This window comes from Streptomyces colwelliae (genome assembly GCF_048158785.1).
GTDB lineage: Bacteria > Actinomycetota > Actinomycetes > Streptomycetales > Streptomycetaceae > Streptomyces.
Window position 1 is genome coordinate 1 of the sequence record NZ_JBLTJC010000023.1, and the last position, 55,709, is coordinate 55,709.

Below are 55,709 nucleotides of genomic sequence, written 5' to 3' on the forward strand. Positions count from 1 at the left end.
CGCTCGGCGACTACTCGACCGCCGAGTACCACGCCCACTGCTACCTGTCGGCCCTCCGACCCCACATGATCCGGTCCCAGGCCATCGCCACGACCCGGCTCGCACCCGCCCAACTTGCCCAGGGCGCGGCCGCATCGGAGTCCGGCCAACTCGGGCGAGATGGGACTGGCCGCCGAGACCGCGGCACGAAAGGCTTCGCCGATGCTCGTAGACTCATGGCGTGGCATTCATGAGCACTCCGCACTGCTGCTTCCTGTAACCGGAAGGCGTTGAGGGCGAGGCCGGACGGCGTCGCCCTCCTTGGTGTGCCTGCTGCGTGAACCACCTTTCCGGCGCTGCCCGTTCCTTCCTGAGGCAGTGACGTTCTGAGGCAGTGACGTTCTGAGGCAGTGACGTTCTTAGCGCGCGTGCAGGCACGGTCCTTTCCCTTCGCCTTTGCCAGGAGTGCCTCGTGCCCATGTCGTTTCCCCCTGCCCTCGGCCTGTCCCTCGACCTGCTGCGCTGCCCGACGTGCCGCACGCGCGGCCTGCGCCCCGACCGCGGCGCGCTGCGCTGTCCAGCGGGCCACACCTTCGACATCGCCCGCCACGGCTACGCCGGCCTGTCGACGGGTGCCCGTGCCACCAGCGGCGACGACACGGCCATGGCTCAGGCGCGGGACCGGTTCCTGTCGACCGACACGTACGCGCCCATCCGTAAAGCCGTTGCCCGTCTGGCGGCCGACTCCGCGCCCGAGCAGGCCACGGTTGTGGACATCGGTTGTGGCACGGGCTATTACCTGGCCGGCGTACTCGATCAGCTGCCCGGCGCTCGCGGTCTGGGACTGGACACGTCGGTGCGCGCGCTGCGCTCAGCGGCTCGCGCCCATGAACGAGCCGCTGCGGCGGCCTGGGACGTCTTCCGTCCCTTCCCGCTGGCCGGCGGAGTGGCTGATGTCGTGCTGGATGTGTTCGCCCCGCGCAACCCGGTCGAGTTCCACCGAGTACTGCGCCAGACCGGCCGGCTGATCGTGGTCCGCCCTACCGGGCGGCACCTCGCCGAGCTGCGGGGCCGGGTGTCCGCGATGGTCACGATCGACCCGGCCAAGGAACAACGCCTGCACCGTGCGATGGATCCCTACTTCGAGGCCGCCGTCACCGAACAGGTCGAATACACCGCGCCCCTGACCAGGCACGAGGCCCTCGATCTGGTTGGAATGACGCCGAGCGCACGCCACTTGAGCCGTGCCGACCTGAACGATGCCGGCTCCTTGCCCGACCACGTCACCGTCTCCGTGCTGGCCACGGCCTACCGGCCTCGGTGACCGAAAGCGGGCGCATGCTCCTGTCGACCGACGAGCAGTGGGCACCGGAACGCCCTGGAGAGATCGGCCACGTGAGACGTTCCGACCCTGGCAGGCGACGCGGAAACTCGTTCCGCGTCCGTCATTGTCAGTGGTCCCGCATACGGTTCTCCAATGGACCATCAGCGGTTCGGGCGCGTCCTGCCGGGGGGATCACACGTGAGCGATGTTCCGATGCACGAGGCAGGGGACGTACGAAAGGCCTGGGGTCGGGTCACCGCGTGGCTTGAGCGGAACAATCCCGAGGTTCTCGCTGCGCTCGGCGGCCCGGGCAGTCAGGCGGCCATTGACGAAGCCGAACTGCGCCTGGGGCTGGAGCTGCCAGGGGCGATGCGGCAGTGGCTGCTGACGAACGACATCGATGCCGACAGGCAACCCGACGGTGGATCGTGTCTGGTGGCGCTGGGGTGCGAGATAGCCCTCCCTGGTGGCCATCTCCTTCTGGGCCTGACGGACATTCAGCGGGTCTACCTCAGCCGGATGGGCTTGGAGGAGATGCAGCCGTCCGCGGATCCCGACCATCCGTTCTGGCGTCGTGAGTGGGTGCCGATCGCCGCGGAGTGCGACGGTCTCTACGGGACGTTTCTGAACACGCTCAGCGGAACAGTCGGCACGTGGTCTGAAGCACACGGTCCCGAGGAGGGTGTGTACGCCTCGTTGTCCGCCTTCTTCCAAGAGACAGCGGACCGGATGGAAGGGGTCTCCTCGGGGGACTGGGGAGGCCCCGGCAGGGCTGGTGGACTCCGTCGGCTCGATGCCCGCCCCGAGGATGAGCCGATACGCATCTGGGCACGCGCCAACGGCTATCTCGTAAATGACCGTGGCCGTATTCCTGCGACCATCCGCGAGGCCTACGAGGCCCACTAGGCACGGTGAGCACCAGGACCGGCTGTACCAGTCGGTCGGTCACTGCCATCCGTCGATCGCGGCAACGAGGACGGTGGCCTCCCCCAACCCCAGAACCGGCGACAACGGCTCCAGCACCGTGACTATGCGGCGCGGTCATTTCGCAGGGCCTGGACGAGCCAGGGGTACACCGGGATCAGGTTCGGCACCGCCTGCCAGCCGTTGACGATCCACACCAGCCGCCAGTATCGGTCCACCCGGGGATCGTGTGCTTCTTCGAACTGCCGGGCCATCCAGTCCCGGAATTCCGCGTCAGGGGTACGCGCGAACACCTCGGCGAAGCGGTGCACGAGGTCGCCGACGACGGACGCTCCCCCACCGCCGAGCGGGTCGATGCCCGACTCCATGGCGTCGCCCACCTTCTGACGGGTGAACTCCATCAGTTCCTCACCGGCCTCACTCTCGATGTCGAGCGTGCGTCCGGTGGCCTGGTACCTGGCCGTCCGGCGTATCCGGGCCCGGAAGTCCTCGTCACCGACCAGCTCGGCGAGCTCCACCCACGCGGCGACCTGCTCACTGGAGGGGTCATCAGGGAGGTCGGGGGTGGCAGCGCGAACCATGGCCACCGCGGCCGGGTCGGCATCCACCGTGCCGAAGGTGCCGTCCACGAAATCGTCGATCAACCGTCGGCGTTCCTCGTCGGACAACTGCGTGAGCCTGTACACAGAGCTCACGGTCCAGCACCCGTTGAATCGTGGCCAGGTCCATACCCAACTCGCGCAGTGTGCGCAGGAGTTCCAGACGAAGCAGTGCGTCGAGGTCGTAGAGCCGATAACCGGCGGGACTTCGAGTGGTCGGCGCCACCATCCCCGAGTTGGAGTAGAACCGGATGGTCCTCACGGACAAGCCGGTCCGCCGGGAGAGCTCCCCGATCGAGTAGAGGGTCGTGGCGTCCATGTCCCCCACTCTGCCGTCTCCAGTCACTGGAGACTCAAGGCCGTTCCGAGCTGTCTCCCGACCGGGACGGCCTCCGAGTCGCCGAAGCACGCGTCACCACTCGCCGGACTTCACGCCTCCCCGGATTCCAGAAGGTCCCGCAGCACCCGCTCGTCGTCAGGACTGAGCTGAGCGACGAACCGGGCGAGCACCGTCTCCCGGTCGCCGTCCCGGTCGAGCTCGGTGTGCATACGACGGGCCGTGAGCCCCTGTGCGTCCTGAACCGGAAAGTAGGCGAACCCCCGTCCCTGCCGCCGCCGCTCCACGACGCCCTTGCCGTGCAGCCGGGTCAGGATCGTCGTCACCGTGGTGCGGGCCAGGTCCGTGTCGAGGCTCAGCTGCACCTCCCCGGGGGTCTGCGGGGCGCCGGCGGCCCAGAGCGCGGCCATGACGGTGGCCTCCAGCTCACCCGCCGGTCGGCGTTCGTCCTTCGCGTCGGCCATGGGAACGATCCTCACCCCGTCTTCGTCTACAGTTCGGTAGACCGTCTACAGAATTGTAGTCACTCGGGTGCCGTCTCGTCACCGCGCCCGAGTGCCCATTTCCGCCCGCCCATTATGGAAGGGACCGTCGACGATGACCGCAGGGCTTCGCACCCTCATCCCCTCGCGCGTGTCGACGAGTTTCCGCGCGATACCGGCGCCTCCGTCTCCGCCCAGGTCCTACGACGGAACGAGGGGCCGGAGCGCCCCCGAACCCGGCCGTGGCAGGCTGGAGATCACGTCGGCCCCCGCCCCGGCGACGCCACGCCCAACTGAGCACCGCCGTACAGGAGTTGAGCGCCATGCCCTCCGAGCTGCCGAAGTCGACCGGAGCCCCGGCCCATCAGAACGTCACCTTCCCCAGTGCCGGGGGCACCGCCCACGGCTATCTGGCGCTGCCGCCGTCCGGGAGCGGACCGGGCGTGATCGTCATCCAGGAGTGGTGGGGCCTGACCGACCACATCGCCGACGTGGCCGACCGGCTCGCCCAGGAGGGCTTCGTCGCGTTCGCCCCCGACCTCTACGGCGGGAACGTGGCGCACGAGAGCGACGAGGCCCTCCGGATGATGCTCGCCCTCCCGGTCGCCCGCGGTGTCGAACTGCTCTCCGGCGCGGTCGACCACCTGCTGTCCCTGCCCGAGGTCACCTCGGACACGGTCGGCGCGGTCGGCTTCTGCATGGGCGGCGGCTTCGTCCTGTACCTCGCCGCGGCCGACCCGCGCGTGAGCGCGGCGGTGCCGTTCTACGGCGTGATCCAGGGCGAACTCCCCGACTTCTCCGGCCTGAAGGCCCAAATCCAGGGACACTACGGCGAGTTGGACGAGAGCATCCCGGTGGCGGGCCTCGACGCCTTGAGCAAGACGATCCAGGAACAGTCCGGCATCACCCCGGACCTGCGCCTCTACCCGGCCGGCCACGCCTTCTTCAACGACGGCCGCCCGGTCTACGACGCCGACTCCGCCACCCGCGCCTGGGCGAGCACGGTGCCGTTCCTGCACGAGCAGTTGGGCTGACGCTCGACCGTCCTCGGGCCAAGGTCCTACGCCCCTGGCCCGAGGTGCCGCGCGGGCGGCGCCGGTAGCGTCCCGGGCATGAAGATCACCGTGCCGCCCCGCAGCCCCGAAGAGCGCAAGCGTGACGTACTGGCCCGGCTGGAGCGGGAGTTGGACCTCTGGGTGGCCTCGGCGGACGCCGACGGGCTGCCCTGTCTGGTGCCGCTGTGGTTCGTCTGGGACGGGCGGTCCGTGTGGCTGTCCACCCGGGCCACGAACCCCACGGGCCGCAACCTCGGCGACGGACGGCGGACCCGGCTCGCCTTCGCGGACACCCGGGACGTCGTGCTCATCGACGGCGAGGCGACAACCTTCACCGCCCAGGACGTCCCGGCCGCCGCGGCCGAGGCCTTCCACGCGAAGTACGGCTGGGATCCCCGCGAGGACCGCGCGCCCTACTCGTTCTTCCGGGTGCGGCCACTCGCCGTCCAGGCGTGGCACGAGCAACGCGAGCTGCCCCGGCGCCATCTGATGCGGGACGGCACCTGGGTGGTGTGAGCCCCGCCCTCGCTCAACCGGCCTTGGTGTGCAGCTCGTTGAGCCGGGCCAGTTCGTCCTCGGTCAGCCGGATCGCGCCCGTGGCCACGTTCTCGGTGAGGTGGTCGGGGTTGCCCGTGCCCGGGATCGCGAGGACGTGCGGGCCCTGCGCGAGGGACCAGGCGAGGCGGATCTGGGCGGGGCTGGCGTCGTGGGCGTTCGCGATCGCCAGAACCTCCTGGTCGTGGGCGGCGGTGGCGCCCTGTGGCCCGGCGGCGCCCGCGATGGCGAAGAACGGGACGAAGGCGATGCCCTGTTCCCCGCAGATCCGCAGCATGTCGTCGGTCTCGGGGCTGGACGAGTCGAGCCCGAACCGGTTCTGCACGCTCACCACCGGCGCGATCTCCTGCGCCTCGGCCAGGTGACGCGGCTCGACGTCGGAGATCGCGAGGTGCCGGACCAGTCCCTCCTCGCGGAGTTCGGCGAGGGCACCGAAGTACTCGGCGATCGAGTCCTGCCCCATCCGGCGGAGGTAGACCACGTCGAGGTGGTCGCGCCCCAACTGCCGCAGGTTCTCCTCGACATGGCCGCGCAGGTCGTCCGGGCGGGCCGAAGTGCTCCACTCCCCCGCGTAGTTCCGGAAGGGGCCGACCTTGGTGGCGATCACGAGGTCGTCCGCGTAGGGGGCGAGTGCGGAGTTGATGAGTTCGTTGGCGGACCGCAGGGACGAGAAGTAGAAGGCGGCCGTGTCGATGTGGTTCACACCGAGCTCGATCGCCCTGCGCAGCACGGCGATCGACCGGTCGCGCTCGCTCGGTGCCCCGAGGTTGAAGGCTGCGCTGCCCGTCAGCCGCATCGCGCCGAAACCGACGCGGTTGACGGTCAGGTCGCCGAGTGTCCAGGTGCCCGCGGCGGCCGCGGTGATCTTCTCCGATGTCATCAGCGGAGTTTCGCACACACGCGCCGCGCGGCCGCCACCGCTTTACGGATACGTGTACGTGTTCAGGGAGTTGACCGCGGACGTCGGGTCACCGAGGTCGTAGCGGTCCACGGCAAGGAAGTTGGGCTTCTTGCGGGCGGCCGGCTGGCAGAACCGCTGGGCCCGGTCGAGAACCTTGGTGTTGTCGGTCTGTGCCGTGCCGGCGATGGTGGCGTCACGGAAGTGGTTCATGACGAACAGCGGGCGGAACCCCGCATACGTCTGGGTCAGCGGGACGTTGAGGTCGCTGCCGTACCAGCGGCTGTAGCAGGACCAGTCGGAGGAACTCGCGCCGGAGCCCATGGACCAGTAGTTCTCGACGGTCCATTCACGCTGGTACATCACGCCGAAGCTGTCCCGGGTCAGTCCCGCGGACTCGTCGGAGGCGCGGCTGTGGTCGGTGAAGATCAGCAGGCGGTGGTTGGCGGCGATCAGGTCGGCCATCTTCGGCCAGCCGTTCTGCTTCACACCGGTCTGGTCGGGGCGGTACAGCACGTCGTACAGGCCGTTGACGCGGGCGAGTTCGCTGCGCAGGACGCCCGGGTCGACGTAGTCCTCCAGGAAGACGGTGACGAACTGGTCGGGGTGCGTCTTGAGGAAGTCGACCATGCGCTGGAGGTCGACGTTCAGGGCGACCGGGCCGCTGACCAGGGTGCAGCTGTCGTGGCAGAGGATCGCGCCGTCGGAGGTCTGGTGGATGTCCAGCATGAACCCCCGTACGCCGTCGGAGAGTTGCTGGTTGATGCCGCGTGACTGGTTCGGGAAGAAGTTCACGAAGGGCGGGGCGAAACCGCCGTCGACCCCGTTGGCGTAGGCGTTGTGCGCGGTGAGGAACGTGACCTGGTCCAGGGTGCGTTGGTCCTGGGCGGGCATCGGCTTGGTGGGCGAGGTGACCGGGGTGAGGTACCAGGAGGCGAGTCCGCCGGAGGAGCCGATGGCCAGCTGGGCCGGGTAGTTGGCGCCGGAGGGCTTGGCGCCGACGGTCAAGTAGCTTTCCGCGCCCGGGACTTTGAGCGTGTACTGGCCGCCGCCGGTCGGGGTGATCTGCCAGGCCGCGTCGGCGCTCGCGCACGCGACGGTTCTGGCCTGGGCGCCCGAACGGCCCAGACAGCTGCCGGCCGTGTCGGTGCTCTCCAGGACGTACGAGGATCCGCTCGTCCGGAGGTTCCACTGCTGGTGGTCCTCGTTGCCCTTGGGGTTGTGCTGCTCCACCGCTCCCCCCTTGTCGGCCGCGTCGAGCCCGGTCGTGGCGCTCTGGACGTAGTAGGTGCCGGGGGCGGGGACCGCGTCGGCGGCACCGGCCGGTGGGGCGACGATCGCCGCCGACAGCGCGGCGGCGACGGCGAGCAGGGCGTGGGGGGTTCGCATGGGTGCCCTTCGGTTCGAGTGTGGTCAGGCTCATGACACCGAAAAGGTGATCGGGCCACACCCAAGCGCCTCTGGTCTGAACCAGTCAAGAGGGTTGGCCGGCCGGCGGAGTGAACGCCGAAGAACGAGACACGCTCAGCGTGATTTCCTCAACTGCCGCCAGGCCAGGTGGTGATCGACGAGAGTCTCCTCCAACGGCCGGTAGCTGATGCCCAGTTCCTCCACACCGCGCCGGTTGTCGACCGCGAACCTGATCCCGAGGTGCTTGCGGATGTAGTCCTGGGTGAGCCCGAACGCCGGGCCCAGGACGCGCACCGGCCAGTGCGGGAGGCCGTGCCGGGGCAGCCGGTAGTCGCGCGGTAGGCGCTGCCGCAGGGCGCGTGACATGTCGAGGAAGGACGCCATCCGGGCGGCCGCGACGATGTAACGGCCGTGCGCGTCGGGGTTCTCCGCCGCCGCGACGTGCGCGCCCGCGACGTCCCGCACGTCGGCGACGGTGAAGCTGAAGTCGGGTGCCCCGTAGAAGAAGTAGCCCTTGAACAGCTCGTCGAGGAGGAACAGGCTGCCGGAGTCGGAGGCCGGGGTGAGTGAAGGCCCCAGGATCAGGCCCGGGTTGACGGAGACCATGCGCCAGCGGTCCTGCGCGTGTGCCGCGTCCCAGGCCGCGCGTTCGGCGACGGTCTTGGCGAAGTGGTACGGGTTGTTCCCGACCGTGCTGGTGGTGTTGAAGTAGTCCTCGGAGAGGGTCTCGTCCTTCATCGCCAGTACGTCGACGTAGTCGCCGAAGATCGCGCCGACCGTCGAGGTGAACACCAACTTCTCGACCGTGGGCGTACGTTCGATGCCCGCGAGGACGTTCCGGGTGCCGGTGAGCGCGGGCTCGACGACGTCCTTCTGGCCGTCCTTGATCTTCTCCGGCATCAGGAACGGCGAGGCCACGTGGAACACGACCCGGCAGCCCTCCATCGCCGCGTCGAAGGAACCCTCCGCCAGCAGATCGGCCTCGAACAGCTCCAGCGCGCCCGGGAATTGCTCCCCCATGGCCCGCAGTGGCGCGACCTTCGCCTCGTTGCCGAGGGACCGCACGGTGCTGTGCACCCGGTAGCCGCGTTCCAGCAACTGCCGGACCAGATGGCTGCCGACGAATCCACTGCCGCCGGTCACCAACACCGTCCCGCCGCCGACACTCATCCCTGGCTCCGATCACCGTGGCATCCAGCGCGCACGCTACAACGGTGATCGGTCTCAGGTCAGCGCTTCGGCCGCTACGGCTCTCAACTCCCGGCCCCGGTATAGGCGGCGGTGGTCCGGTCGGCCGCCTCGCGGGCCGCCGACTCGTCCTCGCCGCTCGCCACGTTCGCCGCGAACCACGCCTCGCTGCTCGCCGTGACGAAGCGGCGGCCCTCCTCGGACGCCAGCCAGGCCATGGCGTCCTCAGGCTTCACGGCAGGGGTGCCCGACAGATCGCCGTCGAGCCCGAGAAGGATCGAGTCCCAGCCGACGCCCACCGCACCGGGCCCGAACTCGGCCCACTTCGTGTCGTCGACGTGGGCGATGTGCTCCAACTCGAAGCGCGTGCCGTCGCCCTCGGGCGTCAACCGCAGCTCGATCCAGCTCACTTCACCGCCGAACTCCCAGGTCGCGAAGAAGCCGTTGGGCGGGTCGCAGCGCTCGACGGTGCCGCCCGCGTTGCCCTGCAACTGGTACTTCCCACCCAGCCGCAGTTCGCCGGTGACCGGCAGGAACCAGCGCGGGATGCGCTCGGGGTTGGTGCACGCGTCCCAGACGTCCTCGGGCGGTGAGTCGTAGGACTGGCTGATGGTGATCACGCGGGCCTCGCCGGCCCTGAAGTCGCGTCGGCCGACCTTGCGGCTCACGGAGTTGATCTGGTGGGTGACGTCGATCATGGGGTGCTCCTCGGCTCGTCGGGGCTGTCGTCGTCGGCCTCGCGGAGCCGGCGCTCGCGCTTGCCCCGGGCCAACTCGGTTGCCAGGGCGTCCAGATGAGGGGTCCAGTAGCGACGGAACCGGTCGAGCCAGACGTCGATGTCCCGCAGCGGCTCGGAGTTGACCGCATACAGGCGCCGGGTGCCGTCCGGCCGTACCGTCGCGAAACCGTTCTCCCGCAGCACCTTCAGATGCTGGGAGACCGCGGGCTGCGTTATCCCGAACTCCCGCCGGACGACATCGCTGACCGTGCCGGCGGACTGCTCGCCCTCGGCGAGCAGTTCCAGGATGCGGCGGCGCACGGGGTCCCCGAGCACATCGAAGGCGTGCATGAGCACCAATATATCACCGGCCACTTATATAAGCAGCCGGTGATACAGGCCTCAGACCAGCGGCTTCTCCAGCAGCGCCTTGCGGTGGCTGAACGTCTCGATCGAGTAGCGGCCGTGGTAGTTGCCCATGCCGCTCTCCCCCACACCGCCGAACGGCAGGTCGGAGACGGTGAGGTGGGCGAGCGGGAGGCCGTAGCCGACGGCGCCGGAGGAGGTCTCGGCGGCGATCCGGGCGCGGGTGTCGTCGGAGTCCGTGAAGACGTACAGGGCGAGGGGCTTGTCGCGGTCGTTGATGAAGTCGATCGCCGCGTCGAGGCCGGGGACGGTGACGATCGGCAGGATCGGGCCGAAGATCTCCTCCGCCATGACGGGCGCCTTCGGGTCCACGTCGGCGAGGACGGTCGGCGCGATGTACTTGTCACCGCGGTCGCTGCGCCCGCCGACGACGACCCGGCCGGAGTCGAGCAGTCCGGCGAGCCGGTCGAAGTGGCGCTCGTTGACGATCCGGCCGTACTCGCCGGAGGTCTGCGGGTCGGCGCCGTAGGCCTTCTCGACCGCGCTCGCCAGCAGGGGTTCGAGCGCGGCGGCGGTCTCCGGGTCGGTCAGGACGTAGTCGGGGGCGACACAGGTCTGGCCGGCGTTGAGGAACTTGCCGCGCGCCAACCGGTCGGCGACGACGGCGAGATCGGCGTCGCGGTCGACGAACGCCGGGGATTTGCCGCCGAGTTCGAGGGCGACCGGCGTCAAGTGCTCGGCGGCGGCGCGCAGGACGATACGGCCGACGGCGCCGTTGCCGGTGTAGAAGATGTGGTCGAAGTGCTCGGCAAGCAGGGCCGTGGTCTCGGGGATGCCGCCCTCCACGACGGCGACCGCGTCGGTGTCGAGGTAGGCGGGCAGCAGCCGGGCGATGGCGGCGGAGGTGGCCGGGGCCATCTCGCTGGGCTTGACGACCACCGCGTCACCGGAGGCGAGCGCGCCGACGACCGGGGTGAGCAGGAGCTGGACCGGATAGTTCCATGGGGCAATCACGAGGACGACGCCGAGCGGGTCGTACTGCGTCCAGGCGGTCGCGTCGGCGCCGACGTGGGCCGGGACGGGCGCGGACTCGGGGCGCAGCCACTCCTCGAGGTGGTCGAGGGTGTGGTCGATCTCGCGGATCGTGAAGCCGATCTCGGTGCGCTGGGCCTCGTTGGCGCTCTTGCCCAGGTCGGCGTGGAGGGCGGCGGCGAGGTCGTCGCCGTGCTCCGTGAGCATCTCGCGCAGGCGGCGCAGCTGGGCGGTGCGCCACTCGACGGGCTTGGTGCGGCCGGTGCGGAAGGTGGCGCGCAGCCGGGCCACGATGTCGGCGGGCTGCTCGGGGCTGGACTGGTTCACGGTGCCTCGCTGCTGGTGCGTGGGGGTTCTGGACGGTCAGGTGTATATAGCAACCATTCTTGCACCGGGAAAAATTCCGGTGCGCACATGGTCACCCTCCGCCTCGCGGCTGTCACATCCGTACGAGTTCCCGGCGGCGTCGTTCCAGGTAGCCACGCTCCGCCGCGCTCTCCGTCCGGGCGATGGCCGCCTCGTACGCCCGCACCGCCTCGGTGTCGCGCCCCAGCCGGCGCAACAGATCGGCGCGCACGGCGTGCAGGACGTGGTATTCGTCCAGGTCCAGCGCGTCCACGAGGTCGAGGGCCTTGCGCGGGCCGTCGACCTCGGCGACGGCGACGGCCCGGTTCAGGGCGACGACCGGGCTCGGGGCGACGGCCGTCAACTGGTCGTACAGCTGGAGGATCTGCCCCCAGTCCGTCGCGTCCGCGGTCGGCGCGTCGCTGTGTACCGCGTTGATCGCGGCCTGGATCTGGTACGGCCCGGGGTTGTTCAGCCGCAGGCACCGCCGTACGAGTGACTGGCCGTCGGCGATCAGCTCGCCGTCCCACCGCTCGCGGTCCTGTTCGGGCAGTGGCACCAGCTCACCGTCCGCGCCCTCCCGGGCGGCCCGGCGCGACTCGATGAGCAGCATCAGGGCGAGCAGGCCGGTGACCTCGGGCTCGTCCGGCATCAGCTCGGACAGGAGGCAGCCGAGGCGCAGGGCTTCGGCGCACAGTTCGGGCGAGCCGGTGTAGCCCTCGTTGAAGATGAGGTAGACGACGGCCAGGACGCCCCCGAGCCGGTCGGGGAGGTCGGCGTCGCGGGGCACGCGGTACGGGATCCGCGCGTCGCGGATCTTGGCCTTGGCGCGGACGAGGCGCTGGGCCATGGTCGGTTCCGGCACCAGGAAGGCGCGGGCGATCCGGGCGGTGGTGAGCCCGCCGAGCAGCCGCAGGGTGAGCGCGACCTGTGCCTGGGTGGCGAGCGCGGGGTGGCAGCAGGTGAAGATCAGGCGGAGCCGGTCGTCGCGCACGGGTCCCTCCTCGGCGGGCGCGTCGGACGCGTACAGCAGGGCGGCCTCGGTGTGGCGGGCCTCCCGCGAGGACTCGCGGCGCAGCCGGTCGATCGCGCGGTTGCGGGCGGTCGTGATGATCCACCCGGCCGGGCTCGGCGGCACGCCGGTCTCCGGCCACTTCCGCACGGCCGTCGCGAAGGCGTCCTGGACGGCTTCCTCGGCGAGGTCGATGTCACCGAGGAAGCGCACCAGTACCGAGACCGCCCGCCCGTACTCGGCACGGAAGACGGCCTCGATGTCGGTGTCGAACGGCATCAGTCCTCGGCCGTGTTCATGAAGGGGCGCACCTCGACGGGCAGCGTGGTGGCCCAGGTCGCCCGCTTCCCCCACTCAAGGGCCGCGTCCAGGTCGGCCGCCTTGATCAGGCAGAGCCCGCCCAGATACTCCTTGCCCTCGGCGTACGGCCCGTCGGTGATCAGTACGTCACCGCCCTTGGGGCGCAACACGGTCGCGGTCTCCGGGCCGTGCAGTCCGCCAGCGAAGACCCAGGCGCCGGCGGCCTGGAGTTCGTCGTGGAAGGTCTCCAGCTTGCGGCGGATCTCCGCCAGCTCCTCGGGCGAGGGCATCTGTCCGTCGGTCGGGGTGATCACGCTGAGCAGGTAGTGCTGCATGACGTCCTCCAGGGTGCAGGGATTCTCGAACCCTCCGGGGGTTCTCTCACCTCCTACACGAACGCCATGGTGCCGGATCGACACCTCGCCTCAGGAAATCGGCAGGATTTTCTCCGCGGCCTCGTCCCCTGCCCCCTCCGCGGGCTCCTGGTCGAGCGCCGCCGTGAGCCGGGCCAGCAGTCGTACGAGATCGCCCTGGTCGTCGATCGCGTCGAGGAGCCGCGTCTGGTCGGTGAGCAGGCGGTGGGCCGCGCGCTGGTGGAGGGTGCGGCCGCGGGCGGTGAGGTGGAGCAGGACACGGCGGCGGTCGGCCCGGTCGGGGCGGCGGTGGACGAGGTTGTCGGCGACCATGCGGTCCACCAGTTTGGTGAGGCTCGGTGCCGGCATCAGCACCTGGTCCGCGATCTCGGTCATCGGATGCCCCTTGCCGTCGGCGATGACCGACAGGACGCGCCACTGCTCGACGGAGCAGTTCTCCTCGGCCAGGACGGCGGTCATGCGCAGGCCCAGCCGCCGCTCGGCGTGACTCAGCAGGTGGGCGAGGGCCGGCGACGGTACGGACGACATTGCCGCTGTCCTTCCGGTAGGTCTACTGTGCGGTTCAGATTACGAGCCTCTGCGAGGGCGCCGGGGCCGGGCCCGGTTTCCGTGCCCTCATGCCCTCACGGAGGTGGTCTGGTGCATCCCCTGCCGCCCGGGCGGATCAGCGGCCCGGTCAAGACCTTGGTCGTGGCCCTGGTCGTACCGCTGCGGGGTCCGGCGGGTGTCTTCGGCCCGTCGTGCGAACTGGCCGCGCAGCTCGCCGTGGAGGAACTCAACGCCGCTGGCGGGGTGTTGGGCCGCGAGGTCCGGCTGATCGTGGTGGACGGCGGTGCGCCGGCGGAGCAAGTGGCCGCCGAGGTCGAGGTGTTGGTGTCGATGCGAGCCGTCGACGCGGTGGTCGGCTGGCACACCTCGGCGGTCCGCAAGGCGCTGGTGCCGCGCATCGCGGGCCGGGTGCCGTACGTCTACACCGCGCAGTACGAGGGCGGCGAGCGCACGCCGGGCGTCTTCCTGACCGGCGAGACCGACGCGGCCCAACTCCTGCCCGCCATGCGCCTGTTGGCGGAGGAGACCGGTGTACGGCGCTGGTGCACGGTGGGCAACGACTACGTGTGGCCGAGGGTGACCGCCCGCGCCGCGCGCCGGTACTCCCGGGAGTGCGGCGGCCGGGTGCGCGACGAGGTGTTCGTGCCGCTGGGGACGTACGAGTTCGGGCCGGTGCTGCGGCGGATCGAGCGGTGCGAGGCGGACGCCGTCCTGATGCTGCTGGTCGGGGACGACGCGGCGCGCTTCAACCGGGCGTTCGCCGCGCACGGGCTGCACCAGCGGTGTCTGCGGCTGAGCACGCACATGGACGAGAACATCCTGCTGTCCACCGGCGCGGAGGCCACCGAGGGACTGTGGGCGGCGGCCGGCTACTTCGAGACCCTCGCCACCGCCGAAAGCCTTGATTTCAGCGGGCGTTACGCGGCCCGCTTCGGCGTGGAGGCACCCGTCGTCGGCAGCCTCGGCGAGTCGTGTTTCGAAGGCGTACGGCTGCTGGCGGCACTGGCCGAGCGGGCGCGGTCGCTCGACGTGGGCGCCATGTGCGCGGTGGGCGGCACGGTCTCGTACGAGGGCCCGCGAGGCGTACTGCGTCTGCACGGCAATCACCTCCGCCAACGGCTGTACCTGGCCCGGGCGGACGCCTTCGACTTCGACATCGTCGCCCAACTCTGACCTTCCCACCTGCTCCGACCAAGAGTACCTTCCCCCAGAAATAGTTTCCACAGGAAGCATCGATTAAATCTACGCGCGTCGCCAAAAGATTTTTGAAAGCCCTTCCATTTAAAGCAGGCGAAACGGTCGGGAAACAATTCGGCGTGACTCTTCCGTCCAACTCCCCCGGGCCGTCCGGGAGATGACCCACACCCGTGGAAGAGGGAAGTGTCGTGACGGAGATCGTCGACAAAGAGGCGCCGGCAACGGCAGCCGGACGGACCTACAACGACTGGGCGAAGAACGACACGTTGGAGGACTACTCGCTGCGCTACGCGCCGAAGTCCTTCCGCCGCTGGACGCCCTACGTGGTGGCCACCACCGCCCTGGGCGGTATCGCGTACCTCGCCGACTTCGCCATCGGCGGTTCCATCGCGATCTCCAACGGCTTCTCCAGCGCCATGGTGGCGATCCTGGCGGCGGCGGTGACGATCTTCCTCACCGGCATCCCGATCTCGTACTACTCGGCCAAGTACTCCATCGACATGGACCTGTTGACCCGGGGAGCGGGCTTCGGCTACCTCGGCTCGACCCTCACGTCGGTCATCTACGCCAGCTTCACCTTCATCTTCTTCGCCCTCGAAGGCTCGATCATGGCGCAGGCCCTGGACCTGGGCCTCCACATCCCCCTCGCCGTGGGCTACTTGATCTGCTCGCTGATCATCCTGCCGCTGGTGATCTACGGCATGACGGCGCTCTCCAAGATGCAGGTGTGGACCCAGCCGGTGTGGCTGGTGCTGATGGTCGCGCCGTTCGTGTCCATCGCGATCCAGGAGCCCGGCAAGTTCTCGCAGTTCACGCACTTCGCGGGCAACTCCCCCACCGGTTCCAGCATCAGCATGCTCGGTGTCGGCGCGGGTGCCGGTGTGGCGCTGTCGTTGATCGCGCAGATCGGTGAGCAGGTCGACTACCTGCGCTTCATGCCCGACAAAACGCCCGAGAACGCCAAGAAGTGGTGGGGCGCGGTGCTTTCCGCCGGACCGGGCTGGGTCGTCCTCGGCGCGGCCAAGCAGATGGGCGGCGCGTTCCTCGCCTTCTACATCGCCGGCAGCGTGGGCCTGGCCAAGGCCAACGAGCCCATCCAGCAGTACGTGAGCGGCTTCAAGACCTTCGCCGCTCCGGTCGCCCTGGGCCTCGCCACGTTCTTCGTGATCCTCTCCCAGGTGAAGATCAACTCGACGAACGCGTACTCCGGTTCGCTGTCCTGGTCGAACTTCTTCTCCCGTCTGACACACCGTCATCCGGGCCGCGTGGTCTACATCTTCCTCAACGTCGGCATCGCCCTGGCCCTGATGGAGGGCGGCGTCTTCGGCTTCCTGAACACGGTCCTCGGTTTCTACTCCAACGTGGCGATCGCCTGGATCGGCGCGGTCGTCGCCGACCTGGTCATCAACAAGCCGCTCAAACTCAGCCCGTCCTACATCGAGTTCAAGCGCGCCCACCTGTACAACTTCAACCCGGTCGGCTTCGGCTCGATGCTCATCGCCTCCGCCGTCTCCATCGCCGCGTACTTCGAGGCGTTCGGCGACTACGGCAAGGCGTACTCCCCCTTCATCGCCCTGTTCCTGGCGATGGTCCTCTCGCCCCTGTTCGCGTACCTCACCAAGGGCAAGTACTACATCGCCCGCCTCGACGACCTGGCGGAGCCGCTGCTCGACGCGGACGGCCTCCCGTCGGCCGTGATCCTCAACTGCACTGTCTGCACAACGGACTTCGAGCGCCCCGACGTGGCGAACTGCCCCTTCCACTCCGGTCCGATCTGCTCCCTGTGCTGCAGCCTGGAGAAGGACTGCCACGACTCCTGCAAGAGTGCCCCCGGTGCCACGGGCCCGGTCGACCTGGCGATGCCCGCCGTCCGCTCGGCGGACTGACCCCCGCGTTCCCACCGCTCCGGCCCGTGTCCCACGACACGGGCCGGAGCGTCGCGCGTGACCGCCCCGCCCGATCGGCAGAATCTCCCGCATGACCTCCCACTCCCTCGTCACCCGCGCCCGCCGACTCGCGGACGACCTCCTCTCCCCGCACGCCGAACAGGTCGACCAGCAGGGCGTCCCGGCGAGCCACATCGAGGCGATCAAACAGTCCGGCCTGCTGGGCGTGAGCGCCCCCGTGGCCTACGGCGGCTCGGCGGCACCGACCGCGGTGGCGCGGGAGACGGCGGAGATCCTGGCCGGGGCGTGCTGCTCGACGTGGTTCGTGCAGACCCAGCACCACACGCCGGTCATGACACTGGCGAAGAGTGAACTCCCCGTGCGGGAGCGCCTGTTGGGCCCGCTCGCGCGAGGTGAGCTGATGTCCGGGGTGGCGTACGCGCACCTGCGGGCCCACCCCCGGATCCCGGTACGGGTCACGCGGGAACGGAACGGCTGGCGCTTCGACGGGACGGTGCCCTGGTACACGGGCTGGGGCCTGAACGACGTCATGCTGCTCGCGGGGGTGACGGACGCGGACGAGGCCCTGTTCGCGTTCACGGAGGCACGGGAGCAGGAGGGGCTGCGGCCGTCCGACCCGATGCGGCTGGCGGCACTCACGGCGTCCCGGACGGTGTCGCTGGAGCTGGACGGCCTGTGGCTGCCGGAGGACGCCGTGGCCCTGCGCGTGCCGTACGCGGAGTGGGCGAAGACCGACCGCCCGAAACCGACGAACGCGTCACCGGCCGTCTTCGGCGTCGCGGAGGCGGCTCTCGCCCTGCTGGACGATGACACGTCGGGTCCGATCCGCAGCCGCCTGGCCGAGGTACGCAAGCAGGCCTACGCCCTGGCCGACCACCCGGTACCGCACGAGCACCTGGCGGAACGGCTGGCGCTCAGGACGCGGGCGTACGAGGTGCTGATGACGGCGACCACGGCAGCGGTGGTGGCCGGCGGCGGCACAGCGCTGTCGTTGTCGAGCAGGGCCCAACGCCTCGCGAGGGAGGCCCTGTTCCTGCTGGTGCAGGGCCAGACGACGGAGTCGAGAAGGGCCCACCTGAAGACACTGGCCGACTCCGCCGCGTAGCGCGGGCGACAGGTCGGCCGCCCTGTCTTCAGGAGCTGTGTCGTGTCCGGCCGTAAATTCGGTTGACCTGGTCACCGAGCGACGCTGCACTGTGGCGGGACACCACGGGAGGTGGTGCCCGTAACGGGGAGGCAGCGACAGCGATGGAGATCCGTCCCACGACCGACGAGGACCATGACGTCTTCGTCGACACGGTCCATGCCGCGTTCGGGCTCTTCCCGGAGACCCCGGTCGACGGCGGCGGACTCTGGTGGTCGGCGCTCGAAATGGACCGCTGCCTGCTCGCCCTGACAGCGGACGGACGGCCCGTCGGTACGGCGGCCACGTACCCCTTCGAGCTGACCCTGCCCGGTGAGACCCTCGTTCCGGCCCCCGGGGTGACCGCCGTCGGCGTCCTGCCCACGCACCGGCGCCAGGGCGTGCTCAGCGCGATGATGCGGCATCAGCTCACGGAGCTGCGGGCGCGCGGGGAGGTCCTCTCCGTGCTGCTGGCCTCCGAGGCCACGATCTACGGCAGGTTCGGCTACGGACCGGCGACCCACACGGCACGGCTGACGGTGCCGCGCCACAAGGGCGCCCTCACCGTTCCCCGGGCACGTGGAACGGACGACGTGCCCGCTACCGGCCAGGACGACGGCTCGGTCGAGGTGCTGCGTCGTGCCGAGTGCGGCGAGATCCTGGAAGAGGTCTACGACCGGTACCGCCGCGCCCAGCCCGGCGCCCTGTCCCGGCCGCACCGCTGGTGGACCCTGCGCGCGGGTCAGCCCCCCATCTCTCCCAAGCCGCGCTACGTCGCCGTCCACCGGGACGCCGACGGCGTCCCGGACGGGTACGCCAGCTACTCGATCGGTGAGGGCCAGACCCTGACCGTCGACGAGACCATCGCCACCGACGACACCGTCTTCACGGCCCTGGCCCGGTTCGTACTCGAACACGACCTGGTCTCTCAGGTCGTGTTCAAACACGTTCCGCCCCAGCACCCGCTGCGCTGGCAGCTCACGGACTTCCGCGCCGGCGAGGTGGGCGGCGACATGGACTGGCTCTGGGTACGGCTGCTGGACGTACCGCGTGCGCTGACCGCGCGCGGCTGGTTCACGGACGGCGAGCTCGTCCTCGCCGTCGACGACCCGTTCCTCGACGAGCACGGCCGCTACCTGCTGACCGTCCGGGACGGCAAGGCCGACTGCGTGCCGACGGGCCGGCAGCCCGACCTGTCCCTGGACGTGCGCGACCTGGGCTCGCTCTACCTCGGCGGCACCGCCCCGAGCACACTCGTGCGGGCCGGACACATCCGGGCCCACCGCCCGGACGCGGCCACCCGAGCCGACGCCCTCTTCCGCACCGACCGCTCCCCGCACTGCCTGCACTGGTTCTGACCACACGCCCGCCCACACACATCAACCAGCGAACGGCACCTGTGCCGCAGAAGCCCGCCGCTCACCGACAGGGTGCTGCCACACGCCCTCCGCCGCCAGCCTCGGCAGCACCCCTTCTCCGAACCAGTACGCCTCCTCCAGGTGCGGATACCCGGACAGCACGAACTCCTCGATGCCCAGTGCCGCGTACTCCTTGATCCGCTCGGCGACCTCCTCGTGGCTGCCGACCAACGCGGTCCCCGCGCCACCCCGCACGAGCCCGATCCCGGCCCACAGGTTGGGATGGATCTCCAGCCCGTCCCGGCTGCCGCCGTGCAGCGCGAGCATCCGCTGCTGCCCCTCGGACTCGCTCCGCGCCAGCCCGGCCTGTACGGACTTCACGGTCGCGGAGTCGAACCCGTCGAGCAGCCGGTTCGCCTCGGCCCAGGCCTCCGCGGACGTGTCACGCGTGATGACGTGCAGCCGGATACCGAACCTCAGCGTGCGCCCCTCCTTCGCCGCCAGCCCCCTGATCCAGGCGATCTTCTCGGCGACCTGAGCCGGCGGCTCACCCCAAGTGAGGTACACGTCCACATACTTGGCGGCGATCTCCCCCGCGATCGGCGACGATCCCCCGAAGTACACCTCGGGCACCGGGTCGGGCAGCCGCGCCAGTTTCGCGTCCTCGACGCGCAGGTGTTCGCCGGCCAGATCGACGGTCTTGCCGTCCCACAACTGCCGTACGATCTCCAGGAATTCGCCGGTACGACGGTACCGGTCGTCCTTGTCGAGGAAGTCCCCGTAGGCCCGCTGCTCGTGGCTCTCGCCGCCCGTGACGACGTTGAGGAGCAGCCGTCCGCCGGTCTGCCGCTGGAACGTGGACGCCATCTGCGCGGCGAGCGTCGGCGAGACGAAGCCGGGCCGGAAGGCGACCAGGAACTTCAGGCGTTCGGTGTTCTGGCTGACCATCGCGGTGGTGAGCCACGCGTCCTCGCACCAGGCGCCGGTGGGCGTGAGGGCGCCCACGAAGCCGAGGTCCTCCGCCGCGCGGGCGATCTGGCTCAGATAGGCGACCGTCGGCGGCCGGTCCCGGCCGGAGGCGGTGGCGGGGGTGCCGTGACCGCCGCCCACGACATGGCGGCTGTCCCCGTTGGTGGGGAGGAACCAGTGGAAGGTGAGGGACACGTGGGGTCTCCGATCCGGTCTGTCCTGAAGGTGGGTTAGAGGAGGCCGTGGCGGGGTGGCCTGGTGCCGTTCAGCACGTAGCGGCCGATGTGCTGGATCTTCCAGCGGGCCGGGTCGTGCAGGGTGTGGGTACGGGCGTCCCGCCAATGCCGGTGCAGGTTCAGCGAGTTGAGGGCCGACCGCGTGCCCGACACCTCGAACAGGGCGCCCGCCACCTCCACGGCGGACTGCGCCGCGTGCACCTTGGCCGCCGCGACCGCGATGGAGGCCTCCGCCGCCGAGTCGTCGTCCAGGTCGGCGCGGGCCGCGTCCACGGCCCGGGCCGCCTGGATCAGCAGGGCCTCGGACGCCCTTACCTGGATGGCGAGTTCACCGAACCGCTGGATCAGCAGCGGGTCCTCGGCGGCGGTCTCCACCCCGCTCTCGAACCAGGGGCGGCTCTTCGTCCGGACGAACTCGGCGGCCTCGGCCAGCGCTCCCCCGGCGATCCCGGCGTCGATGGCCGCGTGCAGCAACTGGGCGACCGCGCCGTGGAGTTGGGGGCCCCCGAAGGTGAGGTGGTGTGGCAGGACCAGGTCGGCGGGGACAGCGACCGCTTCCAGGCGGACCGTGCCGCTGGCCGTCGTACGCTGGCCCATTCCGTCCCAGTCGTCGATGACCGTGACGCCCTCGGCGTCGCTCGGGACGTACGCGACATGGAGGTTGTCGTCCTCGGTGCGGGCGAGGACGGGGATCCAGTCGGCGAAGAGGGCGCCGGTGGAGTAGTGCTTGACGCCGGTCAGCCGGTACGAGCCGTCGGGCTGCCGGGTCAGGCGGGTGCGGATGTCCTGGACGTGCTTGGTGCCGGCCTCCGACTGGGCGTTGCCGAAGCGGCGGCCGGCGAGCAGCTCACCGAAGAAGAACTTCTGCTGGTCCGGGGTGCCCTGACGGCGGATCACATTGACGTAGGCGAAGTGGCTCTGCGGGATCTGGGCGAGGCTGCCGTCGGCCGAGCCGAGCAGGCGGAAGATCTCGGCGAGGGTCTCCGCGCTCACGTCGGCGCCGCCGTGCTCGGCGGGCACGGTGACGGCGAGCAGTCCGGAGTCCGAGAGCCGGTCCAACTCGGCGCGTGGGAGCCTGCGTTCGCTGTCGCGCGCCGAGGCCCCGGCCCGGAACTCGTCGGCGAGCGCGGTGGCGAGGGCGAGGGCCTCGGTGTCGTCGGCGATCACATGGGCGGTCGCACGGGCAGGCTCATGGGCGGTCATGGTGGTCAGCTCGCCGCGGCCAGGAGCGGGGTGCGACCGAGGGCCGCCGAGAACTGGTCCACCACCTGGGTGAGCGCCTCGGTGGTGGCCGGGGCGACGGTGAGCGAGCCGTCCTCGTGGGCGGTGATGTCCTTGTCGAGGGTGAACCAGCCCTGGACTATGTGGGCCGCACCCATGGAGTTCAGCACCGGGCGGAGCGCGTAGTCGATGGCGAGCACATGTGCGGTGGACCCACCGGTGGCGAGCGGCAGCACGGTCTTGCCGGTGAGGGCGTACTGCGGGAGCAGGTCGAGCAGTGCCTTGAGGACGCCGGAGTAGGAGGCCTTGTAGACAGGCGTGCCTACGACCACTCCGTCGGCGCGGGCGAAGAGTTCGGTGGCCTCGACGATGGCCGGGTGACGGAAGTCCGCGCCGAGCAGGGCCTCGGCGGGGATGGTGCGCACGTCCAGCGGGATCACCTCGTGGCCCTGGGCGATCAGCCGCTTGTCGAGGTGCCGTAGAAGCCGGTTGGTGCGGGAGGAGACGGAGGGGCTGCCGGAGACGGACAGGACGGTGGCCATGGGTCCTCTTTCGGGGAGGCGGGGCGCCCGCACATGTGCGGACGCCCCGGGGCTGGCGGGTTAGGAGTACCAGGTGGGTTCGGGCAGTTCGCCCTCAAGGACCCAGCGGCCGACCTCGCGCCGCTTGTAGGCGACAGGGTCGTGCAGGGTGTGGGTGCGAACGTTGCGCCAGAACCGGTCCAGGCCCTCCGAGGTGGCGGTGGAGCGGGCGCCGGTGACCTCGAAGATGCGGTTGCCGATCTCCAGGGCGACATCGGTGGCACGTGCCTTGACGGCGGCGACCCGTACCTCGAAGTCGCCGCGCGTCTTCTCGGTGACGGCGTCGGGGTCTTCGTGCAGCTGCTGTCCCTCGGCGGCGACGGTGTCGGCGAGGGCCTCGACCGCCCAGAGCTTCGCGGTGAGGTCTCCGTAGGTGTCGATGACGTAGGGCTCGTCGACCGCGCGCTCGTAGCCGCCGTGCAGCCAGGAGCGGGTCTTGGTGCGGGTGTAGGTGGCGGCGGTCTCCAGGGCACCAGCCGCGATGCCCAAGTAGAAGTTCACGAAGACCAGTTGGATGGTGGGGACGTTGAGCGTGTTGTACGTGCGCGGCCGGAATTCCTTGTCGACGTAGCCGGCCGCCGAGGACCACGGGGTGCGGACGCCGTCGAGGATGACGCCGCCGCTCTCGGTGAGGCGCTGGCCGATGTTGTCCCAGTCGTCGAGGAAGGTCAGGCCCTCGCTGTCGGAGGGCACGATCGCGAAGACGTGCTGGTCGGTGCCCTCCAGGACGCCTTCGAGGACGGTGACGTCGGAGACCTTGCTGCCGGTGGAGAAGGACTTGCGGCCGGTGAAGACGAGGTCGTCGCCGTCCTCGGTGACGGTGACGTCCTTGTCACGCGGGTTGACCGCGCCGCCGAAGAACCAGCGGTTGCGGGCGGCCTCGGCCTCGACGTGCTCCCACTGTTCGCGGGTGCCGACGAGACGGGCGGCCCAGTTCCACAGGTAGTGGTAGCCGAGGAGTTGACCGATGGAGCCGTCGGCCTTGGCGATCTCGCGGACGACCCGGTAGGCGGTGGGCCAGTCCTGGCCTCCGCCGCCGTGCTCCGTGGGGCCGAGCAGGGTGACAAGGCCGGAGTCCTTGAGGAGTTGGACCTCGGCGTACGGGGTGGCGCCGGCCCGGTCGCGGGCGGCGGCGTCGGTGTCGAGGAGGGCGGCGACCTCGGCGGCGCGGGCGATCCAGTCCTGGGCGCTCTTCGGGGCGGGGCGGGTCTGCCAGTCGGTGGGCGTGATGGTGCTCATGTCGGACGACCTCTTTCGCGGTGGGAGCGCTCAGGCGTGGACAGAGACGGACTCGGGCTCGGCGTCCGGGAGTTGGGATTCCAGTTCACGCACCAGCGGCAGCACTCGCTTGCCGAAGTACTCCACCTCCTCGTGGTAGTGCAGAAAACCGAGCAGGAGAAGGTCGACGCCCAACTTCCGGTAGGCGACGATCCGTTCGGCGATCTGCTCCGGGGTCCCGATGAGTCCCGTACGGAAGCCGTCGTTGTACTGCACGAGGTCCTCGAACGTGGAGTCCTGCCACATGCCCCTGCCGTCGGCTGAGGACTGCCCGGCCTGCTTCACCGCGGCCCCGAAGCCCTCGACGGCCTCACGGTCGGCCTTGGCGACGATCTCGCGGAGTGTGTCGCGGGCCTCGGCCTCGGTGTCGCGGGCGATGAGGAAGCCGTTGAGGCCGAACTTCGGTGCGGTGCGGCCGACTTGGGCCGCCGAGTGGCGTACGTCGGCGAGCTGCTCGGTGACGCCGTCGAAGTCCTTGCCGTTGGAGAAGTACCAGTCGGAGACGCGGCCGGCCATCGCGCGGGCGGCGGTGGAGTTGCCGCCCTGGAAGATCTCCGGGTGCGGTCGCTCAGGGGTGTTGAGGGGCTTGGGCTTGAGGGAGAAGTCGCGCAACCGGTAGAAGTCTCCGGCGAGTTCGGTGTGGTCCTCGGTCCAGATCTGGCGCAGGGCCTGGATGAATTCCTCGGAGCGGCGGTAGCGCTCGTCGTGCTCCAGCCAGGGTTCGCCGAGCGCGGTGAACTCGCCCTTGAACCAGCCGGACACGACGTTGACGGCGAAGCGGCCGTTCGACAAGTGGTCGGCGGTGGCGCCGAGTTTGGCGAGGACGCCGGGGTGCCACAGGCCGGGGTGGACGGCGGCGATGACCTTCAGGCGCTGGGTGGCGAGGAGCAGGGCGAGGCTGAAGCTGGTCGACTCGTGCTGGAACTCGGCGCCGTAGCTGGCCATGTAGCGGACCTGGCTGAGCGCGTACTCGAAGCCGTTGTTCTCGGCGAGGACGGCGAGTTCGCGGTTGTACTCGTAGCCCCAGTCGGTGCGTTGCTCGATCTTGCTGGTGACGAGTCCCCCGCTGACGTTGGGGACCCAGTAGGCGAATTTCACGGGCTCTGCGGGCATGCGGAACTCCTGTTGCGGAATACGTTTTCGGGCACGCCGAATCCGGCCGGAGCGATATCCGGCGAATGTCAGGCGGGGGCGAAAAGAAAGCGGCGGATCACAGGACGGAGGTGACGGGGATCAGGCCGCGGTACAACAGGAGGCGCTGGAGACGCGCGCGAGGTCGACATGGCGTCGCCGCGTGAGGTCCAGTCGCATCATCATGCCGTCGATCGTGGCAGCCGCCCGCGGGGACCGTCAAGGAAAACCCGACCGGTCTCGTATCGCGGACCATTGAATTTCACGAACGTGTGACAGGGAAACCCTTGAACAGCCCGGGAAATGGGCCGCATTCTGCGGGCATGCGCACCGAACAGCTGGAATACATCGCGGCCGTCACCCGACTCGGCTCCTTGCGGCGGGCCGCCGAGGAACTGCGCCTGTCACAGCCCGCGTTGAGCGAGACCGTACGCAACCTCGAACGCGAACTCGGCGTCGATCTCCTGGAACGCAAACGGTCCGGCGCGACGATGAGCGCGGAGGGCCGGGAGCTGCTGCCGAAGATCGTCGACGTGCTGGACGCGGTGGACCGGCTGCGGGCGGCGGCCGGCGAACAGCACCGGATCAGCCGCATGGTGCGCGTCGGGACGGTCAACGCGGCGACCGTGCCGCTGCTGCTTCCCGTCGTACGCGAGTTCCGCGCCTCGCATCCGCTCACCCAGGTCGAGGTGGTCGGCGCGCAGCAGACGGACATCCACCGGGCCCTGTCGGAGGGCGGGTTCGATCTCGGGCTGGTGAATCACCTGGACGGTGACGACATGCCGGCCGACTTCGAGTCCACCGAACTGCTGTCCGGACTGCCGGTGGTGTGCGTGCGCCCCGACAGCCCATTGGCGTCCCGGCCGACCGTCACTGTGGACGACCTACTCACCGAGCCGCTGATCGGTATGCGTTCCGGCTATGTGATGCACCGCTATGTCCACCGGCTGCTCGATGGTCGCGGCCCCGCCTTCGCGTACTCGACCGACGGCGCCGAGATGGGCAAGCTCATGGTCGCGGAGGGGCTCGGGGCGACGGTCCTGCCCGACTTCAGCGTGGTCGGGGACCCACTGGAGCGGCTCGGCGCGATCACCTACCGGCCGATCGCCGACGACACGGCCCGCGTCCTGCTGATGCTGCGCCGCCGCCGCGCGGATTCCGTACCGCAGGCGGCCGGGGATCTGCACGAGGCGTTCGTACGACGGGCACGGGAGCTGAGCGGAACACACGCCTGAGGGCCTGAGCCGGTGGACGTCGCCCGGGACGGCGGTCGTACGGTCAGTCCTCGTCGCCCATCGGAACGACCACCAGGAACGCGTCGGACTTCAGGTCCATGACGACCCTGGCGGGCTGACCCTCGGCGCGGCGCCGGGCCGCGAACTCCTCGGCAGGCCATGATCCGCGCGGAGCCCCCGCCGAAAACCGCTTCAACACCTTCGCGCCCATGTCCGCAGACACCTCCAGCATCGTTCCTCGACTCCCCACGGGGACCGTCGTACCTGTTCACCTGCCCCCGATCGACACCGACATGCCAAATTCCTCGGCGGCGGGGACGGCGCCGGGAGCGCGTACGCCCGTCGGGTGACAGCCGCATCCGCCGGGCGCGCCGGACCGGAAGCACCGCACGACCCCTTTTCCCGTCTTCCGGAGAGCGCACCATGAACGTCTCGGTCCTCCTGTTCACCGCCGACCTGCGCCTGCACGACCATCCGGCGCTGCGCGCCGCCGCCGAGGCCCGCCAGGTGGTCCCCCTGTTCGTGCGCGACCTGGGCGTGACGGACGCCGGGTTCGCCGCGCCCAACCGGCTGGCGTTCCTCGCCGACTGTCTGCGCGACCTCGACGCGGGTCTGCGCGCGCGGGACGGCCGGCTGGTGATCAGATCCGGTGACGTCGTCGACGAGGTGTGCAAGGTGGCCGCCGAGACGGATGCCGACGAGGTGCACATGGCGGCCGACGTCAGCGATTACGCGCGGCGGCGCGAACTACGGCTGCGGCGGGCGCTGGAGGCGGAGGGGCGGCGGCTGCACGTCCACGACACCGTGACCACGGCCGTCGCCCCCGGCGCGGTGACACCGGCTTCCTCGGACCACTTCGCGGTCTTCACGCCGTACTTCCGCCAGTGGTCCGGGCAGCACCTGCGCACCCCGCTGACCGCACCGCGCACTGTATGCGTCCCGGACGGTGTCGGTTCAGAGCAACTCCCCTCCCGTACCGGCATCGTTGGGCTGTCGCCGGGCCTGGCGACCGGCGGCGAGACCGAGGGCCGCAGGCTGCTGAACCGGTGGCTGCGCAACGGCATCGCCGAGTACGAGAACCTGCACGACGCCCTGGCCGCCGACGCCACCTCCCGCCTCTCGCCCCATCTCCACTTCGGCACCCTCTCCCCCACCGAACTGGTCCACCGGGCACGGGAGTTGGACGGCCCGGGCGCCGAGGCCTTCGTACGGCAGCTCGCGTGGCGGGACTTCCATCGTCAGGTCCTGGCGGCCAGGCCGTCCGTCGCGACCGCCGACTACCGTACGAAACACGACCGTTGGCGCTCCGGCCGTACGGCCCGCGAGGACATCGCGGCCTGGAAGGAGGGCCGCACCGGCTATCCGCTGATCGACGCGGCGATGCGCCAACTGCGCCACGAGGGCTGGATGCACAACCGGGGACGGCTGCTGACGGCGAGCTTCCTCACCAAGACGCTCTACGTCGACTGGCGCGTCGGCGCCCGGCACTTCCTCGACCTGCTGGTCGACGGCGATGTGGCCAACAACCAGCTCAACTGGCAGTGGATGGCGGGCACCGGCACCGACTCGCGCCCCAACCGGGTCCTCAACCCCGTCACGCAGGCCAAGCGGCACGACCCGGACGGCACGTACGTCCGCCACTGGGTGCCCGAACTCGCCCAGCTGGCGGGCCCGTTGGTGCACGAGCCGTGGAAACTCAGGGGACTTGACCGTGTGGCACTCGGCGACTACCCGGATCCGATCGTCGAACTCGCCGACGGTCTGGCCCGGTTCAGGCGAGGTCGGGCAGGTGACTGAGGTCCGCTGTCAGTGCCGTTCCCCGTACGCCCCGCACATCCCCGACACCATGCCCACGGCGTCCGCCAGGGTCGTCGGCCGCAGCGCGCCCCGCGCCGAGGTGCCGGACCAGCCGGGACCGGCCAGCACCACCGAGGGCTGTCGCCGGGCGCCTTTCACTCCCCAGCGGATGTCGGCGAGGTGCCGGGCCAGCGGCGGGCTCGCCGTGGAGCGCGCCTGTGCCCACAGGACGACGGCCGCCGGACCCAGCCGACGCACCGCCGCAGCGAGTGCCTCCGCAGGTACGGCAGCGCCGAACATCCTTGTGGGCAGGCCGAGTTCACCCAACGCGGCGTTGAGAGCCTCGATGGGGAGGGTGTGCTGTTCGCCGGGTACGCAGGCCAGCACGACGGGCCCGGCGAGCGAGGCGTCCGTCTGTCGGCCTGAGGGCGGGGTGCGGCGGCGCAGGGCGGTGGACACGTGCCAGGACAGCAGGTGCTCCACCTCGACGTAACGGTCCCCGGACGACGCCCACTTGCGCCCCACGGCGTGCAGGGTCGGCACCATCACCTCCTGCCAGGCGACGACGATGCCGTACTGGCCGACGGCATCGGCCAGTTGACGCTCGACGGCCGGTGCGTCGAGCCGTACGGCGGCGCGCGCCAGACCCCGGCACTCCTGGCGCACGTCACCGAGGGGCAGCGCGCCGGGAGCCTGTGACTTCCGGTTCCGTACGGGCATGCGCTCCGCCTGTGAGCCGGCGGCCGCCTTCGCCGCCTCGGCAGGCGGCACACCCGACGAGGTCAGCCGGCACATCTCCTCCAGCAGTGCCACGTCCCGTGCGGTCCAGCGCCGGTGCCGTCCCTCGGCGCGGACCGCGGGCCCGATGCCGTAGCGCCGCTCCCAGGACCGCAGCGTGGTCGGCGCCACGCCCAGCCGGCGGGCCAACGCGCCGGTCGTCAGGGGCACTTCGGCCGTGGACGGATCCGGCGCGTCCCCGTCGGCGGGCAATTCACTCATCCGGCGACTATACGACGCACAATCGACGCGAGTTGATGACCTTGATCCCCGGCTCCCACGATGACCGCACCGGGGCATCCCCAGCAGGTGTCCCCGACCGCCCCGGCCCGAAGTCCCCGCGGCCGGGACTGCCACCGTCCGACGTGAGGAGCCGTCGTCATGAGCCCGCAGCGCAGCGCCGTCTCCCCGAGCCCGGCGGCGGGGTCGCTCACGGACGAAGAGGTGGCCAGGGGGCTGGTGGCGGGCGACGAGGATTGTCTGGCCGTCGCGTATCACCGCTGGTCACCCCTGGTGCACGGCCTGGCGTGGCGTTCACTGAGGGACGTCAAGGAGGCCGAGGACGTGACCCAGCAGGTGTTCCTCGGGGTGTGGCGCGGGCGGCGGGGTTTCCGCCCCGAGCGCGGCACGATCGGCGGCTGGATCGTCGGCATCACCAGGCGCAGGATCGCCGACGCGCTGTCGGCCCGCACCCGGCGCCTGCACCTCGTGGCCGCCGCCGGCTTGTCACTGACCCTCGCCGACCCCGCCGCCCGGAAGCCCGAGGCGGCTCTCGACCGCGTCCTGGTCCTGCACGAGCTGGCCCGGCTGCCCGCGCCCCAGCAGCGCGTGCTGCGGCTGACGTTCTACGAGGACCTCACCCAGACCCAGATCGCGCGGCGCACCGGCTGGCCACTCGGCACGGTCAAGAGTCACGCACGACGTGGGCTCCACCAGTTGCGACGCCGTCTCCAGGACGACGAACACTCTGACCACTACACATAAAGGCGAAATAAGAGCACTATGGAGGTAAGCGGCTTTTACCGCATACCGCACCAGACGCGGTCAGGCCAGCAAGTCAAAGGAGACGAGTCATGGCCAACGTCTCGCACACCAGAGGTGACATGACGAGCCACCCTGATGTCTCCGAAATGCAGGCGCGTTACGCCCGCATGCTCGGTGGACGCGATGTGGCGCTCGTGGACGGACCGGTGTTCCTGCTCGGTCTGTACTGCGCCGTGTCCCCGTGGATACTCCACTACACGACGAGCCAGCCCGCGCTCGTGCCGCACAACCTGATCGTCGGCATCGCGATCGGCCTGCTGGCCCTCGGGTTCACCAGGGCACCGGAGCGCATGTACGGCCTCAGCTGGGCGATGAGCGCCCTGGGTGTCTGGATGATCATCTCGCCGTGGATCGTCGGCGACAACCCCGACAAGGGTGTCATCCTGAACAACGTGATCATCGGCGGACTGGCCGTGATCCTGGGCCTGGTGTGTGCCGGTACGGCGGCGAAGAGCACCCCCAAGCCATAACAGCCCGCGAAGGGAAGGCACGCCGGCGCCGGTCCACGGACCGGTACCGGCGCGTCTGCGCGTGTCCTTTCAGTGCTTCGGCACCATCCACGGCGCCTGCGAGAGAGGGCTGCCGGTTTCGAGGACCGTCTTCAGGTTGGACAGCACGGCCGGCCAGCCGCCGGACACGTCGGACAGCTCGCCCTCGTCGGCGAGGTCCTCGTGGGTGACGGTGAGGCGCACGATGTCCTCGTGGCGCCGGATGTCGTAGGTGACCCGGGAGTACTTGTCCTCCTGGCCCTCGTTCTCCGGCGAGGTCCAGGTGGTCACGAGCCGGGTCGGCCGCTCACTCTCCACCACCGTGCCGACGACATCGGCGATGCCGGAACCGTCCGTGCGCACGTGTTCCCAACGGGAGCCCGGTTGCCAGTCGGACACGTTGCTGTGACCCCAGTAGGCGGCGGTCAGGTCGGCGTCGGTGAGCGCGTCCCAGACCTTCTCGGGCGTGCTCGCGATGTAGGTGACGTAGACGAATGTCGGCTTGTCGGTCATGGCTTCCTCGGCTCGTCGCTTCAGGGCGCCGAGCGCGCGCAGGCGCGGGCGCTCGAACTTGTCGATCCAGCGCTCCTGCATCTCGTGCAGCGGGACCGGATTGAGATAGTGCAGCTTCTCCCGCCCGCGCCGCACCGTACTGACCAGGTTGGCGGCCTCCAGAACGGCCAGATGCTGGGTCACCGACTGACGGGTCATGTCGATGCGCCCGCACAACTCACCGAGCGTCTGCCCGTTGTCCTCGTGCAGCCGGTCCAGCAGGCGTCTGCGGGTCTCGTCGGCCAGAGCCTTGAAGACCGCGTCCATCCCTGAGTCGTGTTCGGATCGCACACTCAACGTTATGCAGGCAGTTACCTGCATGTCAAGGCAGGGCGGCTTCGTCCGATTCATTCCGGTCTTTCATTCCGGCCTACGACGCCTCAGCCCAGGAACGCGCCCAGCTCGCGACGGTGCGCGGCCACCCAGTCGTACGCGTCCCGGATCTCGTCCACGACCCCACTCGCCCGCAGACCGACCATGCCCCGCTCACCGCGCGCGGCACCGGCCTCGATGCCTCGCCGGCACCGGTCCTGCCACCACAGGACAGTGTCGAGGAGCCGGCCGGTGCCGTCGACTTCATCGAGGCCGTAGGCCTCACAGATCAGCGCGATCCGGCGGGCTGTCCCGGTCACGTCGGTGATGCCCGGGCCGAGGTCCAGGAACTGCCAGCAGACGTGGGCGACGTCGTGGACGCGCTCGCCCGGGGCGGCGAGATCCCAGTCGACGAAGGCCACCGGGTGCCACGCGCTGTCGTAGACGGTGTTCTTGGGAGCCAGGTCGTTGTGACAGACGACGTCCTGGTCACCGGCCTGTGGCGTGCCGTGCGTCAGGTCGTGGAAGACGCGGACGAGCTGCGCGACGCGGACCAGGCTGTCGTCGGTGCGGGCGGCGGATCGTTCGTCGGGGGTTACGGCCGCCCGGCCCTCGATGTACTGGAACACCTCCCGCCCTCGCTCGTCCGTGCCGAGGAAACGCGGCGCCCCTGACCATCCGCGCCGCTCGAACAGCGCGAGCAGTCCGGTCACGAAGGCCGCCTGCTCCGGCGCGGTGGGAGTGCGTCGTACGGTCTCCCCGATCCGTACGACCGCGTTGATCGCGCCTCCACCGAGCGCTGTTTCCTCCACGTGGCCCGCCTCCCCGAATTCGATCGACCGCACGAGTATCGCTCGGCACGCTGCTCGCATGGATCATGCGGAGGCACTGCTCATCGGGGGACGCGCCGGAGTCGGGAAGACGACCGTCGGCTGGGAGGTGTCTGCGCGGCTGCGGGCGGCAGAGGTCGCCCATGCCGTGATCGACGGGGACTTCATGGGGCAGGTGCACCCGGCGCCGGACGGCGATCCGCACCGGGCGGTGATCGGCGAGGCCAACTTGACCGCCGTATGGGGGAATTACGCCGCGCTGGGATATCGGCGGCTCGTGTACACGAACACGGTGAGCGTGCTCGACGAGGCGGCGGGGCAGTTCCGTCGGGCGATGGGCACGGACGTGCGGATCGTACGCGTGCTACTGACCGCCTCCGACGAGACGGCAGCCGCGCGGCTGAACGGGCGCGAGATCGGCAGCGAGTTGGAGCACGAGCTAGCCAACAGCACTCGTAAAGCACGCGTGTTGGACCAGCGCCCGCCCGTCGACACCGTGCGGGTGGTGACCGACGGGCGCTCTGTCGTCGATATCGCAGGGGACGTGCTGGCCGCGACCGGCTGGGTCAACAGCCTCTAGGCACCGGCGGGTTCGGTGTCCGGGGCCGCTTCCGTGAGGTACTCCTCCGTGATCTCCTTGGGGCCGAACGGCCACACCTTCTCGAAGCGGGCCCAGATGACGAACGCGACGCAGCCCAGGGCCAGCCAGGCGAGGGACCACTCGATGGAGTGGCGGCCCGGGGAGTTCTTGTCCGCGTAGCCGTAGATCACGCACCAGCCGACGAAGGCGACGATGCTCGGCACGGGGTAGAGCCACATGCGGTAGGGGCGGCGCAGGGTCGGCTGGCGTTTACGCAGGACCGTCAGGGCGATGATCTGGGCCAGCGCCTGGACGATGACCATCACCGTGGTGAGGAGTTGGATCAGGGTCGCCAGGTCCGTGTGGCGGCCGATCAGGAAGCCGATCGCCGTGATCACGCCCATCGTGGCGAGGCCCAGCATCGGGAAGCGGTGCTTGGGGTGGAGCTTGGCGTAGGGGCGGAAGAAGACGCGTTCGCGGGCCGCGTCGTAGGGGACCCGGGAGCCGCCGAGGAGGCCGGTGAAGACCGAGGCGAAGGCCGTGATGAGGATCAGGACGGTGACCGTGTCGGCGGCGCCCTTGCCCCAGGTCTCCTCCAGGACCGCCGAGGCCACCGACGTGGAGGCGATGTCGTTCACGTTCGTCATCCGGTGCCAGTCGATGACGCCGAGGGTGCCGATCTGCAGCATCAGGTAGATCGCCATGATGCCGACGATGGAGAAGAGGATGGAGCGCGGGAGGGTGCGGCCCGGGTCCTTGATCTCGGCACCCATGTAGGCGGTGGTGTTGTAGCCGAGGTAGTCGTAGATGCCGATGGTGAGGCCGCCGGCGAAGCCGAGCCAGAAGTGGTCGCTGCCCAGGTCGAAGGCGTGCGCCGGGTACGTGAAGGCGAGGTGCGAGCTGAAGTCGCTCGCGGCGGCCACGATGACCAGGAACACCGCGGCGATCATCACCGTCCACATCACGGCGGTGATGCGCGCGATGTTCTCGATGCCGCGCCACAGCAGGAGGATCACCACGGCGATCACGCCCAGGCCGATCAGGTCACCAGACGTCTGGCCCAAGTCCGGTGCCAGATAGCCGAGATACTGCACGAAGCCGACCACGCCGGTCGACATGATCAGCGGGATGAAGAGCATCGCCGTCCACACGAACAGGAACGGCATCAGGCGACCCGTGCGGTACTGGAAGGCCTGGCGCAGATAGACGTAGCTGCCGCCGGAGCCGGGCATCGCGGCGCCCATCTCGGCCCACACGAGCCCGTCGGCGAGCGCGAGGACCGCGCCCGCGACGAAGCCGATCACCGCCTGCGGTCCGCCGAACGCGGCGACCATCAGCGGGATCGTCACGAACGGACCGATGCCGCACATCTGGCTCATGTTGATGGCGGTGGCCTGGAAGAGGCCGACACGGCGGACGAACCCGCCGTCGGGGGGCGGGCTACCGGGAGGCGGACTACCGGACATGGGGACTCCTGGGGCTGGTCACGGCGAGAGGAATACGGCGAGAGCGGTACGGGTGGCCCGGCGCGGGTGACTGGGCGATAAAGTTAAGGAGCCTTACTAGACTCGTCAAGAGGCTGTCCCGGATGCCGGAGAATGATGCGATGCCCGCCAGTGACGCCGTGGAGCGACCGGAACAGCCTTGGAGTCGGCAGCGGCTGCGCAGTACCAACGCGCGGCTGCTGCTCGACCGGCTGCGCACCGCCGGTGCCGCCTCGCGCGCCCAACTCGCCCGCGAGACAGGCCTGTCGAAGCCGACGGTCTCCAGCGCGCTGGCCGCGTTGGAGGAGGCGGGACTGGTCCACGAGGTCGGCACGCAGGCCCCCGAGCGCGGCCGGACCGCCGTGCTGTACGCCCCCGATCCGTCCGCCGGGTACGCGCTCGGCATCGACGTCGGGCGGAGCTGGCTGCGGGTCGCGGTCGCCAATCTGGACGGCGAGGTGGTGGCCCGCGCGGACGTCCGCAACCGGGCCCGCAGCTCGGGCGCCATGGCCCAGCTGGTGGTCGCCACCGCGCATCAGGTCGTCGCGAACTCCGAGGTCGGACCGGCCGCGGTGGTGCACGCCGTGGTGGGCACACCCGGTGTCTACGACGAGCAGCGGCGCCGGGTGCGGTACGCGATGCATCTCCCGGGCTGGGGCCGGGCCGGGCTGTTCGACCGGATGCGGGAGGAACTGGGCATCCCGCTGGAGGTGCACAACGACGCGAATCTCGCGGCGCTGGGCGAGTACACGTACGGCGTCGGCGCGGGCAGCCGGCTGTTCGCTTACATCATGATCGGCACCGGTCTCGGCATGGGTGTGGTCAGCGAGGGGCGGCTGTTCACGGGGGCGCACGGCGGTGCCGGGGAGATCGGGTTCCTGCCGTGGCCGGGGCAGCAGAAGCCGGAGACGCTGGAGGACGCGGTCTCCGGGGTGGCCGTCGTGGAGGCGGCCCGCAGGTTCGGCATGAGCGGGCAGCAGCTCACCGCGAAGGCGGTGTTCGACGCGGCCCGGCAGGGAAACGCCGCCGCGATCAAGGCGGTTGAGCTGGAGGGCGAGCGGATCGCGCACACGGTGGCGGCGGCCGCGGCCGTCCTCGATCCGGACCTCGTCGTGCTGGGCGGCGGCGTCGGACACAGCGTGGATCTGCTGCTGCGCCCGGTGCGGGAGAACCTGCGCGCGCTCACTCCGCTCCGGCCGAAGATCGTGCCCAGCGCGCTGGGCGAGGACGCGGTGCTGCTGGGTGCCGTGGCCACCGCTCTGGGCACCGCGCGGGACCTCGTGTTCGAGCGCCACGCGGCGTCCTGAGCAACTCGCTCACGGGCAACGGTGATTGACAGGCCCCCTCGCGCGCCCTACCTTCTGGTGCGGTTAGTAAAGCTTCCTAACTTGACGAGGCTGGAGACCGCCGTGTTCCACCGCCCCGCCGTTCCCCCACTCCTCAGAAGCCGGCTGGCCACGGCCGCGGTCGCGCTCGGCCTGCTGGGTTCCCTCACCACCAGCGCGTGGGCGGAGGCCCGGGAGTCGTCCCCGCCGCAGCGCGCGCGGGTCCCGGTGACCGCCGTACGCTCGACCGCCGGGGCCGCCACCCCGCTGTCCGGCTACGCGATCCAGTCGTCCGCCAAGGTCACCGACTCCGCCTCGGCCGTCTCCTCCCCCGGCTATCCGGCGACCGGCTGGTACCCGGCCGACGCCCGCTCGACCGTCCTCGCGGCCCTGATCGCCGACGGCGTCTACCCGGACCCCTTCTACTCGACCAACCAGCGGAAGATCCCGAAGGCCGACTTCCAGGTGCCGTGGTGGTATCGCAGCGACTTCACGGTCGCCGACCCCGGCAAGCGCACCTACCTCGACTTCAGCGGGGTGATCTCGGCGGCGGACGTCTACGTCAACGGCAAGCGGATCGCCAAGTCCTCGGACGTCAACGGCGCTTACACGCAGCACGAGTTGGACGTCACCGCGCTCGTCCGCTCCGGCACGAACACCGTCGCCTTCCGCATCCAGCCCAACGACCCGAACAAGAACCTCACCATGGGCTGGATCGACTGGCTCCAGCCGCCGCCCGACGAGAACATGGGCATCGTCCGTGACGTCCTCGTCCGGCGCGGTGGCCCGGTGGCGCTGCGCGACGCACATGTGGTGACGAAGCTGGCCGTACCGTCGCTGGCGACCGCGGACCTGACGGTGAAGGCACAGGCGCGCAACGACTCGAACGCACCCGTCACGGCACAGGTCAGGGGCAGCATCGGCAGCACGGCCTTCGCGAGGACCGTCTCCCTCGCCGCACACCAGACGAAGACCGTCACCTTCGGCCTCCACCTGACCTCCCCCAAGGTCTGGTGGCCCGCGGGCATGGGCGGCCAACCGCTCTACGGCCTCGACCTCACCGCCTCCGTGAACGGCACCCCCTCCGACACCGCGCACCAGACCTTCGGCATCCGCGATGTCCAGGCCACACTGAACTCCGACGGCGACCGCCAGTACCGCGTCAACGGCCGCAAGTTGCTGATCAAGGGCGGCGGTTGGTCACCGGACGAGTTCCTGCGCTGGGACAAAACATATGTCGAGGACCGCCTGAAGTACGCCCTCGACCTGGGCCTGAACACCATCCGCCTGGAAGGCCACATCGAGCCGGACGAGTTCTTCGACCTGGCCGACCGCTACGGCATCCTGACGCTTCCCGGCTGGGAGTGCTGCGACAAGTGGGAGGGCCAGGTCAACGGGGACGAGACCGGCGACAAGTGGACCGCCGCCGACTACCCGGTCGCCAAGGCGTCGATGGCCGCCGAGGCCGCCCGGCTGCGCGACCACCCGAGCGTGATCTCCTTCCTCATCGGCAGCGACTTCGCCCCCGACGCGAGGATCGAGAAGACGTACCTGGACGCCCTGAAGGCTGCCGACTGGAAGACCCCGGTGGTCGCCGCCGCGTCCGACAACTCCTCACCGGTCAGCGGCAGTTCGGGCATGAAGATGACCGGCCCCTACGACTGGATCCCGCCGAACTACTGGTACGCCAAACGCGAGGGCGGCGCCACCGGCTTCAACTCCGAGACCAGCGCGGGCCCCGACATCCCCACCCTCGACACCCTGCGCCGCATGATGACCCCGGCCGAACTGGCCACCCTCTGGAAGAACCCGACCGCCAAGCAGTACCACCGCTCCCCGTCCTCCACCTTCAACACCCTCAAGCTCTACGACAACGCCCTCACCGGCCGCTACGGCCCACCCACGAGCCTCACCGACTACGTCCGCAAGGCGCAGCTCGCCCAATACGAGAACGTGCGGGCCCAGTTCGAGGCGTACGGGCGCAACGCCACCGACGCCTCGAAGCCGGCGACCGGGGTCGTCTACTGGATGTTCAACAGCGGCTGGACCTCCCTGCACTGGCAGTTGATGGACCGTTACCTCGACCAGGGCGGTGCCTACTTCGGCGCGAAGAAGGCGAACGAGCCGCTGCACATCCAGTACTCGTACGACAACCGCTCGGTCGTCGTGGTGAACAACCGGAACGCCTCCGCACACCAACTCACCGCGCGCGCAACGCTGTTCAACACCGACGGCACGCGGAAGTACGACAAGAAGGTGACCGGGGTGAAGGTCTCCGGCGGCGGCGCGCACAGCACGGCGCTCACCCTGCCCCCGCCCTCGTCGGTGAACGGGCTGTCGACGACGTACCTGGTACGGCTGACCCTGACCGACGCGTCCGGCAAGGAGGTCAGCCGGAACGTGTACTGGCTCTCCGGCAGGCCCGACACGCTCGACTGGGCACACACCGACTGGTACTACACGCCGACGACGAGCTACGCCGATCTCAAGGGGCTCAACTCGATGGCACAGACGCCGGTTTCGGTGACGGCGTCGACCAAGGCGGGCGCGGACGGCACGTCGACCACGACGGTCACGGTGCGCAACTCCGGGAAGGGGAAGGGTGAGGGGAAGTCTCCTTCACTCCTCACCGACGTCCATCTCGTGGACTCGGCGGGCAAGCCGGTGCTGCCGGTGCAGTGGTCCGACAACGAAGTGAGCCTGTGGCCCGGGGAGTCGACGACACTGACGGCGACCTACCGGACGGCCGATCTGCACGGGTCGGCGCCACGGGTGCGGGTCTCCGGCTGGAACACACCGGAGCGGACGGTCCCGGCGCCGTAAGAACGAACAGTCCCTGCACCGTAAACCCGTGGGGCCCGGCCGCCGCCGGGCCCCACCGGTCGTCTTCAGCTGACGTTCAGCGCCGTGTCGTCGATGACGAAGGACGTCTGGAGGGTGGACCCTTCGACGCCGGTGAACTTGATGGTGGCGGTGGTGCCGGCCAGGGAGGAGACGTCGAAGGACTTCAGGACGTATCCCGAGGCCGCGTTCAGGTTGGAGTACGTGGCCAGGGTGGTGGATCCGGCGGTGACCGTCAGTTTGTCGTAGGCGGTGCTGGTGGTGGTCTCCGCGGTGTCCACGTGCAGATAGAAGCTGAGGGTGGCGGAGCAGCCGGACGGGATGGTCACCGACTGGGACAAGGTGTCGGTGGTGGCGGTTCCGTAGCCGTCCAGCCATGCCTTGTACGAACCGGTGCGGGCGGCCTCGCTGCTGGAGGTGGTGATGACGCCGCTGCTGGCGGTCCAGGTGGTGTTGCCGGACTCGAAGCCCGGGTTGCCGAGCAACTGGGCGGCGGTGCAGGTGCCGTCGCCGCCTCCCCCACCACCGCCGCTGGTGCCTTCGCCGGCCAGCCACGCGGTGGCGTTGAGGGCGAGGGGTGCGTTGGTGGCGCCGGTGTCGTTCCAGCCGTCGTAGAGCGTGTTGCCGGACTGGCCGGTGCCGTCGTCGACCGGTGAGGTGTCGCCCCAGAAGGCGACGCGGCCGCTGCCGAAGGTGCTGGTGGCGAAGAAGGCACCGGTGTTGCCGGAGTAACCGCTGCGGTAGAGCAGGCCCTTGACCGCGGAGTTGTCGGCGGGCTTCAGGGTGGCCGTCGTGCCGTCGGCGATCAGGCTCTTGGTGACGGTACCGAAGGAGCCGTGCAGGACCGGGTCGGTGCTGTCGCTGATCGCGGCCGGGTACCCGGAGCTGACGTCGAGGGTGTCGATGGAGAAGCCGAACGGGTCGGTGGAGTCGACGCTGTTGTTCGTCATCAGGTCGTTGAAGATCTCGACCGCGTCGTAGCCGTCGTTGTTGCGGTCGGCGCCGGTGTGGTCGGAGATCATGAAGAGGCCGCCGCCGTTCTTGACGAACGTCATGATCGCGGTCTTCTCGGCGGTCGTGAACAGCGTGTTGGGCTCGGGCAGGACCAGCGTGTCGAAGTTCGACAGGTCGGTCGTCGCGGAACCGCCGTACGTGAGGGCGCTGGTGGCGGTCTTCAGGCTGTAGCTGCCGGTCTTCTGCAGGGCGACGCCCCATGAGGAGAGCGCCCCGGTCCAGTCCGTCTCGGCGGACGGGGTGGAGTCCTGGGACAGCGGGTCGGGCTTGCTGGTGGAGATGATCCAGTCCGCGTTGCCCGCCTCCTCGGCGTGGCCGTCGTCGAACAGGACGCGGTGTGTGGTGGCCGCGTGCGCGGGCGTGGCCGTGGTGGTGACCTGGAGGGCCGCCCCCGTGACGAAAAGTCCCAGGCCGGCGAGGGCGGTGGTGAGTCTGCGGCGGGATCTTCTGGATCCAAGCATCCGTCGAACCTCCGTGAGGGGATGGGGAAGGGTGCGGTGCGGGCGCCTGATCTGCGCGCGTAGAACGGTAGTTGGGGAGTTCTACACGCGTTGAACGATTGAAAGGTACATGGCATGAAGGGGTGGTGAACAGAAAGTCCCGGCAATAACAGGCAACAAAACTCCGGCGGACTGCCTTGGCATCCAGCGGGCACATGAAGAGAGCAGGACTATCGACAAAGAGGGGCGGAGATGGAGATCTCGGGCATCATCAGTGCCATCATCATCGGCATCATCATTGGCGTGCTGGGACGGCTCGTCGTCCCTGGGCGCCAGCGCATAGGTGTTCTGCTGACGATCGTCGTCGGCATCGTGGCCGCGCTCATCGGCGCGGCGATCGCATCCGGCCTGGGGGTCGAGGACACCAACGGCATCGACTGGATCGAGTGGCTCATCCAGATCGGCCTGGCGGCGGTCGGCATAGCCGCGCTGGACCGGTCGAGGGCGCGCCGCTGAGCCTGAGGCGGGACATACGTCACGGGTGAGACGCGGGACGTGCGTCACCGGGTGAGACCGGGCGGCGGCCGACTACTGCGGGCCTGCCGCCCGATCCCCCGCTTCCCGCACTCCCGACTCTCCTCACGGAGAACCTTTGACACCACGGATCACCGCGCACCACCCCGCATCACCCCGCATCACTCCGCTCGTCGATCCGGAGTCCGGCCCGTCGGGTCGGCTGCGCTGCGCCTGTTCCTCCGTTCTTCAAGGAGGGGCAGGCGCAGCTGGCATGAGGCACCAACCACCCCTGGGCTACGGCCCGTTCGGCCCCGGCGTGCGGCTCAGCGCGCGGCACGCATCGCGGCGAGGCCGTCGCTGCTGGACGCGTACACGGGCGTCCAGCCCAGTTCCCGCTCGGCCTTCGCGCTGGACACGGGCAGGTTGCTGGTCGTCATCGTGTGCGCGTAGGACATCGGCCGAACCGTCCACAGCGGTACGGCCATTGGCCTCGGCAGGCCGAACTCCCTCGCCACGCACAGGACATGAGCGCGGAAGCCGAGCGGTGTGCGGTCGGTGATGTTGTACGCCTGACCGGGGCGCCCGTGTTCGACGGCGGCGGCCACCGCGCGGGCCGCGTCGGTGAGTTCGACCCAGGGCAGGACCCGGCCGTGGTCGTCGGGGGCGGGCAGTCGGCGTCGGCGCAGCATGGGGAGGAGAGCGTCGGTGCCACCGGGACCGTAGAAGAGGCCGAAGCGGAGTGTGATGCCCTCCAAGTCCTTTGCCTCGAAGGTGAGTTGCTCCTTGGTGCGCATGCCCTCGATGTGCTTCTCCAGCTCCGGGGTGGTGCCGCGCGGGCCGAAGGGGTCGTCCTCGGTGAGGGGGCGGGTGCCGAAGTCCCCGTAGCCGTAGCCGAAGACCATCGACTCGGCGATGAAGCGGCGGGCGCCGGTGGACTGCGCGGCCTCGATGAGGTGGGCGGTGCCTTCGATGCGCAGGGCGTCGGTGGCGTGCATGTCGCGGTGGCGCATGGGTGCCTTGCGCAGGGCGGTCGCGGCGTGGATCACCGTGTCGAAGTGGTGTCCGTCGACCGCGCGGAGCAGTCCGTCGCGGTCCATGAGGTCGGCGCGGACGCCGTTGCCGGGTCCTCGGCCGAGGCCGGTGACCTTGTGGCCGGCGTCGGTCAGGGCCTTGGTGATGTGGCCGCCGAGGACGCCGGTGGCACCGGCGAGGAGGATGCTCCGGCCGTTCTCGTTGCCCTGGCTGTTCTCGTTGCCCTGGTTGCTCTCGTTCGTCGTCATGACGGTGCGACGGATCGGGTCGGCGCGGATGTGACATCGGCCGTCCGGGCTGCGGGTCTACGGCTCGTAGACGTACGGCGTGGTCGTGGTCAGCGGGGAGAAACCGAGGCGTTCGAGGATGGGGCGGCTCTGGTCGGAGGCGTCGACCTGGAGGTAGCGGTAGCCGCGGTCCGCGGCGATGCGGGCGCGGTGGGCGATCAGGGCGCGGTAGATGCCGCGGCCCCGCCAGGCCTTGACCGTGCCGCCGCCCCACAGGCCGGCGAACCGGGTGCCGGGGACGAGTTCCATACGGGCCGCGCTCACCGGTTCGTCGCCGGCGAGGGCGACGACGGCGACAACCGTGTCGGGTTCGGCGGCGAGTTGGGCGAGCAGGCGGGCGCGCAGCCGGGTGCTGTCCGTACCGAAGGCCTTCTCGTGGACGTCGGCCACCAGGTCGACGCCGGCCTCGTCGGTGGCGGGCAACAGGCGGATGCCGTCCGGCAGTTGGGCGTCGAGGGTGAGTGAGCTGACCTCGCCGATCATCAGCGTCTCCTGCGGCTCGGGCGTGAACCCGGCCGCCGACAGCCGCTGTCCGAGATCCGTCGGCAGATCGTGGCCGTAGAGCTTCCACTCGAAGTCGCGGCCGAGCCCGGTGAAGAACGCGATCTGCTCGGCGATCGCCGCGTCGGCGTCCGTCTCGTCGAGGTCCGACCACAGGACGCCGTTCCAGCCGGTCGCGTCGGCTGCGACCTGGCGCACCACTCCCCCGACCCGTTCGACGCGGGATCCCGGGCCGTCGGGTCGGGCGCCTTCGCGCAGGTCGCGGTCGTGGAGGGCGAGTACCGAGGTGTGATCCATGGGCTCACTTCAACATCCGCGGGCGGCCCCGGCAACGGGATTACGAGCCCTGCGCCGGCACGTCCGGTCGTACCGCCGCCAGATACGCGCTCAGCCTGTCGCGGTTGCGGGCCAGACAGTCGATGCGGGCCTGGATCCGGTCGATGTGGTCGCTGAGCAGGGCGGCCGTCTCGGGGGTCAGGCAGTCGGCGGGGACGTGGATCTCGTCCGGGCCGGAGAGATAGGGCAGGATCGCGCGGATCATCTCGGTGGTGAGCCCCGAGTCCAGCAGCCCGCGGATCTGCTGGACGTCCCGGACCGCGGGCTCGCCGTAGAAGCGGTAGCCGTTCTCGGTGCGGTCGGGGTGCAGCAGGTGCTGTTCCTCGTAGTAGCGCAGGAGGCGGGTGGGGACGCCGGTGCGGCGGGAGAGCTCGCCGATCTTCATACCTGCCTCCGGGGTGTGCGGGCGGGGCCGTGGTCGAGCGGAGCCGTGCGCGCGGGGCTCGCCAGCGGGGAGGCGGGCCGTAGTTGTCGGGCTTGCTTGCGGGGCCTCGCTTGCCTTCACACTGATGTGAGGGTTCGACCATGGTCCCATGACCACCGCTTCCCCGGCCAAGGGCACCGTCCTGCCCTGGTCCGGGCTCCTCGCCCTGTCCACGGCCGCCTTCACCGCCGTCCTGACGGAACTCCTCCCCGCCGGTCTGCTGCCCCGGATGGCTCCGGCGCTCGGCGTGTCCGAGGCACGGGTCGGCTTCCTGGTCACCGGTTACGCGGTCGCCTCCTTCCTCGCCGCGATCCCGGTCACCGCGGCCCTGCGCGGGCTGCCGCGCCGTCCGGTCCTCGTCGGTACGCTGCTGGGCTTCGCCTGCGCCAACGCGGTGGTCGCGCTGTCGTCGTCGTACGCCGTCACCTTCGGCGCCCGGCTGCTGGCCGGGGTCATGGGCGGCACGATGTGGGCGATGCTCGCCGGGTACGCCGCCCGGATGGTGCCGGTCGAGCGCCGCGGCCGGGCCATCGCGATCGTGCTGGCCGGAATCACCCTCGCGCTGTCCCTGGGCGTACCCGCCGGCACCGCGCTCGCCGGGGCGGTCGGCTGGCGCACGGCGTTCGCGATGCTGGCCGGGCTGTCGGTCCTGGTGGTGGTCTGGATACGGCTGCGGGTCCCCGGCTTCCCGGGTGAACTCCCGGGCGCACGCGTCCCGTTGAGGGGTGTCGCCGCGCTCCCGGGGATTCCGGCGATCCTGTCGGTCACACTGTTCCTGCTGCTGGGGCATCAGGTGATGTACACGTACGTCGCCCCGTTCGCCGCGCACTCCGGCTACGGCCGTACGGACGTCGTCCTGCTGGTGTTCGGGGTCGCCACGGTCGTCGGGATCTGGGCCACCGGGGTGCTCGTGGACCGGTGGGCGCGGCCCACACTGGTGGGCGCGACAACACTGTTCGTGGCGGTCATGTGTGTGCTGGGCCTGTATGGCGACTCCCCCGCGGTGCTGCTCACCTCCGTCGTGGTGTGGGGAGTCGCCTTCGGCGGGGCCCCGACGCTGATCCAGACCGCGCTCGTCAACGCCTCCGGTCCCGAACACGCTGATGTGGCGACGTCGTTGCAGACCACGGTGTACAACGCGGGTATCGCCGGGGGCTCGTTCACCGGTGGGCTCGCGCTGTCGGGGATGGGCGCGGGGGCCTTGCCCTGGACGGCGTTGCCGTTGGTCGCGGGCGCGCTCGCCATGGTCGTACTGGGCCGCCGGTACGCGTTTCCGGCGGCGCCCGTAGAGGCCGAGGGGCGCGTCAACTCGCCCTGCGCATAGGCTCGATGCCGGCCGGCACACCGACCTTGCGCGTACCCGCCCGTAGACGTACGTGGCTGTCAGGACGCAGCGTCACGGGCCTTGGGCGGCCTACGCGGTTGTGGCGATGCCGCCGTCGACGGGGATCACGGCGCCCGTCAGGTATGCGCCCGCCCGGCTGGCGAGGAACACGGCGACACCCGCCATGTCGTCGTCGCGGCCGATCCGGCGCAGTGGGGCCGACGCCGCGATCGCCTCGCCGAGCTCATCGAGGGTTGCGGCCATCATCTTCGACGGGAACGGTCCCGGCGCCACGGCGTTCACGGTGACGTGCTGCGGTCCCAGTTCCCTGGCGAGCACTCTGGTGAGTTGATGCAGTGCGGCCTTGCTGCTGGAGTACGAGTAGTTGGGCCGCTGGGGGATGTGGATGGCGGCGATGCTGCCGATGTTGATGATCCGCGCGGGATCGTCGGCGGTGCCCGCCTTGCGCAGCGCGGGCAGCAGCGCCTGGACCAGCCAGAACGGCGACTTCAGGTTGAGGTCGACGACCGTGTCCCAGGCCGCGTCCGGGAACGTCGCCAGCGGCTCGTCCCACATGGCGCCCGCGTTGTTGACGAGGATGTCGAGACGCTCCGAGTCGGCGGTGACGAGGTCGGACAGTCGCCGGCACTCGTCGTGGCGGGACAGGTCGGCGGGGACGGCCCGCACCTCACCGAATGGGGACAGCTGTTCCTGCGCCTGAGCGCACGCTTCCGCGTCGCGTGAGCTGATGACCACGCGGGCGCCCGCCTGGAGAAGGCCTCGCGCGATCATCATCCCGATGCCTCTGGTGCCACCAGTGACGAGCGCGCGCTTTCCGCGCAGATCGAAGAGTTCTGCATGCGTTGTGAATTGGTTGTCCACCACTTGCCGTCTTTCTCGTTGGTCGTGCGGGATGACGCGTCGACGCGTCGGGTGTTTCGGCTCCGCTGTCTCGACGCTATGGCCGTGAAGTGCACTTCAAGCAAGCGGATCAGCACCTGCCCTCGCCCGTACGACGCGCCCGCAGAGCCGGTCACCACGCAGGGAGCCGACGAACACCGACCCCCGCGCCCCACAGGGCATGACCATCAACGATCAAGATCAACTCTCGCGACAGACCCTGGGGTGGCCGCGTCCGGCCGCCTGGTTCCTCTCGTACAACGTCACGAGCTTCGCGTGCCGCGGCATGTCCCGGCGGAGTCGTTCGGCCCACTCGGGTGTCAGAAATCCGTGATTGGCCACGAACCGACCGTCATCGCGGACGGCGACGTAGAGGAGGTGTCCGTCCGGGGACCAGAAGTGCCTTGTCCCAGAACGGAGTTCGCGTATCTGCTCACGATCCCAGTGGGCCGACGACGGACGGCTCCGCGCCATCTCCTCATGTCTGGCGATCGTCTGCTCGTGGGTGATCCACGACCTCACGCGCACCGCCTCCTGGTACTCCTCCACGGTGAGCCGGACACCGAACTCCCAGAGCCTGGGCAGCATTTCCAGTTGCGCCGCCTCCTTGAGGTACCGGGTCCGCTCCGACGCGGCCCCGCGCCGCCCGGCGGCCTCCGCGTCGTGCCGATGGCTCGCGAGTCCCCTCTCCTGATCGAACCGCAGAATGCTCGCCCAGTTGAGTTCTTCCTCGCCGGTCATACCCGTCTCCCTCCGCTCGGCAGAATCGAGCCCAAGACACTTGGTTGCGGCCTCACTTGAGGCCCGAGTGGGCCAGGCCCTCGACGAACTGGCGCTGGGCGACGACGAAGACGATCAGGACCGGCAGGACGGTCATGGTGGCGGCCGCCAGTTGGGTGTTCCACATGTCGGCCCCGTAGGAGTCGGTGAACCGGGTGAGTGCCTGCGGCAGCGTGAACAGTTCCGGCGAGGTGAGGTAGACGGTGGGTTCCAGGTAGAGGTTCCACGAGGTGAGGAACGTCAGGATCGCGACCGCGGACAGCGCCGGCTTGGCCAGCGGCAGGAAGATCCGCCACCAGAGCGCCGGGCGGCCGAGGCCGTCCAGCCGGCCCGCCTCCTCCAGCTCGGCCGGAAGCGCGATGAAGAACTGCCGCATGATGAAGGTGGCCAGGACACAGGGGCCGGCCAGCGCGGTGACCAGGATCAACGGCCAGTGCGTGTTGATCATCCCGGCCCGCTTGAACATCTGGAACAGCGGCACGATCGTCACCTCGCTGGGCACCAGGAGACCGACCAGCACCACCAGGAAGAGAGCGTTCGCGCCGGGGAAGCGGATCCGGGCGAAGGCGTACCCGGCGAGGCTGGAGACCAGCAGGGTGATCACGGTGACCAGGACGGCGATGTACACGCTGTTCGCGTACTGCCGGGCGAAGGGCTGGAAGCTGAACGCCTCGCGGTACGCGGACAGCGTGGGGTCGGAAGTCCACAGCGACGGCGGGGACTTGAAGATCTCGGGCAGCGGCTTCACCGAAGCGGCCACCATCCAGACGGTCGGCACCACGAACGGGATCGCCAGCACTCCGAGGCCCGTCACCAGGAACGCCCGCCGCAGGACGGATCTCGACCTACTGCTCATGGAACACCCACTTCCGGCGCAGCTGCCACTGCAGCAGGGTCAGCAGCATGACGAAGGACAGCAGCATCAGGGCCAGCGTCGAGCCGTAGCCGATGTGGTTGAACTCGAAGGCCTGCTGGAAGACGTAGTAGACGAGCACGGTGGTGCTCAACTCCGGGCCGCCGCCGGTCAGTACGGCGATCTGCGCGAACGACTGCAACGCCCCGACGATGGTGATGATCGAGGTCAGCAGCACCGTGGGTGAGATGAGCGGCAGCGTGATCCGGGTGAACATCACCCTGCTTCCCGCGCCGTCTATCCGGGCGGCTTCGTACAGGTTCGACGGCACGCCCTGCAACGCGGCCAGGAAGAGCACCATGTTGACGCCGACGCTGCGGATCACCTGCGTGAAGATCACCGACACCATCGCGGTGTCGCCGTGCTGGAGCCAGTTCGGGCCCGTGATGCCGACCGTGCCGAGAAGGCCGTTGACACCGCCATTGTCCTGGAGCAGGAAGCCCCAGACCAGGGTCCACGCCACCACGGAGACGACGACCGGGGAGAAGAACAGGGTGCGGAAGAACGTCGCTCCGCGGAACCGCCGGTTCAGGAGTACGGCGAGCAGCAGGCCCAGGCCGATGTTCAGGATCACGACACCGACGCAGAAGACGGCGGTGGCCCACAGCACCGAGGGCAGTTGCGGATCGTCGGCCAGGGCGGCGTAGTTGTCGGTTCCGACGAAGGTCTGCTCGCCGGTGAAGACGTTCCAGTCGCTCAGGCTGTACCAGATCGCCAGTCCGACCGGGATCAGCACGAACAGCACGACCCCGGCGAGCTGCGGAGCGATGAACAGGTAGCCGGCGAGCACATCCCTGCGCCGGCTCGTCCAGAACGGTGGGGCGGAGGCGCTCCGGGCTCCTGTCGGTGCCCGGGAGGCGTCCGGTGTCGTCGCGGGGGTCTTCATGAGGGCGGCCATGGTTACTTGGCCAGGATCGGTTCGATCGCGGAGCAGACCGACTTCAGGACGGCGGGGATGTCGGCGTCGGCCTTCCACATCGCGTCCAGTGCGGTCTTGCCCTTCTGGGCGATCTCGGCCGGGCTGGTGTGGTTGGGCAGGGTGACGGCGTTCGGCAGCTGGTCGACCACGGCCTCCTGGAGTTGTGCGGCGGTCAGCACCTTGCTGTCGGCGGCGAGCTTCGCGCCGGTGAGCAGCGACTTCCGGGGCGGCGGGAAGAACTGGGCCAGCTTCGCCGAGTTCGCCGGGTTCGTCATGTAGGCGAGGAAGTCGGTGGCCTGCGTCTTGTGCTTGCTCGCCGTCAGGACGCCCACGCCCGCCTGGCCGATGACGGAGTACTTGCCGGCCGGGCCCGTCGGCAGGGGGTACAGCGCGTACTTGAACTTGTCGGTGAGCAGCGAGGCGCGGGAGACCTGGGCGACGGTGAAGGCGGCGTCACCGGCGAAGAAGTCGGCCGTCGTACCGGGGCCCGGCATGGCCTTCGTCTTGAACGCGGCGTCGTGCAGGAAGGTGAAGGCCTGCTGCATCTCGGGGCTGGTGAAGGTGCAGGTCTTGCCGTCCGGGCTCCACGCGGCGGCGCCGAAGCCGGTCCATACCGTGGCCAGCGTGTTCCACGACTTGTAGTCGAAGTCCCGGACGACGAAACCGGCCTTGCCAGTGGTCGCGTGGACGGCCGCTCCGGCGGCGGCGACCTGGTCCCAGGTGAGGGTCTTCGGGTCGATCTTCTGCTTGGCCTTGGCCAGCAGGTCGGTGTTCACGTACAGCGCGAACGGCGAGGTCGAGAACGGGTAGGCGTACAGCGTGCCGTCCCGGCTGAACTCCTTGGTCGCGCTGGCCTCCAGGTCGTCGTACTGCCAGCCGTCGGTCGCCTTCAGCCTGTCGGTCAGGCCGACCAGGGCGTCGGAGGCGATCAGGTCCCTCGACAGGTCGCCCATCCAGGCCAGGTCGGGCGCGTTGCCGCCGGCGATCTGGGTGGTCAGGGTGGTGTTGTAGTCGTCGAAGGGCAGGCTCTCGAACGTGATCGAGGAGATCTCGGGGTGCTTGGCGCGGTAGGCGGCGGCGATCGTGTCGAACAGTTTGAGCTGGTCCTGGTTGGAGGTCCAGACGGCCATGCGCAGCTTGACGTTCGTCGCGTCCGTCGCCCCGGATCCGTCGCCGGACGCGCCGCAGGCGGCTGTCAGCGCCAGTGCCGTCGTCAGCGCGACCGCGCCGAACAGCTTTCTTGCTCTGTTCATAGGAGTGGTTCCTTCGTGCTCTCGGCGCGCTGCGCCTCGGGTTGGCTAGTAGCCGGCGATCTGCGGCCAGTGGAGTTCGATACCGGCCGCCGTCAACCTGCCCTGGAGTCGGTCGACGAGGTCCTCGTCGGTCGCGACCTGGCGTGGGCTCAGACCGAGATCGAGGCAGTACGCCACGAGCTCGCCGGCCGATTCACCGACGTTCCACTCGACCGGATGCAGCCGGTAGGCGCCGTTGGTGATGTGGGTGGTGCCGATGTTCTTGGCGGCCGGCACCAGGTTCTGGGTGGCCACCGGGATCAGCGCGCCGAGCGGTATCTCGAACGGCGCGCACTCGACGTCGATGTAGTTGTCGCCGCCGGTGGAGGGATGCAGATCGATCCGGTACATCCCCACCCCGACCGAGCCCTCGAACCGGGCCGGTCCGGCGTCCCCCCGGGCTTTGACGGAGATGTCCTGCTCGCGCACCGTGGTGAGTGCCTTGATCCGCCGGGATTCGCGGATGTACGGCGCCTGCGCGAACCCGTCGGCGGTGCCGACCAGGTCGCCGCGCAGTCGCAGTCCGGGCCAGCCCCGGCCGCCGTCGGGGCGGGGCGCTTCGGTCTGGAGCCAGTACACGTAGGCGCGGGACTGTGCCTTCGCGGCGTCCAGGTGACGCTGCCGGTCGTCGGTGTCGATGATCGAGCCGCTGACGTAGTCGAGTTGGGGCCAGTTGGCGAGCACGATGTCGCTGTCGTAGAAGCCGTCGGCGAAGTTCTGCCGGGCGGCGATCCGCCGGAACTGCCACAGGTCCCGGTCGCCGGCGTCGAAGCGGGGGTCCCCGGTGGCGTCGCCGGCCGGGTTGACGTTCATGGTTCGCTCCTCCGGCACGAGGGTCCGTGGGTTCGGCGCGACGAAGGACAGCATCGGCGCACCCCAGTACGGCAGTTCGAAGGAGCGCCAGAAGTCGTAGTCGTCCGGCCGGGCGATGGTGTGGTCGCCGGCGACATGGTCGAAGACGAAGCACCACGCGATCGACTGCACGTTGCCCGGATCGGCGGCCTCGGGGGCGCTCGGTTCACCGGTGTCGGACCGCCCCTCGGCCCCGACGACGTACTCGGTCCCGGTCAGGGGCAGCAGGTCGCCGGTCTCGGTCCCGTCGAGGACGTACTCGGCGGTGATCACCGTCTCGGCTCCGGTGCGCGGGTCCGCGACGGTGACGGTGCGGACCGTCGCGTCGCTCACCTCGGCCGCGACGGGCACCGCGGGTTGCAGGACGGTGAGCCGCCCGGTCGACCGGTACGGCGCGAGCAGGGCGGTGATCACCGCGTTCGCGACCCTCGGTTCGTGGCACAGCCTGCTCACCCGGCCGCGGCCCGGGTTGAGTTCACGGTCGGCGCGGGCGGCCGCCGTCAGCGGGTAGTGGTCGCGGTAGTAGCGGCGGATGTCCTCCCGCAACGCGCGGTAGCGCGCGGTGACGCCGAACTGCTCCACCCAGATGTGCTCGTCGGGCGGCACGGCCTGCGAGGTGAGCTGCCCGCCGAGCCAGGCGTACTCCTCGGTCAGCACCACGCGGCGACCGCGTTGCAGCAACGCCAGCGCGGCCGCGACGGAGCCGAGTCCGCCGCCGATGATCGCCACCTCGGCCGTGATCCGGTCGGTCATGACGACGTGTCCGTCCGCGCGACGATGGTGTCCCCCGGTTCGACCTCGGCGACCAGCAGCCGCTCCGTGTCCAGACCGGCCCACTCCTGCGGGTCCGTGGTGATCAGGAGTTGCAGGAGATCGAGTGCCTCGGCCGCCAACTGCTGCCTGGGGACGTGGAATCCGGCCAGGACCCGGCCGTCCACGCGATGGCCGCGCACCTCGCCGAGGGCGGCGACCGAGATCTCTTCCGGTACGGCGACTTGGGCGCCGGAGAGCGCGTGCGCAACGTCCTCGGCCAGGAACGCGTCCTCCGCGATGATCAGGGTGGCCCCGGTCGCCCGGGCCAGCCGGGGCAGGTCGGCGATCCGCTCCTCACCGACCAACAGGAAGGCCAACCGGCCGTCCGCCGAGGCGGCTTCGACGGCACCGCGCCGGTCCCGCGCGGTCGGCGTGTCACGGCCGCGGTGGACGTACAGCGCCTGCTGGTGTCCGTCGGCCGCGGCCTGGTCGATCAGTGCGGTGGTCGGGGTGACGTAGTCGATGGCCACGTACGGCACGGCGGCGGCGGTCTCGTCCCGGCGGCCGATCGCGACGAACGGGAACTGCTCGGCGACCAGCCGTTCCAGCTCGGAGGCGACCATCTGCTGGCCGAGCAGGACGCAGCCGTCGGTCAGCCGTAGCCGCGTCTTGCGGTGGAAGAGGCTTCGCGTGCCGTTCTCGACCGGCGACGAGGTGAAGAACAGCAGGTCCCAGCCGATGTGTTCGGCGGCCCGCTCGATCCCGTTCAGCAGCGGACCGTAGAAGTCCATGCTCTCGGGGGACAACGCGGCCTCGTAGGTGAAGACGCCGATGATCTGGTTGTCCAGACCGGCGAGGCGGCGGGCCGCGGGGTCGGCGACGTAGGTGAGTTGCTCAATGGCCGCCTTGACCCGCGCCCGGGTGGCTTCGGGGACCCGCACGTTCGAGCCGTCGCGGTCGTTCAGCACCACCGACACGGTGGTCTGGCTGACGCCCGCCAGCTCGGCGATCTCGCGTTGGGTGACGCGGCGAGGTCTCGGCGACATCGATCCTCCATCTTGATAATGCCTATCTTCACTTGCAGGTGATGACCGTAACTCACGGATGACCGCCTGGACAAGAACCCGTTGACATCAACGTAGTGGCCTGGAAACGTACCGTTCACGGACTTGAAGATAGGCATTATCAAGGCGCGTCACCGAGCGCCGGACAGGAGCAGACGTTGACCTCCGAGGCCTTCTCCAGACCCACCCTCGATCGCCGGCGCTTCCTCGGCGCGGCCCTCGCCGCCGGCGTCGTACTCGTCGCCGAGTCGACCCCGATCGCGGCATACGCGGCGGCCGGCGACGTCACCCTGACCGCCGGTGGCATCAGCCTGCTGGCCAGCCCGGGCGGCCGGCTCGCCATCCGTGACGCCGCCGGAGTCACACGCTCGGCCGGCTCGAAATTCCAGGTCAAGGACAGTGCCACCGGCATCCACCTGTCCACCGGCGGCACCCCGGCCCTGAGCGCGCTGCCGGACGGGACACCGGCGATCCGCATGGACTACACGTTCGACGTCGCCGCCGCCTCGACCACCGTCACCGGCTGGTTCAGCGTCGGCACCTCCCACGCCGTGCTCGAGTGGCACATCACCGGAGCGGCCACCCTGGTCCCCGACGGCTTCCTGTTCAGCCGGGCGATCCAGGCACCGACCGCGCCCGACGACTACATCGCGATCACCGAATGGGTCCGCGACGCGGGCGGAGGCATCCCGTACGAGGACACCCTCGGCGTCGCGCACACCTCCACCTGGGGAACCGCTCTGCACGGCCTGTTCCTGCTGGACCGCTCCCGCCAGGCCTGGACGAACGCGACCTGGGTGCACGCGCCGGGCGTGGCCGACCCGGCCGGCGGCTGGACCAGCCGGGCCGACTTCTTCTTCTCCGAGACCCACCCGTCGGCCACCGCCACCATCGGCCGGGGCCGTGCCCTCGGCCTCGAACTCACCACCGACCGCGACTTCAACCTGTACGAGTCGCCCGGCGACCAGATGCAGCTCACCGCCCTCGTCGCCAACGGCGGCGCGGCAGCCGCCTCCGTCGACCTGGAACTGTGGGTGCGCGGCTTCGACGGCACACTGCTGGCCTCCACGACCACGACCGGCAGCGTCGCCGCGGCCGGCACCTGGCAGCACACCTTCACCCTGACCGCGCCCGCCGGCGGAATCGCACTGGCCGAAGTGGTGGCCAGATCGGGCGACGACGAGGCGTTCGCCCGGACCAATCTCGCGGTACTCCCGGCGTACGACTACCAGGCCGGCGCGGACAGCATGTTCGGCATCGCCAACTACCCGTGGCTCCAACGGCCCAGCGCGGACGCCCTGTTGGACCTGTGGCAGAAGGTCGGCATCAACCTGGTCCGGATCGCCTACGACGGTGGCCCCGGGCTGCCGCCCGCCTCCTTCGACGCGCGCGGCATGCGGCACAACATCGAACTCCAGCCGTCGCTGACCGCGACCGACATCGAGGCGACCACCTGGGCCGCGGACAATCTGGCGGTGGCGGTCGGCGCCGGCTACTTCGAGGTCGGCAACGAGCTGAACAGACCGTTCAACAGCGGCGACGCCGCGCAGGCGTACCTGAACACGGCGCTACGGCCGGTCTTCGACCGACGCGCGGCCACGGGCGACACCGTCAAGCTGATGAACAACGGACTGGCCGGCATGGACAAGCCGTGGGTGGAGAACTTCATCGCGGCGGGCGGCTGGGACCTGATCGACGCCTTCGCCTACCACCCGGGACGCGGCAACTTCACCCCGGACTACATACCGCCGGGCGACGACTGGAACACCGACGGCGACGGCACCTACTGGAACTTCTACGGTGGCCTCCGTCAACTGAAGGCGCTGATGGCGGAGCACGGTGAGAAGGAGATCTGGCTGACCGAGGCCTACGCGCCGACCAAGCCCAACAGCTGGTGGCACGACACCTACCGGCACGCCGCGGAGAACGTGCTGCTCACCTTGGCGCTGGCGAAGGCCGAGGGGGTCCGGTGCGTGTGCTGGTACCAGTTCCACGACAGTGTGCTCGGCATGCCGCAGGTCGCCGACCCGGACAACGTCGAGTACCACTACGGCCTGATGAACCGCGACCTCAGCCCGAAGCCGTCGCTTCTGGCGTACGCGACAGCGGCCCGCACGCTCGACCAGGCCACCTTCCGGGGCCGGTTGACCTTCGCCGACCCGCAGACGTCCGGCCTGTGGTTCGACACCCCCGACGGTCCCGCGGTCGTGCTGTGGAACCGGGCCGACGGCTACCTGCTGAACACCGCAGGGCAGCGCACCGACTGGCACTTCCCCGCCCCCGAGGTGTGGGTCGACCCCTGGCCGACCAAGACCACGGTCACCGTCGCCGCCACGACCTCCGTACGGCAGGTGGACGCGGTCGGGCAGATCCGCCAACTCCCGGTCGCGGGCGGCAGGGTGACGCTGACGCTCGACGGTGCGCCACGGATCCACTACGGCCTCGTACCGCGCACGGACAGCCAGGGCAAGCACACCCTGGCGTGCGCGCCGGTCCAGAACTGAGGCGGGCGAAGTGCCCCCGCACGACAGCGCACAAGGACAACCGGACCGAGGAGCAACGCCCATGTCCCCCACCACCGCCCCCTGGTGGCGCAGTGCCGTCATCTACCAGGTCTACATCCGCAGCTTCGCCGACGGCAACGGCGACGGCGTCGGCGACATCGCCGGCATCCGCTCCCGGCTGCCGTACCTCAAGTCCCTTGGTGTGGACGCCCTCTGGATCAACCCGTGGTACAAGTCCCCGATGGCCGACCACGGTTACGACGTGGCCGACTACCGCGAGATCGACCCGCTGTTCGGCACGGTCGCCGAGGCCGAGCAGCTCATCGAGGAAGCACACGCGCACGGGATCCGCATCGTCCCGGACCTCGTCCCGAACCACTCCTCCGACCAACACGCCTGGTTCCGGGCCGCGTTGGCGGCAGGCCCGGGCAGCCCCGAACGCGAGCGCTTCGTCTTCCGCCCCGGCCGCGGCCCCGACGGCGCCCTGCCGCCCAACGACTGGGACTCCCGCTTCGGCGGCTCCGCCTGGACCCGGGTGGCCGACGGCGAGTGGTACCTGCACCTCTTCACCCCTCAGCAGCCGGACCTCAACTGGCAACACCCGGACGTGCACGCGGAGTTCGAGTCCGTCCTGCGGTTCTGGTTCGAGCGCGGCGTGGACGGCTTCCGTATCGATGTGGCCCACGGTCTCGTCAAGGACCCCGAACTGCCGGACCTGGCAGGCCACGACGGCGGCGCGCACCCCTTCTGGGACCGCGACGAGGTCCACGACATCTACCGCGCCTGGCGCAAGGTGGCCGACGAGTACCCCGGCGACCGCGCCTTCGTCGCCGAGGCATGGACGGACACCCCCGAGCGGCTCGCCGCCTACCTCCGCCCGGACGTCCTGCACACCGCCTTCAACTTCGACTACCTCATGGCCAGTTGGGACGCGAAGGACCTGCGCGCCGTCATCGACGACACCGTCGCGATGCTCGGCACGGTCGGCGCCCCGGCCACCTGGGTCATGTCCAACCACGACGTCATGCGCCACGCCAGCCGCTTCGGCCGCGAGGCCGCCAGGAAGTGGGTGGCCAACGAGTCCTACGTCCCCGCCGGCCCCGCCGACCTCGAACTGGGCACCCGGCGTGCCCGCGCCGCCGCCCTGCTCACGCTCGCCCTCCCCGGCGGCGTCTACGTCTACCAGGGCGAGGAACTCGGCCTGCCCGAGGTGGAGGACCTGCCCGAGGCCGCCCTCCAGGACCCCGTCTGGGAACGCTCCGGACACACCGACCGAGGCCGCGACGGCTGCCGGGTGCCGATCCCCTGGTCGGGGTGGACCACGCCGTACGGCTTCAGCCCCGAGGCACCCGAGGGCGCCACCGCCATGCCCTGGCTGCCGCAGCCCGCCGACTGGTCGCCGTACACGGTGGAGGCGCAGACCGGCGACGCGACCTCGATGCTGGAGCTCTACCGCGCCGCCCTCCTGCTGCGCCGCGAGCACCCCGCCCTCGGTGACGGCGGCCTGACCTGGCTGGACGCCCCCGCCGGCGTCCTCGCCCTCCGCCGCGAACCCGGCTTCGTCTGCGTGGTCAACCTCTCGGCCGAGCCGTACGAGTTGCCCGCACACACCTCGGTCCTGCTGACCAGCGGCCCCGTCGAGAACAACCGTCTGGCCCCGGACCGGGCAGCGTGGCTCGCGGTGTAGCGAGCCACACCCACGAGTCCCCAGGGCCTGTCCGGTCCCACTCCCCGCTGACCGGACGGGCCCTGGCCTCCTACACCTCCTACACCTCCCCGAAGTAGTGCCCCGTCTCCAGGTCGGCGATCAAGCCCACCTCCACCGGCTCCCATCCGGTCTGCTTGCGCGTCAGCGTGCTCGACGCCGGGCAGTCCAGGGAGGCGACGAGGCCGAGGAAGCCGAAGTGGTCGACCGCCTGCTCGGGCGGCACGCTTCCGGTCGGGACGCCGAGACGGCCGGCAATGACCTCCGCGATCTCGCGCAGCGGCAGCGCCTCGTCGCCGACCGCGTGGTACTGCGCGCCCGCCGGGGCCGACTCCAGGGCCCACCGGTACAGCCGGGCCGCGTCGAGCCGGTGCACGGCGGGCCAGCGGGCGGAGCCGTCGCCGACGTACGCCGACAGGCCCTTCTCGCGGGCTACGGCG

At 69.9% G+C, this 55,709-nt stretch carries 51 protein-coding genes and 3 pseudogenes (1 of these 54 running past the window's edge); 20 read left to right on the forward strand and 34 right to left on the reverse strand.

Features of this window, described 5'->3' with window-relative positions; genetic code table 11:
* The 3 genes and pseudogenes from ACNFOC_RS07430 to ACNFOC_RS07440 all read left to right on the forward strand — a co-directional run.
* Positions 1-233: pseudogene (locus tag ACNFOC_RS07430) on the forward strand (XRE family transcriptional regulator); the annotation flags it as partial.
* Between the two features lie 218 nt (positions 234-451).
* Positions 452-1,303 carry a methyltransferase domain-containing protein gene (locus ACNFOC_RS07435; RefSeq protein WP_416957895.1) on the forward strand — a complete coding sequence of 284 codons (852 nt, stop codon included), beginning with the start codon at positions 452-454 and terminating at the stop codon, positions 1,301-1,303.
* A 198-nt stretch (positions 1,304-1,501) separates the two neighbouring features.
* Positions 1,502-2,209, forward strand: a complete 708-nt coding sequence (locus ACNFOC_RS07440) for an Lsr2 family DNA-binding protein (protein WP_416957897.1) — start codon at positions 1,502-1,504, stop codon at positions 2,207-2,209.
* A gap of 122 nt (positions 2,210-2,331) precedes the next feature.
* On the opposite strand, the pseudogene ACNFOC_RS07445 reads toward ACNFOC_RS07440, so the two are convergent.
* A pseudogene (locus ACNFOC_RS07445) lies at positions 2,332-3,145 on the reverse strand (MerR family transcriptional regulator).
* Positions 3,146-3,255: 110 nt separating this feature from the next.
* Positions 3,256-3,627, reverse strand: a complete 372-nt coding sequence (locus tag ACNFOC_RS07450) for a BlaI/MecI/CopY family transcriptional regulator (RefSeq protein ID WP_416957899.1) — start codon at positions 3,625-3,627, stop codon at positions 3,256-3,258.
* A 341-nt stretch (positions 3,628-3,968) separates the two neighbouring features.
* On the opposite strand from ACNFOC_RS07450, the gene ACNFOC_RS07455 reads away from it, so the two are divergent.
* Together ACNFOC_RS07455 and ACNFOC_RS07460 are read left to right on the forward strand one after the other, a co-directional pair.
* A complete protein-coding gene (locus ACNFOC_RS07455; RefSeq protein WP_416957901.1) occupies positions 3,969-4,679 on the forward strand; it encodes a dienelactone hydrolase family protein in 711 nt (236 codons plus the stop codon).
* 78 nt (positions 4,680-4,757) lie between these two features.
* Positions 4,758-5,216 (forward strand): pyridoxamine 5'-phosphate oxidase family protein, encoded by a 459-nt coding sequence (locus ACNFOC_RS07460; RefSeq protein WP_416957903.1) that lies wholly within the window; start codon positions 4,758-4,760, stop codon positions 5,214-5,216.
* A gap of 13 nt (positions 5,217-5,229) precedes the next feature.
* Here the strand turns inward: ACNFOC_RS07460 and ACNFOC_RS07465 are convergent, their stop codons facing one another.
* The 9 genes and pseudogenes from ACNFOC_RS07465 to ACNFOC_RS07505 all read right to left on the reverse strand — a co-directional run bounded on the left by ACNFOC_RS07465 (position 5,230) and on the right by ACNFOC_RS07505 (position 13,426).
* A complete protein-coding gene (locus tag ACNFOC_RS07465) occupies positions 5,230-6,135 on the reverse strand; it encodes an aldo/keto reductase (RefSeq protein WP_416957905.1) in 906 nt (301 codons plus the stop codon).
* A 42-nt stretch (positions 6,136-6,177) separates the two neighbouring features.
* Positions 6,178-7,542, reverse strand: a complete 1,365-nt coding sequence (locus tag ACNFOC_RS07470) for a phosphoinositide-specific phospholipase C-related protein (RefSeq protein ID WP_416957907.1) — start codon at positions 7,540-7,542, stop codon at positions 6,178-6,180.
* A gap of 135 nt (positions 7,543-7,677) precedes the next feature.
* Positions 7,678-8,733 carry an NAD-dependent epimerase/dehydratase family protein gene (locus ACNFOC_RS07475; RefSeq protein ID WP_416957909.1) on the reverse strand — a complete coding sequence of 352 codons (1,056 nt, stop codon included), beginning with the start codon at positions 8,731-8,733 and terminating at the stop codon, positions 7,678-7,680.
* Between the two features lie 83 nt (positions 8,734-8,816).
* Entirely contained in the window at positions 8,817-9,449 is a 633-nt protein-coding gene (locus ACNFOC_RS07480; RefSeq protein ID WP_416957911.1) for an SRPBCC family protein, read from the reverse strand.
* A complete protein-coding gene (locus tag ACNFOC_RS07485; RefSeq protein ID WP_416957913.1) occupies positions 9,446-9,820 on the reverse strand; it encodes an ArsR/SmtB family transcription factor in 375 nt (124 codons plus the stop codon). Before ACNFOC_RS07485 ends, ACNFOC_RS07480 begins: the two co-directional genes overlap by 4 nt.
* Before the next feature lie 51 nt (positions 9,821-9,871).
* Positions 9,872-11,203 (reverse strand): annotated as a pseudogene (locus tag ACNFOC_RS07490) (aldehyde dehydrogenase family protein); the annotation flags it as partial.
* A 103-nt stretch (positions 11,204-11,306) separates the two neighbouring features.
* Positions 11,307-12,503, reverse strand: coding sequence for an RNA polymerase sigma factor (locus ACNFOC_RS07495; protein WP_416957915.1), 1,197 nt, complete (start codon positions 12,501-12,503; stop codon positions 11,307-11,309).
* Entirely contained in the window at positions 12,503-12,859 is a 357-nt protein-coding gene (locus tag ACNFOC_RS07500) for a YciI family protein (RefSeq protein WP_416957917.1), read from the reverse strand. Before ACNFOC_RS07500 ends, ACNFOC_RS07495 begins: the two co-directional genes overlap by 1 nt.
* 90 nt (positions 12,860-12,949) lie before the next feature.
* Positions 12,950-13,426: a MarR family winged helix-turn-helix transcriptional regulator gene (locus ACNFOC_RS07505; RefSeq protein ID WP_416957919.1), complete on the reverse strand. Its 477-nt coding sequence runs from the start codon at positions 13,424-13,426 to the stop codon at positions 12,950-12,952.
* 111 nt (positions 13,427-13,537) lie between these two features.
* On the opposite strand from ACNFOC_RS07505, the gene ACNFOC_RS07510 reads away from it, so the two are divergent.
* The 4 genes from ACNFOC_RS07510 to ACNFOC_RS07525 all read left to right on the forward strand — a co-directional run bounded on the left by ACNFOC_RS07510 (position 13,538) and on the right by ACNFOC_RS07525 (position 19,032).
* Complete coding sequence (locus ACNFOC_RS07510) at positions 13,538-14,620, forward strand: substrate-binding domain-containing protein (RefSeq protein WP_416957921.1); 1,083 nt, start codon at positions 13,538-13,540, stop codon at positions 14,618-14,620.
* Between the two features lie 212 nt (positions 14,621-14,832).
* Complete coding sequence (locus ACNFOC_RS07515; RefSeq protein ID WP_416957923.1) at positions 14,833-16,530, forward strand: purine-cytosine permease family protein; 1,698 nt, start codon at positions 14,833-14,835, stop codon at positions 16,528-16,530.
* A 91-nt stretch (positions 16,531-16,621) separates the two neighbouring features.
* Positions 16,622-17,656, forward strand: a complete 1,035-nt coding sequence (locus tag ACNFOC_RS07520; RefSeq protein WP_416957925.1) for an acyl-CoA dehydrogenase family protein — start codon at positions 16,622-16,624, stop codon at positions 17,654-17,656.
* Positions 17,657-17,799: 143 nt separating this feature from the next.
* Positions 17,800-19,032 (forward strand): GNAT family N-acetyltransferase, encoded by a 1,233-nt coding sequence (locus ACNFOC_RS07525; RefSeq protein WP_416957927.1) that lies wholly within the window; start codon positions 17,800-17,802, stop codon positions 19,030-19,032.
* Positions 19,033-19,053: 21 nt separating this feature from the next.
* On the opposite strand, the gene ACNFOC_RS07530 is transcribed toward ACNFOC_RS07525, so the two are convergent.
* The 6 genes from ACNFOC_RS07530 to ACNFOC_RS07555 form a co-directional block, all read right to left on the reverse strand.
* Complete coding sequence (locus tag ACNFOC_RS07530) at positions 19,054-20,196, reverse strand: LLM class flavin-dependent oxidoreductase (protein ID WP_416957929.1); 1,143 nt, start codon at positions 20,194-20,196, stop codon at positions 19,054-19,056.
* A 35-nt stretch (positions 20,197-20,231) separates the two neighbouring features.
* Positions 20,232-21,440, reverse strand: a complete 1,209-nt coding sequence (locus ACNFOC_RS07535) for an SfnB family sulfur acquisition oxidoreductase (RefSeq protein WP_416957931.1) — start codon at positions 21,438-21,440, stop codon at positions 20,232-20,234.
* A 5-nt stretch (positions 21,441-21,445) separates the two neighbouring features.
* Entirely contained in the window at positions 21,446-22,000 is a 555-nt protein-coding gene (ssuE, locus tag ACNFOC_RS07540; RefSeq protein ID WP_200709625.1) for an NADPH-dependent FMN reductase, read from the reverse strand.
* Positions 22,001-22,060: 60 nt separating this feature from the next.
* Positions 22,061-23,278 (reverse strand): acyl-CoA dehydrogenase family protein, encoded by a 1,218-nt coding sequence (locus ACNFOC_RS07545; RefSeq protein ID WP_416957933.1) that lies wholly within the window; start codon positions 23,276-23,278, stop codon positions 22,061-22,063.
* A gap of 30 nt (positions 23,279-23,308) precedes the next feature.
* On the reverse strand, positions 23,309-24,430 hold the full coding sequence (gene sfnG, locus ACNFOC_RS07550; protein ID WP_416957935.1) for a dimethylsulfone monooxygenase SfnG: 1,122 nt from the start codon (positions 24,428-24,430) through the stop codon (positions 23,309-23,311).
* Between the two features lie 120 nt (positions 24,431-24,550).
* Positions 24,551-24,634 carry a putative leader peptide gene (locus ACNFOC_RS07555; protein ID WP_351305882.1) on the reverse strand — a complete coding sequence of 28 codons (84 nt, stop codon included), beginning with the start codon at positions 24,632-24,634 and terminating at the stop codon, positions 24,551-24,553.
* A gap of 137 nt (positions 24,635-24,771) precedes the next feature.
* Between ACNFOC_RS07555 and ACNFOC_RS07560 the strand changes: the two genes are divergently transcribed.
* Positions 24,772-25,683 (forward strand): LysR family transcriptional regulator, encoded by a 912-nt coding sequence (locus ACNFOC_RS07560; RefSeq protein WP_416957937.1) that lies wholly within the window; start codon positions 24,772-24,774, stop codon positions 25,681-25,683.
* Positions 25,684-25,726: 43 nt separating this feature from the next.
* Here ACNFOC_RS07560 and ACNFOC_RS07565 read toward each other — a convergent pair whose 3' ends face one another.
* The gene (locus tag ACNFOC_RS07565; RefSeq protein ID WP_416957939.1) at positions 25,727-25,915 is read right to left on the reverse strand and encodes a DUF8839 family protein; all 189 of its coding nucleotides are present in this window, start codon (positions 25,913-25,915) and stop codon (positions 25,727-25,729) included.
* 191 nt (positions 25,916-26,106) lie between these two features.
* On the opposite strand from ACNFOC_RS07565, the gene ACNFOC_RS07570 reads away from it, so the two are divergent.
* A complete protein-coding gene (locus ACNFOC_RS07570) occupies positions 26,107-27,480 on the forward strand; it encodes a cryptochrome/photolyase family protein (protein ID WP_416957941.1) in 1,374 nt (457 codons plus the stop codon).
* A 9-nt stretch (positions 27,481-27,489) separates the two neighbouring features.
* Here the strand turns inward: ACNFOC_RS07570 and ACNFOC_RS07575 are convergent, their stop codons facing one another.
* Positions 27,490-28,479, reverse strand: a complete 990-nt coding sequence (locus ACNFOC_RS07575; protein WP_416957943.1) for a MerR family transcriptional regulator — start codon at positions 28,477-28,479, stop codon at positions 27,490-27,492.
* Positions 28,480-28,638: 159 nt separating this feature from the next.
* Between ACNFOC_RS07575 and ACNFOC_RS07580 the strand changes: the two genes are divergently transcribed.
* Both ACNFOC_RS07580 and ACNFOC_RS07585 read left to right on the forward strand, forming a co-directional pair.
* On the forward strand, positions 28,639-29,241 hold the full coding sequence (locus tag ACNFOC_RS07580) for a sigma-70 family RNA polymerase sigma factor (RefSeq protein WP_416957945.1): 603 nt from the start codon (positions 28,639-28,641) through the stop codon (positions 29,239-29,241).
* Between the two features lie 89 nt (positions 29,242-29,330).
* The gene (locus tag ACNFOC_RS07585) at positions 29,331-29,771 is read left to right on the forward strand and encodes an SPW repeat protein (protein ID WP_416957947.1); all 441 of its coding nucleotides are present in this window, start codon (positions 29,331-29,333) and stop codon (positions 29,769-29,771) included.
* A gap of 69 nt (positions 29,772-29,840) precedes the next feature.
* On the opposite strand, the gene ACNFOC_RS07590 is transcribed toward ACNFOC_RS07585, so the two are convergent.
* Both ACNFOC_RS07590 and ACNFOC_RS07595 read right to left on the reverse strand, forming a co-directional pair.
* Positions 29,841-30,608, reverse strand: a complete 768-nt coding sequence (locus ACNFOC_RS07590) for an ArsR/SmtB family transcription factor (protein WP_416957949.1) — start codon at positions 30,606-30,608, stop codon at positions 29,841-29,843.
* A gap of 113 nt (positions 30,609-30,721) precedes the next feature.
* Complete coding sequence (locus tag ACNFOC_RS07595; RefSeq protein ID WP_416957951.1) at positions 30,722-31,465, reverse strand: phosphotransferase; 744 nt, start codon at positions 31,463-31,465, stop codon at positions 30,722-30,724.
* A 58-nt stretch (positions 31,466-31,523) separates the two neighbouring features.
* Here ACNFOC_RS07595 and ACNFOC_RS07600 point away from each other — a divergent pair, with 58 nt between their 5' ends.
* Positions 31,524-32,063 (forward strand): ATP-binding protein, encoded by a 540-nt coding sequence (locus tag ACNFOC_RS07600; RefSeq protein ID WP_416957953.1) that lies wholly within the window; start codon positions 31,524-31,526, stop codon positions 32,061-32,063.
* Here the strand turns inward: ACNFOC_RS07600 and ACNFOC_RS07605 are convergent.
* The gene (locus tag ACNFOC_RS07605) at positions 32,060-33,529 is read right to left on the reverse strand and encodes an APC family permease (RefSeq protein ID WP_416957955.1); all 1,470 of its coding nucleotides are present in this window, start codon (positions 33,527-33,529) and stop codon (positions 32,060-32,062) included. The genes ACNFOC_RS07600 and ACNFOC_RS07605 overlap by 4 nt on opposite strands.
* A gap of 140 nt (positions 33,530-33,669) precedes the next feature.
* On the opposite strand from ACNFOC_RS07605, the gene ACNFOC_RS07610 reads away from it, so the two are divergent.
* Together ACNFOC_RS07610 and ACNFOC_RS07615 are read left to right on the forward strand one after the other, a co-directional pair.
* Positions 33,670-34,854 carry an ROK family transcriptional regulator gene (locus ACNFOC_RS07610; RefSeq protein WP_416957957.1) on the forward strand — a complete coding sequence of 395 codons (1,185 nt, stop codon included), beginning with the start codon at positions 33,670-33,672 and terminating at the stop codon, positions 34,852-34,854.
* Positions 34,855-34,956: 102 nt separating this feature from the next.
* Entirely contained in the window at positions 34,957-37,695 is a 2,739-nt protein-coding gene (locus tag ACNFOC_RS07615; RefSeq protein ID WP_416957997.1) for a glycoside hydrolase family 2 protein, read from the forward strand.
* Positions 37,696-37,760: 65 nt separating this feature from the next.
* On the opposite strand, the gene ACNFOC_RS07620 is transcribed toward ACNFOC_RS07615, so the two are convergent.
* Positions 37,761-39,188, reverse strand: a complete 1,428-nt coding sequence (locus tag ACNFOC_RS07620) for a hydrolase (RefSeq protein WP_416957959.1) — start codon at positions 39,186-39,188, stop codon at positions 37,761-37,763.
* Between the two features lie 231 nt (positions 39,189-39,419).
* Here ACNFOC_RS07620 and ACNFOC_RS07625 point away from each other — a divergent pair, with 231 nt between their 5' ends.
* Positions 39,420-39,683: a GlsB/YeaQ/YmgE family stress response membrane protein gene (locus ACNFOC_RS07625; RefSeq protein ID WP_416957961.1), complete on the forward strand. Its 264-nt coding sequence runs from the start codon at positions 39,420-39,422 to the stop codon at positions 39,681-39,683.
* A gap of 323 nt (positions 39,684-40,006) precedes the next feature.
* On the opposite strand, the gene ACNFOC_RS07630 is transcribed toward ACNFOC_RS07625, so the two are convergent.
* From ACNFOC_RS07630 to ACNFOC_RS07640, 3 genes are read right to left on the reverse strand one after another with little or no spacing between them, the layout of a single operon-like run.
* Positions 40,007-40,963, reverse strand: coding sequence for an NAD-dependent epimerase/dehydratase family protein (locus ACNFOC_RS07630; RefSeq protein WP_416957963.1), 957 nt, complete (start codon positions 40,961-40,963; stop codon positions 40,007-40,009).
* A gap of 57 nt (positions 40,964-41,020) precedes the next feature.
* A complete protein-coding gene (locus tag ACNFOC_RS07635; RefSeq protein ID WP_416957965.1) occupies positions 41,021-41,800 on the reverse strand; it encodes a GNAT family N-acetyltransferase in 780 nt (259 codons plus the stop codon).
* Positions 41,801-41,840: 40 nt separating this feature from the next.
* The gene (locus ACNFOC_RS07640; RefSeq protein WP_416957967.1) at positions 41,841-42,224 is read right to left on the reverse strand and encodes a MerR family transcriptional regulator; all 384 of its coding nucleotides are present in this window, start codon (positions 42,222-42,224) and stop codon (positions 41,841-41,843) included.
* A 148-nt stretch (positions 42,225-42,372) separates the two neighbouring features.
* Between ACNFOC_RS07640 and ACNFOC_RS07645 the strand changes: the two genes are divergently transcribed.
* Positions 42,373-43,587, forward strand: coding sequence for an MFS transporter (locus ACNFOC_RS07645; protein WP_416957969.1), 1,215 nt, complete (start codon positions 42,373-42,375; stop codon positions 43,585-43,587).
* Positions 43,588-43,677: 90 nt separating this feature from the next.
* Here the strand turns inward: ACNFOC_RS07645 and ACNFOC_RS07650 are convergent, their stop codons facing one another.
* From ACNFOC_RS07650 to ACNFOC_RS07680, 7 genes are all read right to left on the reverse strand, one after another.
* Positions 43,678-44,472: an SDR family oxidoreductase gene (locus tag ACNFOC_RS07650; RefSeq protein ID WP_416957971.1), complete on the reverse strand. Its 795-nt coding sequence runs from the start codon at positions 44,470-44,472 to the stop codon at positions 43,678-43,680.
* A 216-nt stretch (positions 44,473-44,688) separates the two neighbouring features.
* Positions 44,689-45,228 (reverse strand): hypothetical protein, encoded by a 540-nt coding sequence (locus ACNFOC_RS07655; RefSeq protein WP_416957972.1) that lies wholly within the window; start codon positions 45,226-45,228, stop codon positions 44,689-44,691.
* Between the two features lie 52 nt (positions 45,229-45,280).
* On the reverse strand, positions 45,281-46,123 hold the full coding sequence (locus ACNFOC_RS07660) for a carbohydrate ABC transporter permease (RefSeq protein WP_416957974.1): 843 nt from the start codon (positions 46,121-46,123) through the stop codon (positions 45,281-45,283).
* Positions 46,113-47,066, reverse strand: coding sequence for a carbohydrate ABC transporter permease (locus tag ACNFOC_RS07665; protein WP_416957976.1), 954 nt, complete (start codon positions 47,064-47,066; stop codon positions 46,113-46,115). The genes ACNFOC_RS07660 and ACNFOC_RS07665 overlap by 11 nt, the downstream gene beginning before the upstream one ends.
* A gap of 14 nt (positions 47,067-47,080) precedes the next feature.
* Positions 47,081-48,352: an ABC transporter substrate-binding protein gene (locus ACNFOC_RS07670; protein WP_416957979.1), complete on the reverse strand. Its 1,272-nt coding sequence runs from the start codon at positions 48,350-48,352 to the stop codon at positions 47,081-47,083.
* Between the two features lie 45 nt (positions 48,353-48,397).
* On the reverse strand, positions 48,398-49,996 hold the full coding sequence (locus ACNFOC_RS07675) for an FAD-dependent oxidoreductase (protein ID WP_416957982.1): 1,599 nt from the start codon (positions 49,994-49,996) through the stop codon (positions 48,398-48,400).
* Entirely contained in the window at positions 49,993-51,042 is a 1,050-nt protein-coding gene (locus tag ACNFOC_RS07680) for a LacI family DNA-binding transcriptional regulator (protein ID WP_416957984.1), read from the reverse strand. The genes ACNFOC_RS07675 and ACNFOC_RS07680 overlap by 4 nt, the downstream gene beginning before the upstream one ends.
* A gap of 176 nt (positions 51,043-51,218) precedes the next feature.
* Between ACNFOC_RS07680 and ACNFOC_RS07685 the strand changes: the two genes are divergently transcribed.
* Entirely contained in the window at positions 51,219-53,564 is a 2,346-nt protein-coding gene (locus ACNFOC_RS07685) for a hypothetical protein (protein WP_416957986.1), read from the forward strand.
* Between the two features lie 61 nt (positions 53,565-53,625).
* Positions 53,626-55,251 carry a glycoside hydrolase family 13 protein gene (locus ACNFOC_RS07690; RefSeq protein WP_416957988.1) on the forward strand — a complete coding sequence of 542 codons (1,626 nt, stop codon included), beginning with the start codon at positions 53,626-53,628 and terminating at the stop codon, positions 55,249-55,251.
* 79 nt (positions 55,252-55,330) lie between these two features.
* Here the strand turns inward: ACNFOC_RS07690 and ACNFOC_RS07695 are convergent, their stop codons facing one another.
* A protein-coding gene (locus ACNFOC_RS07695; RefSeq protein ID WP_416957990.1) for an SDR family oxidoreductase crosses the window boundary here: on the reverse strand, positions 55,331-55,709 show its final stretch. 521 nt of this gene lie beyond the right edge of the window; the window shows 379 of its 900 coding nt (coding positions 522-900); its start codon lies off the right edge, out of view; it ends in the stop codon at positions 55,331-55,333.

Excerpts from the sequence above, each read along its gene's own strand:
- ACNFOC_RS07670 (WP_416957979.1), bottom strand. The coding sequence starts at position 48,352 with ATGAACAGAGCAAGAAAGCTGTTCGGCGCGGTCGCGCTGACGACGGCA.
- ACNFOC_RS07485 (WP_416957913.1), bottom strand. The coding sequence starts at position 9,820 with ATGCACGCCTTCGATGTGCTCGGGGACCCCGTGCGCCGCCGCATCCTG.
- ACNFOC_RS07465 (WP_416957905.1), bottom strand. The coding sequence starts at position 6,135 with ATGACATCGGAGAAGATCACCGCGGCCGCCGCGGGCACCTGGACACTC.
- ACNFOC_RS07585 (WP_416957947.1), top strand. The coding sequence starts at position 29,331 with ATGGCCAACGTCTCGCACACCAGAGGTGACATGACGAGCCACCCTGAT.
- ACNFOC_RS07680 (WP_416957984.1), bottom strand. The coding sequence starts at position 51,042 with ATGTCGCCGAGACCTCGCCGCGTCACCCAACGCGAGATCGCCGAGCTG.
- sfnG (WP_416957935.1), bottom strand. The coding sequence starts at position 24,430 with ATGCCCGCAGAGCCCGTGAAATTCGCCTACTGGGTCCCCAACGTCAGC.
- ACNFOC_RS07620 (WP_416957959.1), bottom strand. The coding sequence starts at position 39,188 with ATGCTTGGATCCAGAAGATCCCGCCGCAGACTCACCACCGCCCTCGCC.
- ACNFOC_RS07590 (WP_416957949.1), bottom strand. The coding sequence starts at position 30,608 with ATGGACGCGGTCTTCAAGGCTCTGGCCGACGAGACCCGCAGACGCCTG.
- ACNFOC_RS07500 (WP_416957917.1), bottom strand. The coding sequence starts at position 12,859 with ATGCAGCACTACCTGCTCAGCGTGATCACCCCGACCGACGGACAGATG.
- ACNFOC_RS07480 (WP_416957911.1), bottom strand. The coding sequence starts at position 9,449 with ATGATCGACGTCACCCACCAGATCAACTCCGTGAGCCGCAAGGTCGGC.
- ACNFOC_RS07455 (WP_416957901.1), top strand. The coding sequence starts at position 3,969 with ATGCCCTCCGAGCTGCCGAAGTCGACCGGAGCCCCGGCCCATCAGAAC.
- ACNFOC_RS07660 (WP_416957974.1), bottom strand. The coding sequence starts at position 46,123 with ATGAGCAGTAGGTCGAGATCCGTCCTGCGGCGGGCGTTCCTGGTGACG.
- ACNFOC_RS07655 (WP_416957972.1), bottom strand. The coding sequence starts at position 45,228 with ATGACCGGCGAGGAAGAACTCAACTGGGCGAGCATTCTGCGGTTCGAT.
- ACNFOC_RS07555 (WP_351305882.1), bottom strand. The coding sequence starts at position 24,634 with ATGATGATGCGACTGGACCTCACGCGGCGACGCCATGTCGACCTCGCG.
- ACNFOC_RS07495 (WP_416957915.1), bottom strand. The coding sequence starts at position 12,503 with ATGCCGTTCGACACCGACATCGAGGCCGTCTTCCGTGCCGAGTACGGG.
- ACNFOC_RS07625 (WP_416957961.1), top strand. The coding sequence starts at position 39,420 with ATGGAGATCTCGGGCATCATCAGTGCCATCATCATCGGCATCATCATT.
- ACNFOC_RS07645 (WP_416957969.1), top strand. The coding sequence starts at position 42,373 with ATGACCACCGCTTCCCCGGCCAAGGGCACCGTCCTGCCCTGGTCCGGG.
- ACNFOC_RS07665 (WP_416957976.1), bottom strand. The coding sequence starts at position 47,066 with ATGAAGACCCCCGCGACGACACCGGACGCCTCCCGGGCACCGACAGGA.
- ACNFOC_RS07475 (WP_416957909.1), bottom strand. The coding sequence starts at position 8,733 with ATGAGTGTCGGCGGCGGGACGGTGTTGGTGACCGGCGGCAGTGGATTC.
- ACNFOC_RS07505 (WP_416957919.1), bottom strand. The coding sequence starts at position 13,426 with ATGTCGTCCGTACCGTCGCCGGCCCTCGCCCACCTGCTGAGTCACGCC.
- ACNFOC_RS07560 (WP_416957937.1), top strand. The coding sequence starts at position 24,772 with ATGCGCACCGAACAGCTGGAATACATCGCGGCCGTCACCCGACTCGGC.
- ssuE (WP_200709625.1), bottom strand. The coding sequence starts at position 22,000 with ATGGCCACCGTCCTGTCCGTCTCCGGCAGCCCCTCCGTCTCCTCCCGC.
- ACNFOC_RS07575 (WP_416957943.1), bottom strand. The coding sequence starts at position 28,479 with ATGAGTGAATTGCCCGCCGACGGGGACGCGCCGGATCCGTCCACGGCC.
- ACNFOC_RS07450 (WP_416957899.1), bottom strand. The coding sequence starts at position 3,627 with ATGGCCGACGCGAAGGACGAACGCCGACCGGCGGGTGAGCTGGAGGCC.
- ACNFOC_RS07470 (WP_416957907.1), bottom strand. The coding sequence starts at position 7,542 with ATGCGAACCCCCCACGCCCTGCTCGCCGTCGCCGCCGCGCTGTCGGCG.
- ACNFOC_RS07460 (WP_416957903.1), top strand. The coding sequence starts at position 4,758 with ATGAAGATCACCGTGCCGCCCCGCAGCCCCGAAGAGCGCAAGCGTGAC.
- ACNFOC_RS07570 (WP_416957941.1), top strand. The coding sequence starts at position 26,107 with ATGAACGTCTCGGTCCTCCTGTTCACCGCCGACCTGCGCCTGCACGAC.
- ACNFOC_RS07525 (WP_416957927.1), top strand. The coding sequence starts at position 17,800 with ATGGAGATCCGTCCCACGACCGACGAGGACCATGACGTCTTCGTCGAC.
- ACNFOC_RS07580 (WP_416957945.1), top strand. The coding sequence starts at position 28,639 with ATGAGCCCGCAGCGCAGCGCCGTCTCCCCGAGCCCGGCGGCGGGGTCG.
- ACNFOC_RS07630 (WP_416957963.1), bottom strand. The coding sequence starts at position 40,963 with ATGACGACGAACGAGAGCAACCAGGGCAACGAGAACAGCCAGGGCAAC.
- ACNFOC_RS07520 (WP_416957925.1), top strand. The coding sequence starts at position 16,622 with ATGACCTCCCACTCCCTCGTCACCCGCGCCCGCCGACTCGCGGACGAC.
- ACNFOC_RS07610 (WP_416957957.1), top strand. The coding sequence starts at position 33,670 with ATGCCCGCCAGTGACGCCGTGGAGCGACCGGAACAGCCTTGGAGTCGG.
- ACNFOC_RS07565 (WP_416957939.1), bottom strand. The coding sequence starts at position 25,915 with ATGCTGGAGGTGTCTGCGGACATGGGCGCGAAGGTGTTGAAGCGGTTT.
- ACNFOC_RS07635 (WP_416957965.1), bottom strand. The coding sequence starts at position 41,800 with ATGGATCACACCTCGGTACTCGCCCTCCACGACCGCGACCTGCGCGAA.
- ACNFOC_RS07535 (WP_416957931.1), bottom strand. The coding sequence starts at position 21,440 with ATGACCGCCCATGAGCCTGCCCGTGCGACCGCCCATGTGATCGCCGAC.
- ACNFOC_RS07605 (WP_416957955.1), bottom strand. The coding sequence starts at position 33,529 with ATGTCCGGTAGTCCGCCTCCCGGTAGCCCGCCCCCCGACGGCGGGTTC.
- ACNFOC_RS07640 (WP_416957967.1), bottom strand. The coding sequence starts at position 42,224 with ATGAAGATCGGCGAGCTCTCCCGCCGCACCGGCGTCCCCACCCGCCTC.
- ACNFOC_RS07545 (WP_416957933.1), bottom strand. The coding sequence starts at position 23,278 with ATGAGCACCATCACGCCCACCGACTGGCAGACCCGCCCCGCCCCGAAG.
- ACNFOC_RS07690 (WP_416957988.1), top strand. The coding sequence starts at position 53,626 with ATGTCCCCCACCACCGCCCCCTGGTGGCGCAGTGCCGTCATCTACCAG.
- ACNFOC_RS07600 (WP_416957953.1), top strand. The coding sequence starts at position 31,524 with ATGGATCATGCGGAGGCACTGCTCATCGGGGGACGCGCCGGAGTCGGG.
- ACNFOC_RS07675 (WP_416957982.1), bottom strand. The coding sequence starts at position 49,996 with ATGACCGACCGGATCACGGCCGAGGTGGCGATCATCGGCGGCGGACTC.